44 protein-coding genes and 3 tRNA genes are annotated in these 41,523 nt (G+C 73.8%); 32 read left to right on the top strand and 15 right to left on the bottom strand.

The window, feature by feature from the left end; translation table 11 throughout:
- The coding region (locus AC1DQC_RS16830) for a DNA glycosylase family protein (RefSeq protein ID WP_477052383.1) at positions 1-506 on the bottom strand (506 nt) is incomplete at its 3' end.
- Between the two features lie 65 nt (positions 507-571).
- On the opposite strand from AC1DQC_RS16830, the gene AC1DQC_RS16825 reads away from it, so the two are divergent.
- Positions 572-1,468 carry a DUF72 domain-containing protein gene (locus AC1DQC_RS16825; RefSeq protein WP_477052382.1) on the top strand — a complete coding sequence of 299 codons (897 nt, stop codon included), beginning with the start codon at positions 572-574 and terminating at the stop codon, positions 1,466-1,468.
- Here the strand turns inward: AC1DQC_RS16825 and AC1DQC_RS16820 are convergent.
- Positions 1,455-1,823: an RNA-binding S4 domain-containing protein gene (locus AC1DQC_RS16820; protein ID WP_477052381.1), complete on the bottom strand. Its 369-nt coding sequence runs from the start codon at positions 1,821-1,823 to the stop codon at positions 1,455-1,457. The genes AC1DQC_RS16825 and AC1DQC_RS16820 overlap by 14 nt on opposite strands.
- Positions 1,824-2,000: 177 nt before the next feature.
- On the opposite strand from AC1DQC_RS16820, the gene AC1DQC_RS16815 reads away from it, so the two are divergent.
- Positions 2,001-3,239, top strand: a complete 1,239-nt coding sequence (locus AC1DQC_RS16815; protein WP_477052380.1) for an amidohydrolase — start codon at positions 2,001-2,003, stop codon at positions 3,237-3,239.
- A gap of 123 nt (positions 3,240-3,362) precedes the next feature.
- On the opposite strand, the gene pgi is transcribed toward AC1DQC_RS16815, so the two are convergent.
- Positions 3,363-5,033 (bottom strand): glucose-6-phosphate isomerase, encoded by a 1,671-nt coding sequence (pgi, locus tag AC1DQC_RS16810; protein ID WP_477052379.1) that lies wholly within the window; start codon positions 5,031-5,033, stop codon positions 3,363-3,365.
- 205 nt (positions 5,034-5,238) lie between these two features.
- Between pgi and AC1DQC_RS16805 the strand changes: the two genes are divergently transcribed.
- From AC1DQC_RS16805 to AC1DQC_RS16790, 4 genes are read left to right on the top strand one after another with little or no spacing between them, the layout of a single operon-like run.
- The gene (locus tag AC1DQC_RS16805) at positions 5,239-5,559 is read left to right on the top strand and encodes a hypothetical protein (RefSeq protein ID WP_477052378.1); all 321 of its coding nucleotides are present in this window, start codon (positions 5,239-5,241) and stop codon (positions 5,557-5,559) included.
- Complete coding sequence (locus tag AC1DQC_RS16800; RefSeq protein ID WP_477052377.1) at positions 5,556-6,440, top strand: PfkB family carbohydrate kinase; 885 nt, start codon at positions 5,556-5,558, stop codon at positions 6,438-6,440. The genes AC1DQC_RS16805 and AC1DQC_RS16800 overlap by 4 nt, the downstream gene beginning before the upstream one ends.
- Positions 6,441-6,496: 56 nt before the next feature.
- The gene (locus tag AC1DQC_RS16795; protein ID WP_477052376.1) at positions 6,497-7,639 is read left to right on the top strand and encodes a sensor histidine kinase; all 1,143 of its coding nucleotides are present in this window, start codon (positions 6,497-6,499) and stop codon (positions 7,637-7,639) included.
- Positions 7,636-8,292: a response regulator gene (locus tag AC1DQC_RS16790; RefSeq protein ID WP_477052375.1), complete on the top strand. Its 657-nt coding sequence runs from the start codon at positions 7,636-7,638 to the stop codon at positions 8,290-8,292. Before AC1DQC_RS16795 ends, AC1DQC_RS16790 begins: the two co-directional genes overlap by 4 nt.
- Here the strand turns inward: AC1DQC_RS16790 and AC1DQC_RS16785 are convergent.
- Positions 8,289-9,344, bottom strand: a complete 1,056-nt coding sequence (locus tag AC1DQC_RS16785; RefSeq protein ID WP_477052374.1) for an LLM class flavin-dependent oxidoreductase — start codon at positions 9,342-9,344, stop codon at positions 8,289-8,291. The genes AC1DQC_RS16790 and AC1DQC_RS16785 overlap by 4 nt on opposite strands.
- Before the next feature lie 212 nt (positions 9,345-9,556).
- On the opposite strand from AC1DQC_RS16785, the gene AC1DQC_RS16780 reads away from it, so the two are divergent.
- From AC1DQC_RS16780 to AC1DQC_RS16740, 9 genes are all read left to right on the top strand, one after another.
- Positions 9,557-10,732: an ROK family transcriptional regulator gene (locus AC1DQC_RS16780; RefSeq protein ID WP_477052373.1), complete on the top strand. Its 1,176-nt coding sequence runs from the start codon at positions 9,557-9,559 to the stop codon at positions 10,730-10,732.
- Between the two features lie 86 nt (positions 10,733-10,818).
- A complete protein-coding gene (locus AC1DQC_RS16775; RefSeq protein WP_477052372.1) occupies positions 10,819-12,147 on the top strand; it encodes an extracellular solute-binding protein in 1,329 nt (442 codons plus the stop codon).
- Between the two features lie 194 nt (positions 12,148-12,341).
- Entirely contained in the window at positions 12,342-13,283 is a 942-nt protein-coding gene (locus AC1DQC_RS16770; RefSeq protein ID WP_477052371.1) for a carbohydrate ABC transporter permease, read from the top strand.
- A 47-nt stretch (positions 13,284-13,330) separates the two neighbouring features.
- Complete coding sequence (locus AC1DQC_RS16765; RefSeq protein WP_477052385.1) at positions 13,331-14,203, top strand: carbohydrate ABC transporter permease; 873 nt, start codon at positions 13,331-13,333, stop codon at positions 14,201-14,203.
- A gap of 1 nt (position 14,204) precedes the next feature.
- Positions 14,205-15,203 (top strand): ROK family protein, encoded by a 999-nt coding sequence (locus tag AC1DQC_RS16760; protein ID WP_477052370.1) that lies wholly within the window; start codon positions 14,205-14,207, stop codon positions 15,201-15,203.
- A complete protein-coding gene (nagB, locus tag AC1DQC_RS16755) occupies positions 15,203-15,985 on the top strand; it encodes a glucosamine-6-phosphate deaminase (protein WP_477052369.1) in 783 nt (260 codons plus the stop codon). Before AC1DQC_RS16760 ends, nagB begins: the two co-directional genes overlap by 1 nt.
- A 73-nt stretch (positions 15,986-16,058) precedes the next feature.
- The gene (locus AC1DQC_RS16750) at positions 16,059-16,433 is read left to right on the top strand and encodes a DUF3039 domain-containing protein (RefSeq protein WP_456844568.1); all 375 of its coding nucleotides are present in this window, start codon (positions 16,059-16,061) and stop codon (positions 16,431-16,433) included.
- Positions 16,430-18,241 (top strand): DEAD/DEAH box helicase, encoded by a 1,812-nt coding sequence (locus tag AC1DQC_RS16745; protein ID WP_477052368.1) that lies wholly within the window; start codon positions 16,430-16,432, stop codon positions 18,239-18,241. The genes AC1DQC_RS16750 and AC1DQC_RS16745 overlap by 4 nt, the downstream gene beginning before the upstream one ends.
- Before the next feature lie 273 nt (positions 18,242-18,514).
- On the top strand, positions 18,515-18,670 hold the full coding sequence (locus AC1DQC_RS16740; protein WP_477052367.1) for a hypothetical protein: 156 nt from the start codon (positions 18,515-18,517) through the stop codon (positions 18,668-18,670).
- A gap of 141 nt (positions 18,671-18,811) precedes the next feature.
- Here the strand turns inward: AC1DQC_RS16740 and AC1DQC_RS16735 are convergent, their stop codons facing one another.
- Positions 18,812-20,155 carry a nicotinate phosphoribosyltransferase gene (locus AC1DQC_RS16735; protein WP_477052366.1) on the bottom strand — a complete coding sequence of 448 codons (1,344 nt, stop codon included), beginning with the start codon at positions 20,153-20,155 and terminating at the stop codon, positions 18,812-18,814.
- Between the two features lie 71 nt (positions 20,156-20,226).
- On the opposite strand from AC1DQC_RS16735, the gene clpS reads away from it, so the two are divergent.
- The 7 genes from clpS to AC1DQC_RS16700 all read left to right on the top strand — a co-directional run bounded on the left by clpS (position 20,227) and on the right by AC1DQC_RS16700 (position 26,099).
- Positions 20,227-20,520: an ATP-dependent Clp protease adapter ClpS gene (gene clpS, locus AC1DQC_RS16730; protein WP_477052365.1), complete on the top strand. Its 294-nt coding sequence runs from the start codon at positions 20,227-20,229 to the stop codon at positions 20,518-20,520.
- Positions 20,520-21,170 carry a DUF2017 domain-containing protein gene (locus tag AC1DQC_RS16725; RefSeq protein ID WP_477052364.1) on the top strand — a complete coding sequence of 217 codons (651 nt, stop codon included), beginning with the start codon at positions 20,520-20,522 and terminating at the stop codon, positions 21,168-21,170. The genes clpS and AC1DQC_RS16725 overlap by 1 nt, the downstream gene beginning before the upstream one ends.
- Before the next feature lie 25 nt (positions 21,171-21,195).
- A complete protein-coding gene (gene murI / locus AC1DQC_RS16720) occupies positions 21,196-22,011 on the top strand; it encodes a glutamate racemase (protein WP_477052363.1) in 816 nt (271 codons plus the stop codon).
- The gene (locus tag AC1DQC_RS16715; protein WP_477052362.1) at positions 22,008-22,796 is read left to right on the top strand and encodes an MBL fold metallo-hydrolase; all 789 of its coding nucleotides are present in this window, start codon (positions 22,008-22,010) and stop codon (positions 22,794-22,796) included. Before murI ends, AC1DQC_RS16715 begins: the two co-directional genes overlap by 4 nt.
- A 211-nt stretch (positions 22,797-23,007) precedes the next feature.
- Positions 23,008-23,802 carry a ribonuclease PH gene (gene rph / locus AC1DQC_RS16710; protein ID WP_477052361.1) on the top strand — a complete coding sequence of 265 codons (795 nt, stop codon included), beginning with the start codon at positions 23,008-23,010 and terminating at the stop codon, positions 23,800-23,802.
- The gene (gene rdgB, locus AC1DQC_RS16705) at positions 23,799-24,425 is read left to right on the top strand and encodes an RdgB/HAM1 family non-canonical purine NTP pyrophosphatase (RefSeq protein WP_477052360.1); all 627 of its coding nucleotides are present in this window, start codon (positions 23,799-23,801) and stop codon (positions 24,423-24,425) included. The genes rph and rdgB overlap by 4 nt, the downstream gene beginning before the upstream one ends.
- Positions 24,426-24,431: 6 nt before the next feature.
- Positions 24,432-26,099: an ABC-F family ATP-binding cassette domain-containing protein gene (locus tag AC1DQC_RS16700; RefSeq protein WP_477052359.1), complete on the top strand. Its 1,668-nt coding sequence runs from the start codon at positions 24,432-24,434 to the stop codon at positions 26,097-26,099.
- Here the strand turns inward: AC1DQC_RS16700 and AC1DQC_RS16695 are convergent.
- Both AC1DQC_RS16695 and AC1DQC_RS16690 read right to left on the bottom strand, forming a co-directional pair.
- Positions 26,089-26,739: a Pr6Pr family membrane protein gene (locus AC1DQC_RS16695; protein ID WP_477052358.1), complete on the bottom strand. Its 651-nt coding sequence runs from the start codon at positions 26,737-26,739 to the stop codon at positions 26,089-26,091. The genes AC1DQC_RS16700 and AC1DQC_RS16695 overlap by 11 nt on opposite strands.
- The gene (locus AC1DQC_RS16690; protein WP_477052357.1) at positions 26,736-27,290 is read right to left on the bottom strand and encodes an NUDIX hydrolase family protein; all 555 of its coding nucleotides are present in this window, start codon (positions 27,288-27,290) and stop codon (positions 26,736-26,738) included. Before AC1DQC_RS16690 ends, AC1DQC_RS16695 begins: the two co-directional genes overlap by 4 nt.
- A gap of 166 nt (positions 27,291-27,456) precedes the next feature.
- Here AC1DQC_RS16690 and trxA point away from each other — a divergent pair, with 166 nt between their 5' ends.
- On the top strand, positions 27,457-27,825 hold the full coding sequence (gene trxA, locus AC1DQC_RS16685; protein WP_370503817.1) for a thioredoxin: 369 nt from the start codon (positions 27,457-27,459) through the stop codon (positions 27,823-27,825).
- A gap of 64 nt (positions 27,826-27,889) precedes the next feature.
- Here the strand turns inward: trxA and AC1DQC_RS16680 are convergent.
- Positions 27,890-27,975 (bottom strand) — tRNA-Leu (locus AC1DQC_RS16680).
- Positions 27,976-28,012: 37 nt separating this feature from the next.
- Entirely contained in the window at positions 28,013-28,480 is a 468-nt protein-coding gene (gene bcp / locus AC1DQC_RS16675) for a thioredoxin-dependent thiol peroxidase (protein ID WP_477052356.1), read from the bottom strand.
- A gap of 114 nt (positions 28,481-28,594) precedes the next feature.
- On the opposite strand from bcp, the gene AC1DQC_RS16670 reads away from it, so the two are divergent.
- The 4 genes from AC1DQC_RS16670 (at position 28,595) to AC1DQC_RS16655 (ending at position 30,990) form a co-directional block, all read left to right on the top strand.
- A complete protein-coding gene (locus tag AC1DQC_RS16670; RefSeq protein ID WP_477052384.1) occupies positions 28,595-28,891 on the top strand; it encodes a GroES family chaperonin in 297 nt (98 codons plus the stop codon).
- A 133-nt stretch (positions 28,892-29,024) separates the two neighbouring features.
- A complete protein-coding gene (locus tag AC1DQC_RS16665; RefSeq protein WP_477052355.1) occupies positions 29,025-29,228 on the top strand; it encodes a hypothetical protein in 204 nt (67 codons plus the stop codon).
- Positions 29,229-29,294: 66 nt separating this feature from the next.
- Positions 29,295-29,370 (top strand) — tRNA-Lys (locus AC1DQC_RS16660).
- Between the two features lie 141 nt (positions 29,371-29,511).
- Positions 29,512-30,990, top strand: coding sequence for a dihydrolipoyl dehydrogenase family protein (locus AC1DQC_RS16655; RefSeq protein WP_477052354.1), 1,479 nt, complete (start codon positions 29,512-29,514; stop codon positions 30,988-30,990).
- 80 nt (positions 30,991-31,070) lie between these two features.
- Here AC1DQC_RS16655 and AC1DQC_RS16650 read toward each other — a convergent pair whose 3' ends face one another.
- The 3 genes from AC1DQC_RS16650 to AC1DQC_RS16640 all read right to left on the bottom strand — a co-directional run bounded on the left by AC1DQC_RS16650 (position 31,071) and on the right by AC1DQC_RS16640 (position 33,602).
- The gene (locus AC1DQC_RS16650) at positions 31,071-32,075 is read right to left on the bottom strand and encodes a glycine betaine ABC transporter substrate-binding protein (RefSeq protein WP_477052353.1); all 1,005 of its coding nucleotides are present in this window, start codon (positions 32,073-32,075) and stop codon (positions 31,071-31,073) included.
- A 74-nt stretch (positions 32,076-32,149) separates the two neighbouring features.
- Positions 32,150-32,926, bottom strand: coding sequence for an ABC transporter permease (locus AC1DQC_RS16645; RefSeq protein WP_477052352.1), 777 nt, complete (start codon positions 32,924-32,926; stop codon positions 32,150-32,152).
- Position 32,927: 1 nt separating this feature from the next.
- The gene (locus AC1DQC_RS16640; RefSeq protein ID WP_477052351.1) at positions 32,928-33,602 is read right to left on the bottom strand and encodes an ABC transporter permease; all 675 of its coding nucleotides are present in this window, start codon (positions 33,600-33,602) and stop codon (positions 32,928-32,930) included.
- 77 nt (positions 33,603-33,679) lie between these two features.
- Here AC1DQC_RS16640 and AC1DQC_RS16635 point away from each other — a divergent pair, with 77 nt between their 5' ends.
- The 3 genes from AC1DQC_RS16635 (at position 33,680) to AC1DQC_RS16625 (ending at position 35,823) form a co-directional block, all read left to right on the top strand.
- A complete protein-coding gene (locus tag AC1DQC_RS16635) occupies positions 33,680-34,723 on the top strand; it encodes an ABC transporter ATP-binding protein (RefSeq protein WP_477052350.1) in 1,044 nt (347 codons plus the stop codon).
- Complete coding sequence (locus AC1DQC_RS16630; RefSeq protein WP_477052349.1) at positions 34,720-35,646, top strand: ATP-grasp domain-containing protein; 927 nt, start codon at positions 34,720-34,722, stop codon at positions 35,644-35,646. The genes AC1DQC_RS16635 and AC1DQC_RS16630 overlap by 4 nt, the downstream gene beginning before the upstream one ends.
- Before the next feature lie 101 nt (positions 35,647-35,747).
- Positions 35,748-35,823: transfer RNA gene (locus tag AC1DQC_RS16625), tRNA-His, on the top strand.
- Here the strand turns inward: AC1DQC_RS16625 and AC1DQC_RS16620 are convergent.
- Together AC1DQC_RS16620 and orn are read right to left on the bottom strand one after the other, a co-directional pair.
- Positions 35,802-38,060, bottom strand: a complete 2,259-nt coding sequence (locus AC1DQC_RS16620; protein WP_477052348.1) for an FUSC family protein — start codon at positions 38,058-38,060, stop codon at positions 35,802-35,804. The two genes, AC1DQC_RS16625 and AC1DQC_RS16620, sit on opposite strands and share 22 nt — an antisense overlap.
- 20 nt (positions 38,061-38,080) lie before the next feature.
- Positions 38,081-38,752, bottom strand: coding sequence for an oligoribonuclease (gene orn, locus AC1DQC_RS16615; protein ID WP_477052347.1), 672 nt, complete (start codon positions 38,750-38,752; stop codon positions 38,081-38,083).
- Positions 38,753-38,871: 119 nt separating this feature from the next.
- Between orn and AC1DQC_RS16610 the strand changes: the two genes are divergently transcribed.
- Positions 38,872-39,576, top strand: coding sequence for a phosphatase PAP2 family protein (locus tag AC1DQC_RS16610; protein WP_477052346.1), 705 nt, complete (start codon positions 38,872-38,874; stop codon positions 39,574-39,576).
- Positions 39,577-39,840: 264 nt separating this feature from the next.
- On the opposite strand, the gene AC1DQC_RS16605 is transcribed toward AC1DQC_RS16610, so the two are convergent.
- Positions 39,841-40,032 (bottom strand): hypothetical protein, encoded by a 192-nt coding sequence (locus AC1DQC_RS16605; protein ID WP_477052345.1) that lies wholly within the window; start codon positions 40,030-40,032, stop codon positions 39,841-39,843.
- Between the two features lie 207 nt (positions 40,033-40,239).
- On the opposite strand from AC1DQC_RS16605, the gene AC1DQC_RS16600 reads away from it, so the two are divergent.
- Positions 40,240-41,523, top strand: a 1,284-nt coding sequence (locus AC1DQC_RS16600; RefSeq protein ID WP_477052344.1) for an APC family permease, incomplete at its 3' end; no start/stop codon positions are given.

The following is a 41,523-nucleotide window of genomic DNA, read 5'->3' as shown; positions in this document are numbered from 1 at the left end:
GGCACGCGCAGGCCGGCGGGGGCGGGTCCGGGCGCGGGCGTGCCGTGCTGCCGGACCAGCCGCCGCCAGGCCGCCTTGGCGTCCAGGCCGACCACGCGCTGCTCGAGCACAGCGGGCACGAGCGCCTCGAACACGTTGCCCGACCGCGGGATGCGCAGCCCGGGCAGCCGGTGGTGCGCGTCGCGGACCACGGGGTGCCGTGCGGGGTCGAAGCCCGTCGCGTCGTCGCGGGCACCGAGCAGGTCGGGCACGCCCGCGAGGGCGCGCTCCGCGCCCGGTCCCCAGGCGGTGACGTGGATGCCGTCGCTGCGCCGCACCAGGTGCCGGGTCGCCGGGCCGTCGGGCGTCGTCGTGGCCTGCCAGACTGACCCGTCCGGGGCGAACAGCCACGCCGGGTCGCCCGCGCCGCGGCGCAGCGGACCGAGCGTGCGCCGCACGTCGACCGGCTCGGTCGGGCGGTACACCGACGCGAGCCAGGTCTGCTCGTCGGCCTCCGCGGGGATCACGGCACCACTATGCGCCGCGAGGACGACAACGCGTGCCTCGCGCCCACCCACGGCACACTGCCTGCATGACCATCCGCACCGGGATCTCCGGCTGGCGCTACCCGCCGTGGCGCAAGGTCTTCTACCCGCCCGGCCTGCCGCAGCGCCGGGAGCTGGAGTACGCCTCGCGGCGGCTGACGTCGATCGAGATCAACGGGTCCTTCTACTCGCTGCAGCGCCCGGAGAACTACACGACCTGGGCGGCCGAGACCCCCGACGGCTTCCTGTTCTCGGTCAAGGGTCCCCGGTTCGTCACGCACATGAAGAAGCTGACCGACGTCCGCGTGCCGGTCGCCAACTTCTTCGCCAGCGGCGTGCTCGCGCTCGGGCCGAAGCTCGGGCCCGTCCTCTGGCAGCTGCCGCCCAACCTCGGCTTCCATCCCGACAAGCTCGCGGCCTTCTTCGACCTCCTGCCGCGCAGCACGGCGGCCGCCGCGGAGCTCGCGACCCAGCACGACGAGCGGCTGGACGACAGGGCCTGGACCACGACCGACGCCGACCGGCCGCTGCGGCACGTGCTCGAGGTGCGGCACCCGACCTTCGAGGTGCCGGAGTTCGTCGAGCTCCTGCGCGCGCACGGCATCGGCGTCGTGGTCGCCGACGCCGCAGGCCGGTGGCCCGTGATCGAGGACGTCACGGCCGACCTGGTCTACGTGCGCCTGCACGGCGAGACAGAGCTCTACGCCAGCGGGTACGACGACGAGTCGCTCGACCGCTGGGCGGCGAAGGTACGGATCTGGGCGGCCGGCGGCACGCCCGCGGACGCGCGCACGCTGGCGGCACCCGCCGACCCGGCCCCCGAGCGGGACGTGTTCGTCTACTTCGACAACGACATCAAGGTCCGGGCCCCGTACGACTCGATGGCGCTCGCGGCCCGCCTGGGGGTCACGCCGGCGCCGGAGGACTCGCTCAGCGGCCCTTGAGCCGCTGGATGAGCCGCCGGTCGCGCTTGGTCGGCCGGCCCGCGCCGCGGTCGCGCTCGCCGGCGACGACGTGCTCCTTCGGCACCGGGGCGGGGGAGCGGTCGAGGTAGCAGGTCACCGCGACGGGGGCGCCGACGCGCTTCACCACCGTGCGCTGTACGACGACGATCCGCTCCCGCTCGCCGCCGCGGACGTGCACCTCGTCGCCGGGCACGACCATCGTCGCGGGCTTGGCACGGTCCCCGTTGACGCGCACGTGGCCGGCGCGGCAGGCGGCCGCCGCGGCGGACCGGGTGGCGAACAACCGCACCGCCCAGGTCCACGCGTCCACGCGCGCTCGCGTCACCTCAGCCACCAGCCGAGCCTCTCACGGCGGACGGACGACGAACGGGCCGCGCCCGACGAGCCGACGCGCACGGTCCGCAGCTGGTCCCGAACCCGGCATGGGTGCCGTGCCGTCGCGGGCAGACGGCACCCCTGTCGGGTTCGGCGTCGACTCTCGTGGGAAGGCGCCCCGACATACGGTGGAGCGATGACCACCACCTCTGCCCAGGTCGTCGCCGTCGTCGGCGGCTACGTCGTCCCCGTCGTCTCCGAGCCGATCGACGGCGGCACCGTGCTCGTCGTCGACGGGCGCATCACGGCCGTCGGCGCCGACGTCGAGGTGCCGGACGGCGCCCGGGTCATCGACGCGACCGGCCGCTGGGTGCTGCCGGGGTTCGTCGAGTCGCACGGGCACGTCGGCCTGCACGAGGAGGGCGAGGGGATGGCCGGCAACGACACCAACGAGATGACCACGCCCAACGCGGCGGCGGTCCGGGCGATCGACGCGATCAACATCGACGACGAGGGCTTCCGCGACGCGCTGATCGGCGGGATCACCTCGATCGTCGTGAAGCCGGGGTCGGGCAACCCGATCGGCGGGCAGTCCGTGGCGATCAAGGCGTGGGGCGGCCGGACGGTCGACGAGCAGGTGATCTCGGCGTCGGTGAGCGTGAAGTCGGCGCTGGGGGAGAACCCGAAGCGCGTCTACGGCGAGCGCAAGCAGACGCCGTCCACCCGGCTGGGCACGGCGCTCGTCATCCGCGAGGCCTTCACGAAGGCACGGCACTACGCGGCCGCGCGCGCCGCCGCGGCGACCAAGGGCGAGCCGTTCGCGACCGACCTAGCGCTGGAGACCCTCGCCCGGGTGCTCGACGGCGAGCTCGCCTGGGACCAGCACACGCACCGCCACGACGACATCGCGACCGCCCTGCGGCTCGCCGACGAGTTCGGCTACCGCCTCGTCATCAACCACGGCACCGAGGCGCACAAGATCGCCGACGTGCTGGCCGAGCGCGACATCCCGGTGATCTTCGGCCCGATGTTCACCACGCGGTCCAAGGTCGAGCTGCGCGACCGGGCCATCGCCAACCTGGCCACGCTGGCCGCCGCCGGGGTCCGGGTCGCGATCACCACCGACCACCCCGTGGTGCCCATCAACTTCCTCGTCCACCAGGCCACGCTCGCGGTGAAGGAGGGGCTCCCGCGGCAGACCGCTCTCGAGGCGCTGACCGTGAACCCCGCCGCGTTCCTGCGACTGGACGAGCGGGTCGGCGCGCTGGCCCCCGGGCTCGACGGCGACGTCGTCGTGTGGTCCGGGGACCCCCTCGACGTGGCGTCCCGCGCCGAGCACGTGCTCATCGACGGCCGGACCGTCTACACCTGGGACGACGCCGCCGGCCGCGGCGTGGTGGTGGAGCGCGGCACGCGCTTCACCGACCCGAGCTAGCGCCAGCCGCGACCGCCCGACGAGCGGTCGAGGGCCAACGAGGCGACTTCGTCCTGCTGGGCAGGACGAAGTCGTCTCGATCACGTCAGCGGCGCGGTCAGGGGCCGCCGGGCTGCGGGACCGTCAGTCGCGTAGCTCCAGGTACTTGCTGATCAGGGAGCGGGTCGACGGGTCCTGCGTGGCGAGCGCGTCGGTGTCGCCCTGCACCGCCGAGGCGATCTCGAGCGCGAGCTTCTTGCCCAGCTCGACGCCCCACTGGTCGAACGAGTCGATGCCCCACACGACGCCCTCGACGAACGTGATGTGCTCGTACAGCGCGATCAGCTGGCCGAGCACGCTCGGGGTCAGGGCCGGCGCGAGGATCGACGTGGTGGGTCGGTTCCCGGAGAACACGCGCGCGGGCACGATGTCCTCGGCCGTGCCCTCGGCGCGCACCTCGTCGGCGGTCTTGCCGAAGGCCAGGGCCTTGGTCTGCGCGAAGAAGTTGGCCAGGAACAGGCTGTGCACGTCGACGCCGCCGTCCTGCAGCGGGTGCGCCGGGTTGGCGACCGCGATGAAGTCGGCCGGGATCAGGCGCGTGCCCTGGTGGATCAGCTGGTAGAACGCGTGCTGGCCGTTGGTGCCGGGCTCGCCCCAGAACACCTCGCCGGTCTGCGTGGTGACGGGCGTGCCGTCCCAGCGCACCGACTTGCCGTTCGACTCCATCGTCAGCTGCTGCAGGTAGGCGGGGAACCGGTGCAGGTACTGCGCGTACGGCAGGACCGCGTGGGTGTGCGCACCGAGGAAGTTGACGTACCAGATGTTCAGCAGGCCCATGAGGACGGGCACGTTCGCCGCGAACGGCGTGGAGGCGACGTGCTCGTCGACCGCGTGGAACCCGGCGAGGAAGTCCCGGAAGGCGTCGGGCCCGATCGCGACGGCCAGGGAGGTGCCGATGGTCGAGTCGACCGAGTACCGGCCGCCGACCCAGTCCCAGAACCCGAACGCGTTGGCGGGGTCGATGCCGAAGGCGGCGACCTTGTCGAGCGCCGTGGAGAYCGCCACGAAGTGCCGGGCGACCGCCGCGTTCCGGGACTCGTCGTCGTCGGGGGTGCCCAGCTGCTCCCAGAGCCAGGCGCGGGCGAGGCGGGCGTTGGTCAGCGTCTCCAGCGTGCCGAACGTCTTGGACGCGACGATGAACAGCGTGGTTGCGGGGTCGAGGCCCTTGACCGTCTCCGCGAGGTCGCTGGGGTCGATGTTGGAGACGAACCGGACCTCGAGCCCGTCCTGCACGTAGGGCTTGAGCGCCTCGTACGCCATCACGGGGCCCAGGTCGGAGCCGCCGATGCCGATGTTGACGACGGTCCGCACCCGCGAACCCGTCACGCCGGTCCACTCGCCGGAGCGGACCTTGTCGGCGAACGCGAACATCTTGGTGAGCTCCGCCTGCACGTCGCGGTCGATGTCCTGACCGTCCACCGCGAGCGACGGCGAGGCGCCCGGCGGGCGGCGCAGCGCGGTGTGCAGCACCGCACGGTCCTCGGTGACGTTGATGTGGTCGCCGCGCAGCATCGCCTGGAGGCGGTCGGCCAGGCCGACCTCGTCCGCCAGGCGCGTGAGCAGCGCGACGGTCTCGTCGGTGACCAGGTTCTTGGACAGGTCCACCGTGAGGTCGGCGAGCGGGAGGGTCAGGCGGGCGGCGCGCTCGGGGTCGGCGGCGAACCAGCCGCGCAGGTCCGGCGAGAGCGTCGACTCGTGGGCGCTGAGCTCCTGCCAGGCGGTCGTGGTCGTGGCGTCGATGGGCTGCGTGGACACGGTGTTCCCTCTCTGCCGGCGTCCGCCCGGCCGCGCGGAGGCGCGGTGGGCGTGCGGCGGGTGTGCGGAGTGCTGCGCGACGGCGGTCGCGACGTCGGGCTGGCTCCACCGTATTGCGCGAGCACGGCCCGTCGCACCGCACGGCGGACATGCGGACCGGCCGCGACGTCGGAATCGGCGCACCCGCCCGGTTAGGTTGGGCGACATGTCTGCGATCCCCACCGCCGTCGTCGCCGCGCTCACCCTCGTGGTCGGGTTCGCCGTCGCCGAGCTCACCGGCGTGCGCGCCCTGGGCGGCGTCGTCCTGGTCGCCGGCGTGCTCTGGTGCGCGGTCCGCGCGCGGGCGGCCGGCTGGTGGCGCGTCGGCGCCGTCGTGCTGGTCGGCGCGGTGTGCTTCGCAGGATCGCACCTGCTGGGGCGCGCGATCGACGCCTGGCCGGCCGTCGTCGTGGCCGCGCTGGTGCTGGGAGTGGCGACGTACGCGCTGGTGGACGTGCCGGTCCGGGAGCCGGCGACGACGAGGTGACCGACGCGCTCCTGGTCTGCTGCGGCCTGGCGACGCTCGACGTCGTGCAGGTGGTCGACCGGCTGCCCCGCGCCGACGAGAAGGTGGTCGCGCGCCGGCTCGACGTGACGTTCGGCGGCCCGGCGGCCAACGCGGCGGCGACCGCCGCGGCGCTCGGCGTCCGCACGCGCCTGGTGACCGCGCTCGGTTCGGGTCCGGTCGCCGACCTCGTCCGGGACGGGCTCGTCGCGGCCGGCGTCGAGGTCGTCGACCTGCTCGCGGGACGGCCCGGCGCGCCCGCGGTCTCGACCGTGCTGGTGACGGCCGGGACCGGGCAGCGGGCCGTCGTGTCCGTCAACGCGACGGGCGTGGGCGCCCTCGAGGCACCGGGGCCGGACGCGCTCGACGGAGCGACCGCCCTGCTGGTCGACGGGCACCACCTCGAGGTCGGGCTCGCGCTCGCGACCGCGGCGCACCACCGCGGGGTCCCCGTGCTGCTGGACGGCGGCAGCTGGAAGCCGGGGCTGGAGCGGCTCCTCGCCGTCGTCGACCACGCGGTCCTGTCCGCCGACTTCGCACTGCCCGACCGGCCTGCGGAGCCGGAGGACCTCCTGGACCTGGTCGCGGCCCTCGGGCCCCGGAACGTCGCCCGGTCGGCCGGCGCGGGGCCGGTGCTCGTCAGGACCTCGTCAGCCGCCGGGGGCGTCTCGTGGTCCCGCATCGATCCGCCCGAGGCGGAGGTGGTCGACACGCTGGGCGCCGGCGACGTGCTGCACGGCGCGACCGCCGCGAGCCTGGCCGACGGCGCGGGGATCGTCGCCGCGCTGACCGAGGGGGTCCGCAGGGCGTCGGAGTCGGTGCGGTGGCCGGGGGCGCTGGGGTGGGTGCGCGCGTCGGGCTGACGGCGTAGGCCGTTCGGTCGAGCCGCGCGGTGCACTGCGGTGCCTAGGCTGCACGCGTGATCCCCGACGCCCTCCGTCCGCTGTGGACGGCGCCCCGGCCTCCGGGCGCGCCGGCGCGCGTCTGGCGGGACTGGGTGCTGGTCGTCCTGCTGGTGCCGACCGCCGTGCTCGAGACGCTGCACCGCAACGACGTGCCGTGGAAGCCCGCCTCGCTGGCCGTGGCCCTCGTGACCGTCGTGGCGGTGCTGTGGCGGCGGACGCACCCGCTCGCGGTCACCGTCGTGGTGTTCGGCAGCCTGGCGGTCGTCGACGCGGCCGCCCTGGTGGCCGGGGTGGGCGAGTGGGGGCTCTACGCGTCGGTCTGCCTCCTGCTGGTCCCGTACGCGCTGGTCCGCTGGGGGAGCGGGCGGGAGATCGTGCTGGGGCTGGGCGTCGTCCTGGTCGCGCTGGCCCTCGGGATCGCCGGTCACTGGACCGGCATCGGGGACGCCGTGCTCGAGGTCGTCTTCCTGCTCTCCCCGGCCGGCATCGGCGCCTGGGTGCGCTACGGCGCCACGGCGCGCCTGCGCGAGCAGGACCAGGTGCGGCTGCGCGAGCGCGAGCAGCTCGCGCGGGAGCTGCACGACACCGTCGCCCACCACGTCTCGGCGATCGCCGTGCGTGCCCAGGCGGGCCGGGTGGTCGCGGCGACGGACCCGCAGGCGGCGCTCGACGCCCTGCGGCTCATCGAGACGGAGGCCTCGCGCGCGCTCACCGAGATGCGCCTCATGGTCGGCGCGCTGCGCGACGGTGCCGCGCCCGAGCTGGCGCCGCAGCAGGGGATCGCGGACCTCGAGCGGCTCGCGCGGGCCGTCGGCGGGCCGCCGCGCGTCGAGCTGGAGCTGTCCGGGGACCTGGACGACCTGCGGCCGGCGGTCGGCGTCGCGGTGTACCGGCTGGCCCAGGAGTCGATCACGAACGCGCTGCGCCACGCCCGGCACGCCTCGCGGATCGACGTGCGCCTCGTCGGTGACGACGACAGCGTGCGGCTCACGGTGGTCGACGACGGCGAGGCGCCCACCCGCACGGGGACGGGCTACGGGCTCGTGGGGATGACCGAGCGCGCCGCCCTCCTCGGCGGCACGCTCGACGCGGGGCCGGGTCCCGACCGCGGGTGGGCGGTCGCCGCCGTGCTGCCGAAGGTGGGGGCGGTCCGATGACGATCCGCGTGCTGGTGGCCGACGACCAGGAGATCGTCCGCACGGGCCTGGCGATGATCCTCGCGGCGCAGCCCGGGATCGAGGTGGTCGCGCAGGTCGCCGACGGGCGGCAGGCGGTGGCGCGGGCGCGCGAGCTGCGACCCGACGTGTGCCTGCTCGACATCCGCATGCCGGAGATGGACGGCATCGAGGCCACGCGACGGCTGGCCGGGCCGGACGTGGCCGACCCGCTCGCGGTCGTCGTCATCACCACGTTCGACCTCGACGAGTACGTGCACGGCGCGCTGCGGGCGGGCGCGCGGGGCTTCCTGCTCAAGGACGCCGGTCCCGAGCTGCTGGTCCAGGCGGTGCACGCGGCGGCGGCCGGCGACGCCCTCATCGCGCCGAACGTCACGGTCCGCCTGCTCGCCGCGTTCGCGGCGGGCGGGGACGGGCAGCCGCCTGCTCAGCCCATCGCCCCGCTGACGGTCCGCGAGGAGGAGGTGCTGGTCACCGTCGCGCGCGGCAGGACGAACTCCGAGATCGCCGACGAGCTGCACATCAGCCTCGGCACGGTGAAGACCCACCTCGGCAGCCTCATGGACAAGCTCGGGGCCCGGAACCGCGTGGAGCTCGCGATGTGGGCGTACGAGACGGGCCGGATGGGCCGCTAGCCGGCGAGCGCCTCGCGGACCAGCGGCGCGACCCGCGTGCCCAGCAGCTCGATCGAGCGCAGCGACTCGGCCTGTGGGACGCCGGAGAGGTCCATCTGGAACGACTGCCGGTCGTGGTGCAGCACCTCGTGGAGGGCGACGATCCGCTCGGCGATCTGCTCGGGCTCGCCGACGAAGTACGCGCCGCCGCGCGCGGCCTGCGACTCGTAGGAGATGCGGTTGGGCATCGGGAAGCCGCGCTCCGACGAGATGCGCCGCATCGACTCCAGCCAGTACGGGTAGAAGAAGTCCCGCGCCGCCTTGCCGTCCTCCGCGAAGAAGCCCATGCCGGCCACCGAGACGAAGCGGTCCTCCGGGGGGTGCCCGGACTCGGCGTGCGCGCGGCGGTACAGGTCGACCAGCGGCGCGAACTGGGCGGGCTGCCCGCCGATGATCGCGTAGCTGATGGGCAGCCCCAGCACCCCGGCGCGCACCGACGACTGCGGGTTCCCGCCGGTCGCCACGGCGATGCGCAGGTGCTGCCCGCGGCCGGGGTGGTCGAACGGGCGGGGGAGGACCAGGGCGTCGTCGAGGGCGGGCCGGAACCGTCCCTGCCACGTGGTCCGCTCGGCGGCGTCGAGCCGCAGGAGCAGCTGGATCTTCTCGTCGTAGAGGTCGTCGTAGTCGTCGAGGGACGCGCCGAACAGCGGGTAGGACTCGATGAACGACCCGCGGCCCGCCAGCAGCTCGACGCGACCCTCCGACAGCAGGTCCATGGTCGCGAACTGCTGGTAGACGCGGACGGGGTCCTCGGTCGACAGGACCGTGACGGCGCTGCCGACGGTGAGCCGGGAGGTCTGCGCGAGGGCGGCGGCGATGACCGTCGACGGCGACGAGATCGCGTAGTCGGGCCGGTGGTGCTCGCCGATCCCGACGTAGTCGAGCCCCACCTCCTCGGCCAGGCGCACCCGTTCGAGCACCTCGCGGATGCGCTGACCGGGGGAGACCTGACTGCCGGTCGTGGGGTCGGGGTGGACGTCGCCGAACGTGTACAGGCCGAGTTCCATGACCATGCGAACGCATCGACCCCACCGCCTGTTCCCGGCGTTCCCGCAGGTCGCAGCGTCGGCGCAGGTCATGACGGTGGGTGCGTTCCCACGGCGCAGCGATGAATCGTTACGGCTGTGTCATCCCATGAGTCGGCCCGGTGAACGTCCGGTCACGATGTGGTCACGGTCACAGAAGTGAGTTGACTTCGATTAGTAAGGAAGGTCTACTAACAAACGTGACAGCGACCACGCAGCCCCTCGCGGCAGCCCGCGGAGTCGGTCGGGCCCTGCGCCCGACCGGCAAGGTGCTGCCCGAGCACGCTCGTGCGCACAACCGCTCGCTCGTCCTCGCGCACCTGTTCCACATCGGCCCCGCGTCCCGCGCCGACATCGCCCGCAGCACGGGGCTCACCCGCGTGACGGTGTCGGGCCTGGTGGCGGACCTCATCGCCGAGGGCCTGGTCGAGGAGCTCGGCGTCCGCGTCGAGGGCAAGGTGGGCAAGCCCGCGACGCTCGTCGGGATGCGGACCGCCGACTTCCAGATCATCGCCGTGGACCTCACCGACGACTCGCGCCTGCTGGGCGCCGTGATGACCCTGGTGGGCGGCGTGGTCGACCGGCGTTCCGTCGCCCTCGAGGGCCGCACCGGCGACGCGGCGGCCGACCTGCTCGAGAACCTCTGCCGGGACCTGCTCGCCGCCGCGACCCGGCCGGTCATCGGTGTCGGCATCGCGTCGCCGGGCGTCATCGACCTCGCGGGCACCGTCGTCCAGGCCCCGAACCGGGGCTGGTACGACCTCCCGCTCGCCGCGAACCTCACGCAGGCGCTGGGCGTCCCCGTGCACGTGGCCAACGACGCCAACACCCGCGCGCTCGGCGAGTTCACCTACGGCTCCGCCGCCGGGTCGGGCTGCATGGTGGTGACGATCGGGGAGGGCGTCGGCGCCGGGATCGTCGTCGACGGTGCCCTGGTCCTCGGCCGGCACCACGCCGCGGGCGAGATCGGCCACGTGACCGTCGTCGACGGCGACGTGCGCGACGAACCACCGCTCGACTGCGCGTGCGGCCGCTCCGGCTGCCTCGAGACCGTGCTCAGCGTCCCGGCCCTGCGCCGCCGGACCGCCGGTCTGTCCCCCGAAGACTCCGACGCCGCGCTGGCGTCGGTCGGACGGCTGCTGGGCATCGCCCTGGCACCCGTCGTGAGTGCGCTCGACCTCGCCGAGGTCCTGCTCTCCGGTCCGCCGGAGCTGCTGGACGGACCTCTGCGCGACTCGGCGCTCGCCACCGTCCGTGCGCGGACCATGCCCGTCATCGGGCACGGCCTCGCGCTGCGGATGGGATCCCTCGACGAGGACGGGGCTCTCGCTGGTGCGGCGGTCCTGGTCCTGTCAGGCCAGCTGGGGGTCTCGTGACGACCCCCAGCCGGCCCCTTGCAGGTCGGAAGAAACCCCCGGCGACGCCGTCCGGCGCTCGTCTCGCTCACGGGAGGAACCCCAACGTGAAGATCCTACGTTTCGCGGCCGTCGGCGTGGCGGCCGCGCTCACGCTCGCGGCCTGCGGCAACGGCGACGACGCTGGCGACGACGCCAGCACGCCCGCCGGCACGCCGGAGCCCGCCACCATCAAGCTCTGGCTCAACGGCACGGACACCCCGCAGGCGCTGCGCGACTACCTCACCACGACCTTCGAGTCGGAGAACCCCGGCTCCAAGCTCGTCATCGAGGAGCAGGACTGGAGCGGGCTCGTCCCGCGCCTGCAGACCGCGCTGGCCTCCGAGGACCAGACGCCTGACGTCGTCGAGATCGGCAACACGCAGTCGCCGACCTTCACCTACGCCGGTGCGTTCGCCGACATCTCGGACATGTACGACGAGCTGGGCGGCGAGAAGCTGCTCCAGGGCTTCGTCGACGCCGGTAGCGCGGACGGCAAGTTCTACGCCGCCCCGTACTACTCCGGTGCGCGTGCCGTGTTCTACAACAAGGACGCGTTCGCCGCGGCCGGCGTCGAGGTGCCGACCACGCTCGACGAGTTCACCGAGGTGGCCAAGAAGCTCCAGACGGACACGCAGTCCGGCTTCTGGCTCCCCGGCCAGGACTGGTACAACGGCGCCGCCTGGATCTACACCAACGGTGGCGACCTCGCGGTCAAGGACGGCGACTCCTGGAAGGGCGCGCTCTCCTCGCCGGAGTCCATCAAGGGCCTCGAGGAGGTCCAGGACCTCTTCAAGAACGCCACGCACGCCCCGGCCGACAGCGACTCGAACGAGCCCTGGGTCCCGTTCAACGCCGGCCAGGCTGCCATGTTCTCCGCGCCGACCTGGGCGCGCTGGAGCATCGACCTGCCCGCCTGCAACAAGGGCGTCGCAGCCGACGACAAGTCGGACGCGGCCAAGGCGCTGCTGACCGAGCAGCAGGCCTGCAACGAGGAGCACACCGGTGTCTTCCCGCTGCCGGGCCTCGACGCCGGCTCGTACGCGACGGGCTTCGCCGGTGGCTCGAACATCGCCATCGCGGCGAAGTCGAAGCACCCGGAGCTGGCCAAGAGCCTCCTGAAGATCATCTTCACGGCGGACTTCCAGAACCAGCTGGGCCAGAACGGCCTCATCCCGGGCAACACGGAGTACGCGGACTCGATGGGTGACGACGTGTACGCCAAGGCCGCCGTCGCGGCCGCGCTCAACGCCAAGCTCACGCCGGCGGCCGAGAAGTGGGCCGACGTCGAGGGCGACCGCATCCTGGAGGACTTCTTCCAGAAGCTCGCCACCGGTGCCGACGTCAAGGAGAGTGCCGCTGCGACGGACAAGCTCCTCGAGGACGCGCTGAACTGATCCGGCTCCGGCCGGCCGCCTCCCCACCCGGGGCGCGGCCGGCCGGGACCTGATCGGCCGGACGACCTCCGGCCGATCGCTCCGCTCGACGATCAACGGTCCACCGGTCCTCGATCGGCGGACCACCTGATCCGGGCACGACCGGGCCTGCCTCCGCGGGCCGGCCCGGTCGTGCCACCAGACAGGAGTTCCCCATGGCAGCCTCTGCCCCCGCGCTGCAGCAGGACGACGTCGCCGTCGCCTTCCCGCGCCGCCGCCGCCGCAAGCTCGGCGTGTACGGCCTGCTCGTCCCCGCCGCCGTCCTCATGGGCGTCGCCCTCGGCTACCCGCTGATCCGCCAGTTCGTCATCTCCTTCCAGGAGTACGGGCTGCGCCAGCAGTTCGGTCAGCCCGCCGAGTGGGTCGGGCTGCAGAACTACACCGACCTCCTGACGGACCCCTACGTGTGGGCCGTCATCGGACGCTCGATCGCCTTCTGCCTGGTCAACGCCGCCGTGACCATGCTCATCGGCATCGCGTTCGCCGTGCTCATGTCGCGGATCGGGACCGCCCCGCGCATCACGCTGCAGGTCTCGCTCCTGCTCGCCTGGGGCACCCCGGTGCTCGCGTCGATGACCGTCTGGCAGTGGCTCTTCGACTCGCAGTACGGCGTCATCAACTGGGTGCTGGCCCACGTGTTCGGCATGGAGGACATGGCCGGCCACTCGTGGATCATCCAGCCGCTGTCCTTCTACTTCGTCGCGACGGTCATCGTCGTGTGGATGTCCGTGCCGTTCGTCGCGTTTTCCGTCTACGCGGGCCTGCTGCAGGTCCCCGAGGAGACGATGGAGGCCGCCCAGCTCGACGGCGCCTCGTCGCGCCAGCGCTTCTGGAACATCACGATCCCCATGATCCGGCCGGTGCTCTCGATCGTGCTCCTGCTGCAGGTCATCTGGGACCTCAAGGTGTTCACACAGATCTACGTGCTCCAGCGGGCCGGCGCGCCGACGCGCGAGACCAACCTGCTGGGCACCCTCATCTACTCCTACGCCAAGGAGTTCTCGCTGGCCGGTGCGCTCGCCACGATCATGCTGGTGCTGACGCTCGCCCTCACCGGGTTCTACATCCGGCAGATGCTGAAGGAGGACGAGCTGTGAGCGCCGTCGACGTTCCCGCACCCGCGCCACAGGCGACGCCGCAGGAGATCTCGCTCCGCACGGCGCCGAAGTCCTCCGAGGCGGGCCGGGCCCAGTCGCGCGGCGGTCGTCGCGCGCTCGGCATCCTGGCCGTGGTCCTCGCGATCCTGTGGGTCTTCCCCATCTACTGGATGATCAACAGCGCGTTCCTGCCGCTGAACAAGCTGCAGACGCCGGACCCGACGTTCTTCCCGCTGGGCGGCACGCTCTCGAACTTCCGGCGGGTGCTCAACGACCCGACGTTCTGGGCGGCGATGCGCATCTCGCTCGCGGTCGTCGTCATCGTGCTGATCGCGGCGCTGATCTTCGCGTTCCTCGCCGCGCTGGCGGTGAGCCGGTTCCGGTTCCGCGGCCGCAAGGGCTTCATCCTCACGATCCTGGTCGTGCAGATGATCCCCGCCGAGGGTCTGTTCATCTCGCAGTACCAGATGCTCGACGGCTGGAACCTGGTGAACAAGGTCGCCGGCCTGGCGCTCGTCTACACCGCCGCGATCCTGCCGTTCACCATCTGGATGCTGCGCGGGTTCGTCGCCGGGGTGCCGATCGAGCTCGAGGAGGCCGGCATGGTCGACGGGCTGTCGCGCACGGCAGCCTTCTTCCGGATCACGTTCCCGCTGCTCGCACCCGGCCTGGTCGCCGCCGGCGTCTACGGCTTCCTGCAGGCGTGGAACGAGTACACCCTCGCCCTCGTCGTCATGACCGACCCCACGCAGCGCACGCTCCCGCTGTGGCTGCAGGGGCTCGTCGAGTCCAACCGCGCCACCGACTGGGGCGTCGTCATGGCCGGGTCCGCGCTGATCGCGATCCCCGTCATCGTGTTCTTCCTGTTCGTGCAGAACAAAATGACGTCCGGGCTCGTCGCGGGTGCGGTGAAGGGCTGACGTGAGCACGCAGGGGATCCCGACGCCGCAGGGGCGGGCGTCGGACGGGAACGCACGTCCGTGGTCGGTCGGGCTCGACGTCGGCGGCACCAAGGTGCTCGGCGTGCTGCTCGACGCCGACGGCGTGGCGCGCCACCAGCTCCGGTCGGCGACCGTCGGCGGCGTGGACGGGGTGGTCGACACGATCGTGTCGGTGGTCGAGGAGCTCGCCGCGAGCGCCGGAGTGCCGGTCGCGGAGCTGGCGGGCGTCGGGATCGGCCTGCCCGGCGTGGTCGACGCCGCCGACGGCACCGTCGAGCACGCGGTCAACCTCGGCATCGAGAGCCGCACGCCGCTCGCCGCCCTCGTGGCCGCGCGGCTGGGTCTGCCCGTCCGCGTGGAGAACGACCTCACGGTCGCCGTCGTCGGCGCCGCGCACACGGTCGACGGGCGTCGCGCCGCGGCCGACGCCGACGTCGTGCACGACCTGGCGTTCCTGGCGCTCGGGACGGGCCTCGCCGCCGGCCTGCTGCTCGAGGGCCGCCTGCGGCGCGGCTCGACGGGCGGCGCGGGGGAGATCGGGCACCTGACGCTGGTCCCCGGCGGCCTGCCCTGCAAGTGCGGCCAGGCGGGCTGCCTCGAGCAGTACGCGTCGGGCTCGGCGCTCGACGCCGCGTGGCCCAGCCGCTACGGTCGGCCGGCGCCGGAGGAGCTCTTCGTCGCGGCGGAGGCCGGCGACCCGCGGGCGGTCGAGATCCGCGACCAGTTCGCCTGGGCGGTCGCCTCGGCGGTCCGGATCCTGGTGCTGACCTGTGACGTCGAGCTCGTCGTCATCGGCGGTGGCGTCAGCGCGCTGGGGCAGCCGCTGCTGCGGGCGGTCACCGCGGAGCTCGAGCGCGAGGCGCAGGCGTCGCCGTTCCTCGCGTCGATGGGGTTGGCCAGGCGCGTCAGCCTCGCGCCCGCCGACGTGCCGGTCGGCGCCGTCGGAGCCGCCCTGCTGGGCAGAGGGGAGTACGTCTGATGGAGGTCGTCATCGCACCCGGCCCGGAGCTGGGCCGGCTCGCCGCCGCCGCGATCGAGCAGCTGGTGCGCGACCAGCCCGACGCCGTCCTGGGTCTGGCCACGGGCTCGAGCCCGCTGGCCGTCTACGACGAGCTCGCGCGCCGGCACGCCGAGCACGCGCTCTCGTTCGCGCGCGTCCGCGCCTTCATGCTCGACGAGTACGTCGGCCTGGCCGCCGACCACCCGCAGCGCTACCGCAACGTCATCGACACGGAGATCGCCTCGCGCGTCGACTTCGCGCCGGGCGCCGTGCAGGGCCCGGACGGGCTGGCCGAGGACCTGGTCGCGGCGTGCGCGGCGTACGAGGAGGCGATCGAGGCGGTCGGCGGGGTCGACCTGCAGCTGCTCGGCATCGGCACGGACGGGCACATCGCCTTCAACGAGCCCGGTTCGTCGCTGGCGTCGCGCACCCGGATCAAGACGCTCACTCGCCAGACGCGCGAGGACAACGCCCGGTTCTTCGACGACGACATCGACCAGGTGCCGCAGCACTGCCTCACGCAGGGCCTGGCGACGATCATGTCCGCGCGCCACCTCGTGCTGCTGGCCACCGGCAAGGGCAAGGCCGAGGCCGTGCACCAGCTGGTCGAGGGCCCGGTCAGCGCCATGTGGCCGGCGACGATCCTGCAGCACCACCCGCACGTCACCGTGCTCGTCGACGACGCCGCCGCGAGCCGCCTCCAGCTGGCCGACTACTACCGCGAGACCTTCGCGTCGAAGCCGGACTGGCAGGGGCTCTGAGGGGTCGTCCGGTGACCTTCCGCACGCCGGACCCAGCCGGTCGGCGTCGGAGCCCCGACGTACACTCGTGGCCATGAGCGAGCCCCTGCCTCCGAGCACCGGACCCGACGACCCGTTCTCTTCCGACCCGGGTACGTCGACCAGCGTGCTGGAGCGCGAGGAGACCCGCGAGCAGGTCGAGCCGGGGGACCACGAGCGCTTCGCGCACTACGTGCGCAAGGAGAAGATCCTCGACTCCGCGCTCAGCGGCAAGCCCGTGATCGCGCTCTGCGGCAAGGTGTGGGTGCCGGGTCGTGACCCGAACAAGTTCCCCGTCTGCCCGGTGTGCAAGGAGATCTACGAGGGTCTTCGTGAGCCGCAGGACGGCGACAAGAACGAGGGCGGCAAGGGTTCCGGCGGCGGCCGGAAGTGGGGCTTCGGCCGCAACCCCGGCAGCGGCGGCGCGTGACGGCGGCCCCGCGCCCGTCCTCCCTCCCGTCGACCCACGCGTCCTCGTCCGCGGCCTCCCAGCTGCCGCCGGCGTTCCCGGCGCGTGCGCCGTGGGGGACGGCGGGCAAGCTGCGCGCCTGGCAGGCCGAGGCGATCGAGCAGTACCGGACGTCCAACCCCCGCGACTTCCTGGCGGTCGCGACGCCGGGGGCCGGCAAGACGACGTTCGCCCTGCGCATCGCGACCGAGCTGCTCGAGGCGAAGCTGGTCCGCCGGGTCACGGTGGTGGCGCCCACGGAGCACCTCAAGCGGCAGTGGGCCGACGCGGCCGCGCGCGTGGGGATCACGCTCGACCCCAACTTCAGCAACGCCCAGGGGCGGCACGGGCACGGGTTCGACGGCGTCGCCGTGACCTACGCCCAGGTGGCCAGCAAGCCCGCGCTGCACGCGGCGCGGACGGCGGCGGCGCCCACCCTCGTGATCCTCGACGAGGTGCACCACGGCGGGGACGCGCTGTCCTGGGGCGACGCGGTGCGCGAGGCGTTCGAGGGTGCCACGCGCCGGCTCGCGCTGACCGGGACGCCGTTCCGCTCCGACACCGCGGCGATCCCGTTCGTGCGGTACGACCGCGACAACCAGGGCATCCGGCGGAGCGTCGCGGACTACACGTACGGCTACGGCGACGCGCTGCGCGACCACGTGGTGCGGCCGGTGATCTTCCTGTCGTACAGCGGCTCGATGCGCTGGCGCACCAAGGCGGGCGACGAGATCAGCGCCCGGCTGGGGGAGCCGCTCACCAAGGACATCACCGCGCAGGCGTGGCGCACGGCGCTGGACCCGAACGGCGAGTGGATCCCCAGCGTGCTCGCGGCCGCGGACCGCCGGCTGTCCGAGGTCCGGCGGGCCATCCCCGACGCGGGCGCGATGGTCATCGCGACCGACCAGACGGACGCCCGCGCGTACGCCGGTCACCTCGCCCGGATCACCGGCAAGTCGCCCACGGTCGTGCTGTCGGACGACGACGGCGCGAGCGACCGGATCGACGAGTTCTCCGCGGGCGACTCCCGCTGGCTGGTCGCCGTGCGCATGGTGTCGGAGGGCGTCGACGTGCCGCGGCTTGCCGTGGGCGTGTACGCGACGAGCACCGCGACGCCCCTGTTCTTCGCCCAGGCGGTCGGCCGGTTCGTGCGTGCCCGGCGCCGGGGCGAGACCGCGTCGGTGTTCCTGCCCAGCGTCCCGCAGCTGCTCGGCCTGGCCCACACGCTCGAGCTCGAGCGCGACCACGCCCTCGACCGGCCGAAGACGCTGGAGGAGCAGGGCGTCGACGTCGGCCTGGACGACGACGCGCTGGCCGAGGCGAACCGCGAGCGCAACGGACCGGACGAGCTCGGGCCGGACGGCAAGCAGGGCGCGTTCGAGGCGCTCGAGGCGCAGGCGTCGTTCGACCGCGTGCTGTTCGACGGCGGCGAGTTCGGCACGGGCGCGGAGATGGGCTCGGAGGAGGAGCTCGACTTCCTCGGCCTGCCCGGGCTGCTCGACGCGGACCAGGTCTCGGCGCTACTGCGGCAGCGCCAGGCCGACCAGATCAGCGGCCGGAAGAAGGCGCCGGAGCCGCTGGCCGAGATGGACCACCGCAAGCAGGCGGAGCTCCGCAAGGAGCTGTCGCAGCTGGTCGGTGCCTGGGCGCGCAAGAGCGGCCAGCCGCACGGCTCGGTCCACAACGAGCTGCGCCGACGGTGCGGCGGACCCGAGGTCGCGCTGGCCGACCCGGACCAGCTCACCGCTCGGGTGGCGATGGTGCGCGGGTGGTTCGTCGGCAAGCGGTGAGGCTGCACGGCCTCCGCGCTCGATGAGCATCGCGCAATTACATCTTTCACCCGCACGGCCGCAAGGCGCATCTCACTAGGTGGACATGCCAAAAACGAGGTAAAGTCGCAGGTCACGGCCCTGGACGCGCGACCACATAGCATTTCGGTTCGCCCGCGCAACTTTTCTCTCGACGTGCCGAGCGCGGCTTCCCCTGCCAGATTTGTTCTGTGACACACGGCCCCGGGTACCCCCGGACGCCGGATCGGTGACCACAGATCGAAAGGGTCAACCATGCCTACCTGGCTCATTCTCATTCTCGTCGGTGTCGTCCTCGTCGTCCTCGGCGTCGCGACCAACATCGGCTCGTTCCTGATCTGGATCGGCGTGATCGTTCTCGTGATCAGCCTGATCCTCGGGCTCGTCGGCCGGGGCCGCTCGCGCGTCTAGCTCGGCCGGGTGACGGTGGGGGCGTGCCGATCGCCGGGTCTCCCGGCCTCCCGCCCCGCCGCACCACACCGGCCACCCCGCCGTCCGCGCCTGAGGCGGACGGCACGCAGTCCGCAGTACCGACGCTGCGGCTCGGGCCCCTCAGTCCCCGAGCCGCAGCGTCACGGTCGGCACCGCTGCCTCGTCGGCAGACAGCCGTCGCGCCCCGCGCGGCAGCTCGTCCCGCGAGGCGCGGTGCCTTTCCGTTGCCCGGCGGACACCGTCCGGGCCCACCCACCGGGTGTCGACCGCCCCGTCCTGCACGAGCGGGACGTGCAACGGCCGCAACGACGCGTCCGTGGGCGTCCAGCTCCGCACAGCCTCGTCGGGACCCTCCACCAGCACCTCCTCCACGGCCCGCCCGTCCGCCCCGCGCCGCCGCGCGGCGGCCTTGCGGCCGCCCACGCTCACCTTGCCGAACGCGGACTTGGCCACGGGCGCGAGCGCCCCGTCGGCGCCCTCCCGGGCGACGAGCTTGTAGACCATCCCGCAGGTGGGAGCCCCCGAGCCCGTGACCACCGACGTCCCCACGCCGTAGGAGTCCACGGGCGCCACCGCGAGCGCGGCGATGGCGTACTCGTCGAGGTCGGACGTCACCGTGATCTTCGTGCGCCGCGCACCGGCCTGGTCCAGCTGGGCGCGGACCTCCTGCGCGAGGACACCGAGGTCGCCGGAGTCCAGCCGCACCGCGCCGAGCTCCGGACCCGCCACGGCCAGGGCCAGCTCGACGCCGCGCCGGACGTCGTAGGTGTCGACCAGCAGCGTGGTGCCCACGCCCTGCGCGGCGATCTGGGCGGCGAACGCGGCCGCCTCGTCGTCGTGCAGCAGCGTGAACGCGTGCGCCGCCGTGCCGATGGTCGGCAGGCCGTAGCGCCGCCCGGCCTCGAGGTTCGACGTGCCGACGAAGCCCGCGACGACCGCCGCCCGCGCAGCCGCGACCGCCGCCTCCTCGTGCGCGCGCCGCGAGCCCATCTCCAGGACGGGTCGGTCCACCGCGGCGCTGGTCATCCGGGACGCCGCCGACGCCACCGCCGAGTCGTAGTTGAGGATCGAGAGCACGAGCGTCTCCAGCAGGACCGCCTCGGCGAAGGTGCCCTCGACCACCATGACGGGCGACGAGGGGAAGAAGGCCTCGCCCTCGGCGTAGCCCTCGATCGACCCGGTGAACCGGTAGCCGGACAGGAAGGCCAGCGTGGCGTCGTCGACCACCCGCGCGTCGGCCAGCCAGTCCAGCTCCGCCGCGCCGAACCGGAACCGGTCCAGCGACTCCAGCACGCGGCCCGTGCCCGCCAGCACGCCGTACCGGCGGCCGTGCGGCAGCCGGCGCGTGAACACCTCGAACACGCACCGGCGGTGCGCCGTGCCGTCGGCCAGGGCGGCCTGCAGCATGGTGAGCTCGTACCGGTCGGTCAGGAGCGCGGCGCTGGGCGCCTGCGGGGCCGTCATGGGCCCAACGTAGGCGGGTGGGCCGTCGCGCGCGTGCCCACCCGACGCGTCCCGCGCCTACAGTGGGCCGCGTGCCAGTGCAGACCCTCCCCGACGCCAGCGTCGAGGAGGCTCAGGAGGCCTCGGTCGCCGACCCGTGGGTGACGATCGTGTGGAACGACCCGGTCAACCTCATGAGCTACGTGACGTACGTGTTCGAGTCGTACTTCGGGCATCCGCGCGCCAAGGCCGAGCGGCTCATGCGCCAGGTGCACGAGCAGGGGCGGGCGGTGGTCTCGACGGGATCGCTCGAGGCGATGGAGGTCGATGTGCAGGCGATGCACGGGTTCGGGCTCTGGGCGACGCTGCAGCGCAGCGGTCAGTGATGCGCGGCTTCAAGCGCCGCCGCGGGATGTACGCCGCGCGCCTGGACGCCGACGAGCGTGAGGTGATCGCCGCCCTGGTTGCCGACGTCGCCGAGCTGCTGGGCGCCGGCCGGCTCGAGGCCCCCGGGGCCGGCACGCTCCCGGCCGCCGACGGCTCGCCGCGCATGAGCCTGGAGCCGCTGGCGCCGCCGACCGACCCGGCGGTGCGCCGCCTCCTGCCCGACGCCTCGCGGGACGACCCGGCGGTCGCCGCCGAGTTCCGCCGGCTCACCGAGGACGACCTGCGGGACGACAAGATCGGCCGCCTGACCCGGCTCTGGGTGGCGCTGACCACCCGGACCGAGGGCTGGCGGGCGGACGCGTTCGTGGTCGACCCCGACGACGCGAAGGACGTCGCGGCGTCGTTGACGGACCTGCGGCTGGTGCTCGCCGAGCGCCTCGACATCCGCACCGACGAGCAGGCCGAGCGGCTGTACGAGGCGCTGCTGGTCTCCCCGCAGGCCGAGGTCGAGGGAGTGCCCGAGATCCTCGACCCGGCGGCCCGCCGCTACCTCGTCGCCGTGTACGGCGCGCTGAGCTGGCTGCAGGAGTCGCTGGTCGAGCTGCTGCTGCACGACCTGCGCGCCCCCGGGCGCCGGGCCGGACCGTGAGCGTGCAGCGGTTAGGCTCGTGCGCGTGAACGACGCCCCCATCGGCATCTTCGACTCCGGCGTCGGTGGCCTCACCGTGGCGCGGTCGATCCTCGACCAGCTCCCGCAGGAGTCCACCCTCTACATCGGTGACACCCTCAACACGCCGTACGGCAGCAAGCCGCTCGCCGCGGTGCGCGCGCACGCGCTCGAGGTCATGGACGACCTGGTGGACGCGGGCGTCAAGCTGCTCGTCATCGCGTGCAACACGGCGTCGTCGGCGATGCTGCGCGACGCCCGCGAGCGGTACACGCTGCGCCGCGGCATCCCCGTCGTCGAGGTGATCCTCCCCGCCGCCCGGCGCGCGGTGGCCGCCACTCGCTCGGGGAGGATCGGGGTCATCGCGACCAAGTCCACGGTCGAGTCGCGCTCGTACGACGACGCCTTCGCCGTGGCGCCCGGCATCGAGCTGACCACGCAGGCCTGCCCGCAGTTCGTGCCGCTGGTCGAGGCCGGCATCACGTCCGGCCCCGAGGTGCTCGCCGTGGCCCGCGAGTACCTCGAGCCGGTCCGTGCGGCGGGCATCGACACCCTCGTCCTGGGATGCACGCACTACCCGCTGCTCACGGGCGCGATCTCCTACGTCATGGGCGAGGAGGTCACGCTGGTGTCGAGCGCCGAGGAGACGGCCAAGGACGTCTACCGCACGCTCGTCGCGCACGACCTGGAGCGCGACGCCGCCGCGGGTCCGCCCACCCACCGCTTCCTGGCCACCGGCGACCCGGCCCAGTTCCGCACCCTCGCGCGGCGGTTCCTCGGCCCCGAGGTCGAGACCGTCGAGTCCAGCGCGGCCCTGCGATGAGGCTCACGGTCCTCGGCTGCGCCGGCTCGTTCCCCGGCCCCGACTCGGCCGCGTCGGGGTACCTGGTGGCGGCGGACGACGCCGACGGCCGCACCTGGACCGTGCTGCTCGACCTCGGCAACGGCGCGCTCAGCGCGCTGCAGCGGTATGGCGACCCCACCGCGCTGGACGCCGTCGGGCTGTCCCACCTGCACGCCGACCACGTCGCCGACATGGTGGTGCTCAACGTCCTGCGCCGGTACCACCCGGGGGGCCCCTGCACACCCGTCGTCGTGCACGGCCCGGTCGGGACCTCGGAGCGGCTGGCCCAGCTCTCCGGCAAGGACCCGGCCACCAGCACCGACGCCCAGTTCGACGTCGTCGAGTGGCGAGTCGGGTCGCCGGTCACCGTTGGCCCACTGACGCTGGAGCCCGTGCCCGTCGAGCACCCGATCCCCGCGTTCGGCATCCGCGTCTCGGGCCCGAGCGACCACGACCCCGCGCAGACGGTCACCCTGGCCTACACGGGGGACACCGACGCCTGCTCGGGTCTCGACGCCCTCGCCGACGGCGCCGACCTGCTGCTGTCCGAGGCCGCGTACCTCGAGGGGCGCGACGACGCCCTGCGCGGCGTCCACCTCACGGGTCGGCGCGCGGGCGAGGCCGCGGCGCGAGGGCGCGTCGGGAAGCTGGTGCTCACGCACATCCCCGCGTGGAACGACCCCGCGATCACCCTCGCCGAGGCCCGCGCCGTCTACGACGGCCCGACGGACCTGGCCCAGCCGGGCGCGGTCCACATCCTCTGACCCCTTTCTCGGTAACGTCCGCGCTTCTTGGGGTCCTAGTGCGTACCAACGCGGACGTCCCGGAACCGTCTCCGCAACGTCCGCGCTTCTTGGGGTCCCAGGGCGTACTAGCGCGGACGTCCTGACCCGTGCCTCACGTCCGGGCCTCTCCGGCGGCGGGTGTGCTGAACGGCGGCGGGGTCTGTCCGGGTGCGCGGTTAGGCTCGGCGCCATGACTTCTGCTCCCTCCACCTCCTCCCTCGCACGCGTGCGCGCCGACGGCCGCGCCCCCGACGAGCTGCGTCCGGTGACCCTGACCCGCGGGTTCCTCGAGGCGGGCGAGGGCAGCGTCCTCGTCGAGTTCGGCGGCACCAAGGTGCTCTGCGTGGCGTCGTTCACACCGGGCGTGCCGCGCTGGAAGAAGGGGTCCGGCGAGGGCTGGGTCACGGCCGAGTACTCGATGCTCCCGCGGGCGACGTCCAGCCGGTCGGACCGCGAGTCGGTGAAGGGCCGCGTGGGCGGTCGCACGCACGAGATCTCGCGCCTGATCGGTCGGTCGCTGCGCGCGATCATCGACGTGTCGGCGCTGGGCGAGAACACGATCGTGCTCGACTGCGACGTCCTGCAGGCGGACGGCGGCACCCGGACGGCGTCGATCACCGGCGCGTACGTGGCGCTGGCCGACGCGGTCGCGTGGGCGGTCGAGAACAAGCACATCCCCAAGAGCAAGATGGTGCTGCGGGACTCGGTGGCCGCGGTGAGCGTCGGCATCGTCGACGGGCTGCCCGTGCTCGACCTGCCCTACGTCGAGGACGTCCGCGCGGAGACCGACATGAACGTCGTGGTCACCGGCTCGGGCACGTTCGTCGAGGTCCAGGGCACCGCCGAGCACGCGCCGTTCGACCGCTCGGAGCTCGACTCGCTGCTCGACCTCGCGGTCGCGGGCACCGCCCAGCTGACGGCGCTGCAGGTCGCGGCGCTGGCGTCGGCCCCCGGGGACGGGTCGGCCACGCGGTCCGCGCGGTGACCGCCCCGCTGGGCGCGCGGCTGGTGCTGGCCACGCACAACGCGCACAAGGTGGGCGAGCTGCGCGCGATCCTCGCGCCCGTGCTGCCGGGGCTCGACCCCGCGTCGGTGGTCGGCGCGCGGGACGTCGGCGCCCCCGAGCCGGTCGAGGACGGCGTGACGTTCACCGAGAACGCGCTGATCAAGGCGCGGGCGCTGGCGCAGTTCACGGGCCTGCCCGCGGTCGCGGACGACTCGGGGCTGGCCGTCGACGTCCTTGGCGGGGCGCCCGGCATCTTCTCGGCCCGGTGGGCCGGCCGGCACGGCGACGACTCGGCGAACCTGGCGCTCCTGCTCGCGCAGCTGGCCGACATCGCCGAGCCGCACCGCGGTGCCCGCTTCGTGTGCGCGGCCGCGCTGGTGACCCCCGACGGGTTCGAGCACGTCGAGACCGGCACTCTCGAGGGCGTCCTCGCGACCGAGCCCCGCGGCGCGGGCGGCTTCGGGTATGACCCGATCCTCGTGCCGACCGGCGAGACCCGGTCCTGCGCCGAGCTCACGCCGCAGGAGAAGAACGCGATCAGCCACCGCGGCACGGCGTTCCGCGCGCTCGTCCCCACGCTCGTGCGGGTGCTCGGCGGATGACCTGCGGTGAGTGAGAACTCGTCCGACGTCCAGCTCGTCGCCGACGCCGTCACCTACGGCTATCCCGGCCACGCCGTGCTGGACCGCGTCGACCTCACGGTCAGCGCGGGGGACCGGGTGGGCATCGTCGGCGAGAACGGCGCCGGCAAGACGACGCTGCTGCGCGTGCTCGCGGGCGACCTGGCGCCCCAGGCGGGCACGGTCCGCCGCTCCGGCAGCCTGGCCTCCGTCGAGCAGGACCTCGACGCCCCCGCCGGCGCGACCGTCGCCACGTTCGTCGCCGAGGCGCTGGCCGGGGTCCGGGCCGCTGCCGGTGAGCTCGAGGCGGCGATCGCTGCCTTCGACCACGAGACCGGCGACCTGACGCGCCTGACGACGGCGGTCGCCCGGTACGAGCACTTGGCCGCGTGGGACGCCGACCGCCGCGTGGACGAGGCGCTCACGCGGTTCGGCGCCCCGCGGGACCCCGACCGGCGCCTGGACCAGCTGAGCGTCGGCGAGCGGTACCGCGTGCGGCTGGCGTGCCGGATCGGGGAGCGCGCCGACCTGTTGCTGCTCGACGAGCCGACCAACCACCTCGACGTCGCCGGCATCGACTACCTGACCGCGCAGCTGCGGCACTGGCCGGGCGCCGTGGTCATCGTCACGCACGACCGCAGACTCCTCGACGACGTGATGACGGCGATCCTCGACCTCGACCCTGCGATGGACGGCCGGCCCGCGCTCTACGGCGCGACGCGCTACTCGGACTACCGGTTCCTCAAGAGCCAGATGGTCCGGCGCTGGCGCGCGCGGTACCGGGCCGAGCGCAAGCGCGCCCTCGCGCTCGCCGAGCGGCTCGACTCCACGTACGAGAACCTGTCCGACGAGTGGCGCCCCCCGAAGGGCTCCCAGACGCACAGGCGGGCCACCCGGGCCCGGGGCCACGTCAAGGCGGCGGACCGGCTGATCCAGAAGCTGGAGACCGACGCCGTCGAGGTGCCGGCCCCGCCGCTGGTGCTGGCCTTCCCTGACCTGCCGTCGCTGCCCGCCGACCCGCGGCCGGGACCCCTGCTCGACCTGCGTGCGCCGCTCGTCGCCGGGCGGCTCGACCTGCCGGGCGTCCGCATCGACGTCCCGGCCTGCGGCCGGCTGCTGGTCACGGGCCCGAACGGCTCGGGCAAGTCGACGCTGCTGGCCGCGCTGGCGGGGTCGGTGGCGCTCGATCGCGGGGTCCGCACGATCGCCCCCGGGGTCCGCCTCGGTGTGCTCGCCCAGGAGGGCCCCACCGAGCACGCGGCCGCGGTCGTCGCGCACCCGCGCGCCGCGGGCGTAGCCGAGCAGCTCTCGGGCTTCGACGCCTACGCCCGGCACGCGTTGACGCTGCTCGAGGCCTCGCTGCTCGATCCCGGCCAGCTGGTTCCCGTGGCAGCGCTCGGCCTGCTCTCCGAGGAGGACCTCGAGCGCCCGCTGCGCGAGCTCTCCGTGGGTCAGCGCCGCCGGTTCGACCTCGCGTGCGCGCTGCTCGCCGCGCCGCACGTGCTCATCCTCGACGAGCCGACCAACCACCTGTCGGTCGGTCTGGTCGACGAGCTCACCGCGGCGCTGCGCGCAACGTCCGCCGCGGTCGTCGTCGCCACCCACGACCGCCGGATGCGGGCGGACCTCGCGGACTGGCCCGAGCTCAGTCTCTGACGGGGCGGGGCGCCGGGCGCAGCACGCGTTCGAGCCCGAGGGTCGCGAAGGCGAGCGCGAGGAAGATGATCGCGACGACCCCCGTGCGCACGAGGGCCGAGGCGAGCCCGATCTCGGAGACGTCGAGGAACGGGTAGGGGTACCAGTCGACGATCGCGCCGCGCACGAATGTGTAGGCGATCCACGCCAGGGGATAGGCCACCGACCACGCGACGGCCGCCGCGGACAGGCGCGGGCGCGGCCCGACGAGGAGCCACGCGAGCACGGTGCCCACCGGCACGACCGTGTGGAGCAGCAGGTTGGACAGCGCCCCGGCGGGCGTGAGGTCCTGCAGCCCCGCGAGGACCGCGTGGTACACGATGCCCGTGACGGCGATGCACAGCAGGGCGTCCAGCCGCAGGACGGCGAACACGCGGCCCCGGCGGTCCGGACGCCACGCGAGCACGCCCGAGGCGATCGCCGCGAGGATGTTGGACTGGATGGTGAAGTAGCTGAACAGCCGCACGAGCCGGGTGCCCACGTCGTCGGCCCCGAGCGCGGTGCCCACCTCCATGAGCACGCCGACGCAGGCGGCGACGAAGACGATCGCGTGCAGCGTCCGGGCGAGCGCGTACGGCGGTCCCGCCGAAGGCCCGGTCACGGCAGGCGGCCCACGTGACCCATCGCCTGGCGCAGCAGCAGACCCTGGCCGCCGTTCATCTCGAACTGGATCTGTTCGGCGCACGCCTCCTCGGGCGTCATCCACGCGAGGTCGATCGCGTCCTGCTGCGGCCGGCAGTCCCCGAGGACGGGCACGACGTACGCGAGCGAGACCGCGTGCTGACGGGCGTCGTGGTACGGCGTCACCCCGGGCGTCGGGAAGTACTCCGCGACAGTGAACGGCTGCGGCGACGCCGGGATCTGGGGGAGCGCGACCGGTCCGAGGTCCTTCTCGATGTGCCGCACGAGGGCGTCGCGCACCCGCTCGTGGTACATCACGCGCCCCGAGACGAGGGCGCGGGACATCACGCCCTCCTGGGTCACGCGCAGCAGCAGGCCGACCTGGACGACGTCCCCGGAGTCGTCCACCCGCACGGGGATGGCGTCGACGTAGAGGATGGGCAGCTGGGCGCGGACGCGGGAGATCTCGTCGGCGCTCAACCAGCCGGCGGGGCGTTCGGGGCCGCGGGGGTACTCGGCGGAAGCGGTCACCGACCATGTCTACCTCGTCGCCGCGGCCGACGACGACGCGGCGCGCTTACCCGCGCCCGGATCGCCCACCGCCGAGGTGTGCGTCGCGGCACTCTCGGGAATAGTCGTCGGTGGTTGTGTGCTCTACCTCGCAGCAACTGGCAGCAACCGAGACTGGAGGAACGTCATGGCGACGACAGAGCTGACCGGCAGCACGATCGGCCAGACCATCAAGGACAACGAGATCGTCCTGGTCGACTTCTGGGCGGAGTGGTGCGGGCCGTGCAAGCGCTTCGGGCCCGTCTTCGAGGACTCCTCGGAGAACCACCCGGACGTCGTGCACGCCAAGGTCGACACCGAGGCCGAGCAGGAGCTCGCGGCCGAGCTGCAGATCTTCTCCATCCCGACCCTCATGGCCTTCCGCGACGGGATCCTGGTGTTCAACCAGGCCGGCGCGCTGCCGGCTCCCGCGCTGGAGCAGGTGGTCGAGGCCGTGAAGGCGCTCGACATGGACGAGGTGCGCGAGAAGATCGCCGCGGCCGCCACGACGGCCTGACCTCGACCCACGGAACGGCCGGCCCCACCACGGGGCCGGTCGTTCTTGCGTTGGTCGCGACGGGTGGTGCGGGAGACGGGAGTCGAACCCGCACGCCCTCTCGGGCACCAGGACCTAAACCTGGCGTGGCTGCCGTTTCACCACTCCCGCGCAGCGGAAGTTTCCCACAAGCGCGCTCGCGCAGGCGTCAGGCGACCTTGAGGTCCCGGCGCAGCTTGGCGACGTGCCCGGTCGCCTTGACGTTGTACTGCGCGAGCTCGACGCGGCCCTCGGCATCCACGACGACGGTCGAGCGGATCACGCCGGTCACCGTCTTGCCGTAGTTGAGCTTCTCGCCCCACGCACCCCACGCCTCGAGCACGGCGTGCTCCGGGTCCGACCCGAGCGGAAACGTCAGGTGCTCCTGCTCGACGAACGCGGCGAGCTTGGCGACGGGGTCCGGGGAGACGCCCACGACGGCGAACCCCGCGCCCTGCAACGACGCGAGGTTGTCGCGGAAGTCGCACGCCTGCGTGGTGCAGCCGGGGGTCATCGCCGCGGGGTAGAAGTACACGATGACGCGACGGCCGCGCAGGTCGGAGAGGCTCACGGTCCCGCCGTCGGCGGTCGGCAGCGTGAAGTCGGGGGCGAGGTCGCCGACGGCGAGGCGAGGCACGGTGTCTCCTGGCTGACGAAGGGGTGGGGACCGGCGTCAGCCTACGTCGGCGCGCGAGGTAGCGTCGGGCGCGTGAGCACCACCTCGTCCGGGCACGCCGAGCTGCCCATCCGCATGCTCAACGACCGCCTGCTGGTCTCGCTCGACGGCGAGGCGGGGGAGCGGCGCTCGTCGGCCGGCATCGTCATCCCCGCGACCGCGGTCGTCGGCAAGCGCCTCGCGTGGGGCGCGGTCGTGGCCGTCGGGCAGCACGTGCGTCAGGTCCAGCTGGGCGACCGCGTGCTGTTCGACCCCGAGGACCGCGCCGAGGTCGAGCTCAGCGGCGCCACATACGTGCTCCTGCGGGAGAAGGACGTGCACGCCGTCGCCGAGCCCCGCGCGACCGGCGAGGGAACCGGCCTGTACCTCTGAGCGTTCCTCCTACGCGGCGGCGCCGAGCCCGGTGTCGTCGGCGTAGCGCCTTGCCCGACGTCGATCGTGGTGGTGGCATGAGCAGATGGGACATCCGGACGTGCGTCCGGGGAGCCCGAGGAGGTCGACCGACATGACCGAGCACGACGCCACCCCCGTGGTCCCCGACGAGGACGAGACCACACAGCCCGTCCTCGACCTGCTCGCCGAGCACGTCCCGCTGGCGCTGATCGTGGACCTCGTCACGCCGGAGGCGACGTCCGCCGAGATCCTCCAGGCCGAGGGTCTGCCCGAGGACGAGTGGTGGGAGCAGCCGCCCGCGGCCGAGGACGCGTGACGGTCGTCACGACCGCGGCTCCCGATTGGCAGATCCGGCGTCCGGCCTGCTAGCGTTCTCAACCGCGCGCCATTAGCTCAATTGGCAGAGCAGCTGACTCTTAATCAGCGGGTTCGGGGTTCGAGTCCCTGATGGCGCACCATCGAAGGGCCTCCCACCAGCGGAAATGCTGGGGGAGGCCCTTCGTCGTCGTCCGGCTCGCTCTGCGCGGAACGGCGCTCCGGGTGACCATGGGCGAGGTCCCCGGCCGTCGGTGCCGCGGGCGCGACCCGTGGGAGTGGTGATGGCGGAGCAGGAGCGCGAGTTCGACGTCGTGGTGATCGGTGGTGGGGCGGTGGGCGAGAACGCCGCGGACCGGGCCGGGCGGACCGGGCTCAGCGTGGCGCTCGTCGAGCACGAGCTCGTGGGGGGCGAGTGCTCGTACTGGGCCTGCATGCCCTCCAAGGCGCTCCTGCGGCCCGGTGCGGCCCTGGCCTCGGCACGCGATGCGCCGGGCGCCGGCGCCGCCGTGACGGGGGACGTGGACGTCGCGGCGACGTTCGCCCGGCGYGACGAGGTGGCTCACCAGTGGGACGACTCCTCGCAGGCCGAGTGGGTGGACGGTGCGGGGATCACGCTGCTGCGGGGGCGCGCACGGTTCACCGCGCCGCGCACCCTCCAGGTCGGCTCGGACGTCGTCCGGGCGCGCCACGCCGTGATCGTCGCCACCGGGTCCGCGCCCGTGATCCCCGACGTCGACGGGCTCGCCGCGCTGCCGCCGTGGACCAGCCGCGACGCCACGTCGGCGCACCAGGTGCCCGCGCGGCTCGCCGTCATCGGCGGCGGCGTCGTGGGCGTGGAGATGGCGACGGCGTTCGCCGACTTCGGCAGCGCCGTGACCCTGCTGGTGCGGGGGGACCGGCTGCTGGTCGGTGCGGAGCCGTTCGCCGCGGACGCCGTGGCCGGGGCGCTCGCCGGGTTGGGCGTCACCGTCCTGTTCGGCACCGAGGCGAGCGCCGCCCGGCGCGAGGACGACGGCGTGCATCTGCGTCTCGAGGGCCGGGCGGACCTGGTCGTCGACGAGGTGCTCGTCGCCACCGGGCGTCGGCCCCGGACCGCCGAGCTGGGGCTCGAGACCCTCGGCCTGGAACCGGGCGCGCGGTTGACGGTCGACGACGCCCTGCAGGTGACCGGGGTCGAGGGTGGCTGGCTGTTCGCGGTCGGTGACGTGTCGGGGCGCACCGCGACGACGCACCAGGGCAAGTACGACGCCCGCGTGGCCGGCGACGTCGTCGCGGCGCGGTTCGACCCGCGTGCGTCTGAGGCCGAGTCGCCCGACGGCGCGACGCCGGGGGACCGCGCGCTGTCGGCGCACGACGAGCGCGCGGCCGGGCCGTGGAGCCGCTACCGGTCGACGGCCGACGAGGCCGCGGTGCCGCAGGTCGTGTTCACGCGGCCCGAGGTCGCCTGGGTGGGGCTGACCGAGGCGGCCGCGCGCGAGAGGGGCCTGGAGGCCCGGGTGGTGTCGTACGACCTCGCGAACGTCGCGGGGGCGAGCGTCCTCTCCGCGGACTACGCCGGCAGGGCGCAGATCGTCCTCGACGACGCCCGCGGCGTGATCGTCGGCGCGACGTTCGTCGGACCCGACGTGGCCGAGATGCTGCACGCCGCGACGATCGCCGTCGTGGGCGAGGTACCGCTCGAGCGGCTCTGGCACGCGGTGCCCGCCTACCCGACCGTGAGCGAGGTCTGGCTGCGGTTCCTGGAGACCGCGGGGCTCTGAAGCGAGCGGCTCGGAACGAGGAACGACTGAGGGCGGGCCCGACCGGGGCGAACCGGTCGGACCCGCCCTCGGCGGTTGACTCAGCTGTCGGCGGCGAGGGACCCGTCGCTCGACAGCACCAGACCGATGGCCGCCTCACCCTTGCGGACGGCCTGGCCGATCAGGCCGAAGTCGTACGACTTGAAGTCGGCGAAATCGATCCCGTAGGTGTCCTCGAGACCCAGCTGGCAGAACGGGCGCTCCGGGCACTCGGCGGGCCCGGCCAGCACCAGGCCGCCGCAGGTGGCGGCGAGGTCGCTGAGCGTCTTCAGGTCGTGCTTCGCGGCGAACTCGCTGGTCACGGCGAACGCGTTCTGGTCCTGCGCGGCCGACGGCTTGCCGACGACGAGCCCGGCGGCGTCCGCGAGCGGGGTCAGGGCCGTCACGGTCGCGTCGACGTCGGACGAGGCGACCGACGTCGCGTCGGCGCCGTTCTGCTGGGCGTTGAGGAAGTCGGCGAGCGTCGCGGCGTACTCCGGGACCGCGGTGAGCGTGCCGTCCGCCAGCGGCGGCAGGTACGTCTCCCGGTTGCCGATGGTCCGCACCTCGACCGTGTAGCCCGCGGTGCGCAGCACGGCGGCGTAGATCTCGGCGAGCGTGGCGCTCTCGGAGAAGTTCGCCGCGCCGACCACCAGCGACGTGCCCGTGCCGGGTGTGTCCGTCGCGGCCAGCTTCTCGGTGTCGACGAACTCGCCGGCCACCTCGCTGGAGGTCTTCCGGTCGATGTCGACGGCCTTGTTGAGCTCGATGAGCTTCTCGGTGGTCAGCGCCGCCGAGACCGTGTCCAGCAGCTCGACGACGGACGGGTTCGCCGTCGCCGCCGCCTTGTTCACCGCCGGGATGATGTTGTCGGCGTTCTGGAGGCCCTTGTCGTCCTCGAGGACGACCAGCTTGTCGCCCGCGATCGGGTCGCAGGTGGCGAGCCCGGAGCTGCCCGACGAGGTCGGCTCGGCCTCACCGCCGCCCGAGCCGGGGGCGCCGCACGCGCCGAGCGCCAGGGCGGCGACGGCGATCAGGGTCAGGGTGGTGGAGCGTCTCGCTCGCATGGTGCTCTCCTCGGGGAGTCAGCAGGGGCGGGAAGGGTGTCCCAGGTGGTGACGGACGGGGACCGTCGACGAGATCAGGAGGATGGGCCGGACCTATTCGATCCGCTCGCCGCGGGCTCGGCAACCCCTGGCGACGTGCCGCGTGACCGGCGCGTTCGTCGAGTGGGGTCGTCGGAGGTGTCCCGGGCCAGCGCGCGCAGGCCGCGGGGTGTCATGAAGTGCTGGACGATCGCGAGCAGACCCTCGGACACGAGGCAGAGCGCCGCGACGAGGATGCCGCCCGCAAGCACCTGGCCGTAGTCCTGGGTGCCGAAGCCGGTGACCACGATGGTGCCGAGGCTCCGGCCGCCCACGAGGGCTGCCAGCGGCACGGTCGCGAGCACCTGGACGGACGCGGTGCGGATGCCTGCGGCGATGAGCGGGACGGCGAGCGGGAGCTCGACGGCCCAGAGGCTGCGGCGGCCCGACATGCCCACGCCGCGCGCCGCGTCGCGCACGTCGGCGTCGACCTCCCCGAGGCCGGTCACCGTGTTGGTGAGCAGCGGGGGGACCGCGAAGACGGCGCACGCGAGCACGGTCGCGGTGTTGCCGAACAGCCCGCTGGCGGCCAGCAGCGTGAGCAGCGCCAGCGTGGGCAGGGCGCGCGTCGTGTTGGCGACGACGACGCCGACCGTGCCGCCCCGGCGGCGGTGGCCCAGCCAGAGGCCCACCGGGAGCGCGACGACGGCGGCGAGGAGCACCGCGAGCACGGACACGATGATGTGGTCGCGCGTCAGGGCCAGCACCCCGTTGCGACCCGTCCAGTTGAGCGGGTCGTTGAGCCACGCGATCGCTTCGGCCAGGACGTTCACGTCACACCGGCCTCTCGACGCGCGCCCACGGCGTCAGTCGGCGTCCGACGAAGGCGAGCACCAGGTCGCAGACGAGCGCGAGCAGCAGGCAGAGCACCGTCGCGGTCATGATCTCGGCGTGGTAGTTGCTGCGGAAGCCGCGGAACATCAGCTGCCCGAGCCCCCCGTACCCGACCACCACACCGACCGTGACCAGGGCGACGGTGGTGACCGTGGCCAGCCGGAGGCCGGCGACGATGCTGGGCAGCGCCTGGGGGAGCTCGACCGATAACAGCATGCGCGCCCGGCCGTAGCCCATGCCGCGCGCGGCGTCCCGCACCGCGGGGTCGACTCCCTGCAGACCGACCAGGACGTTCCGGGTCAGCACCAGCAGCGCGTAGGACACGAGGCCGATGAGCACCGTCGCGCGGCCGATGCCCGTGTACGGCGCGAGGATGGCGAACAGGGCGAGGGACGGCACGGTGTAGAGCACGCCGGCGACGCCGAGCACGGGACCTGCCAGCCGGGGCCGCAGGTGCGCGAGCGCGCCGAGCGGCAGGGCAAGGACGAACGCGATCACGACCGCCTCGAGGGTCAGCGACGCGTGCTGCTCCAGGGCGCGCCCGATGTCGGCGCTGTTGCGCTCGACGTACTCCCACGAGAACCACGGGTTGGGTGGGGCCTGGGCCAGACGCATCCCGCGAACGTACCGGGGCCCTCCGACACCCGCCTACCCAGAGGCGGTTGTCGGACGCAGGCACTAGCGTCCGGGAGGTGGCAGACGACCCGGCGATCGCCTTCGAGCACGTCAGCAAGTCCTACGCGCGCAACGAGTCGGGCTCGGGCGCGGCGGTCGACGACCTCTCCCTCGAGGTGTTCCCGGGMGAGGTGCTCGTGCTCGTGGGGCCGTCGGGCTGCGGCAAGTCGACCACGCTGCGCATGGCCAACCGCCTGGTGGAACCGACGTCCGGCCGCATCATGCTCGAGGGCGAGGACGTGACCACCGTGGACCCGGTGGGCCTGCGTCGAAGGATGGGCTACGTGATCCAGAACGTCGGGCTTTTCCCGCACCGCACGGTCGCGCAGAACGTCGCCACGGTGCCTGGCCTGGTGGGCTGGGACCGCAAGCGGACGACCGCGCGGGTGGCCGAGCTGCTGGACCTGGTCGGCCTCGACCCGGACCGGTACGCCCGCCGGTACCCCCACGAGCTCTCCGGCGGCGAGCGCCAGCGGGTCGGCGTCGCCCGGGCCCTCGCCACGGACCCGCCCGTGCTGCTCATGGACGAGCCGTTCGGCGCGGTGGACCCCGTCGGGCGGCGGCGGCTGCAGACCGAGTTCGCGCGCATCCAGCGGACCGTCGGCATCACGGTGATGCTGGTGACGCACGACATCGACGAGGCCGTGCGGATGGCGGACCGCGTCGCCGTGCTCAGCCCGGGCGCCCACATCGAGCAGCTGGCGTCCCCGCTCGACGTGGTGGCCCGACCGGCCACGCCCGCGGTCGCGGACCTGGTGGGACGCGGACGCACCGCCCGGCTGCTGGCGCTCGGCCGACTTGAGCCGGTGGACCTCGACCCGGTGGACCCGGCGGCGGCGCCTGCGGAAGGCGGCCTGCGCGTCGGGGCCGAGCTGGGTGATGTCCTCGCCGCGTTCGTCGGCGTCGACGGCCCCCTGCCGGTGCGGGACGGTGACGGCCGCGTCGTCGGCACCGCGACCCCCGCCACGGTGGTGCGGGCGCTGGACCGCCTCACCGAGGCGGCCGACGAGACGCACGCCACAGCCGGTGGGGACACCCCCGTCGGTACGCTGCGCACGTGACCACGACGCAGACCGCCCGCCTCGCGCTCGCCACCTGCGCGGCGCTGCCCGAGCTCGACACCGACGATCACGCCCTGCGCGACGCGTTGCTCGAGCGCGGCATCCCGACGGACGTCGTCGTGTGGGACGACCCGACCGTGGACTGGGGGACGTACCCGCACGTCCTCATCCGCTCGACGTGGGACTACACGGACCGCCCCGCGCAGTTCGCCGACTGGACCCGCAAGGTCGAGCGCACGAGCACGCTGCTCAACCCCGCGTCGGTCGTCGGCTGGAACATCGACAAGACCTACCTGCGGGACCTCGAGACGGCCGGCCTGCCCATCGTCCCGACCATCTGGCTCGATCCCGAGCGCAACCACGACTCGCGCGCCATCCACACCCGGTTCCCGGCGTTCGGCGACTTCGTCATCAAGCCGACCGTCAGCGCCGGCTCGCGTGACACGGGCCGGTACGACGCCGGGGTCACGCAGCAGCGGTCGCTGGCGATCACGCACGCGAAGAACCTGCTCAGCGTCGGGCGCCGCGTCATGATCCAGCGGTACCTGCGCAACGTGGACACCACGGGCGAGACCGCGCTGGTGTTCGTCGACGGCCAGCTCAGCCACTCCGTCCGCAAGGGCGCGCTGCTGGAGGGTCCCTATCGCGAGCAGCTGGCCGACGAGCTGTACCGCCAGGAGATCATGACGGCGCGCGAGGCCAGCGAGGCCGAGCGCGAGGTGGCGGAGCGGGTGGTCGCCGCCCTGCCGGGGATCGTGCCGGGCGCCGACGGGCCGCTGCTGTACGCGCGCGTCGACCTGATCCCGGACGACGAGGGCAACCCCGTCGTCCTCGAGGTGGAGCTCACGGAGCCCTCGCTGTTCTTCGCACACGCCGAGGGCTCGGCGCAGCGCTTCGCGGACGCGGTCGCCGCGCGCCTGTGACGTGAGTCGCAGTGGCCGAGGCCACGGCGGACCGGTTCCAGAACCGGTCGCGGGCTCGGGTACACTTCTCGACGCCCCGGCGTGCGCGTCGGGGGATCGTGGTGGCTATAGCTCAGGTGGTAGAGCACCTGGTTGTGGTCCAGGGGGTCGCGGGTTCAAGTCCCGTTAGCCACCCCATCGCGTCGGGCGTCGACCAGCTGGTCGGCGCCCGACGTCGTTCCCGGGCTCGTCTCCCCGCCCAGGCACAGGCGCGCGACCGGCCCGCCCAGCTTGGCCGACAGGGTCGCGGTGTCGTCGAGGAACAGGCCCACCCACGCGAGCTGGAGCTCGCGCCGGACGACGGCGTCGCTCCGTGGTCCGCGGGTCGCCTCCAGGAGGTGGACGACCAGCTCCTGCGTGTCGTCGGGCAGCGGAGCCGGCACCGGCGAGCCGCGGTGCACCAGCGCCCCGGCGATGCCGTGGAACCAGCCCTGGGCGCCCGCGGAGCGGCCGAGCAGGAGCGCGTCGATCTGCTCGTCGCCGCCGCGCGGAGAGGGGTGCGGCCGCGGCAGCTCGTCGATCGCCTCGGCGGCGAGCCGGAGCCGGCCGACGCCGTTGACCACCGCCGTCATCGTCTCCAGGCCGTCCGGCCGGATCCCGCGCTCGGCCAGGTACTGCCGCAGAGCCCCGTCGAGCCGGAGGGCCGCCGACGCGGCCGCCGGCCCGGCCGTGCGCGGCAGGTCGGGGCTGACCGTGCGGCGCACCGTGTCCACCAGTAGGTCGGAGGCCGTCCGGTAGGCCTCCGCGAGCGCGTGCCGCACCCTGGCGTCGGCGCTGCCCGGCCACAGCAGCAGCCCGACGACGAGGGCGGCCGCGCAGCCGATCGCCACGTCCTGCACCCGGACGAGCCCCACCTCCCAGCCGACCGGTTGCAGGATGTTGAAGAGGATCACGACAGCGACGGTGAATGCCGCCTGGCCCGCGGCGAACGACACCGTCTGCGGGGCGAACCCGGCGACCAGCACGGCGAGGGGCAGCAGCACCCAGAGCGTCGCCGGGCCGGTGCCGACGAGCACGATGAGCCCGCCGCCCACGACGAACCCGGCGACCGTGCCCAGCAGCGCGCGCAGTACCGTCGACGTGGTGGTCAGGGCGGAGGTGCGCAGCACCGACATCGCACCCAGCACCACCCAGAAGCCGTGCTCGACGTGGCTGACCTGCGCGACGAGCACGGCGAGGGCCAGCCCCGCGCCGATCCGGAGGCTGTTCTGCAGCCACACCGAGTCGCGGCGCACCTGCTGGGCGGCCAGCCGGCCGGCGGCGGTGACCGGACCGACCGCGAGCGGCGTGGCGCCGCGCCCGAGCAGGCGGTCGACCAGCGGCCTCGCGTCGGCCGCCGCCGAGGCCGCGGCGGTCCGCCCCGCGAGCTCGGCCGCGTAGGCCCACGCGTGCGCCCGCTGCGTGTGGTGGTCGAGCTGGTCGGCCGTGAGGGGCAGGCCGTGCGCGAGCTCGTCGGCCAGCTCGTCCACCGCGTCCCGGCGGGTGTCGGCCAGTGCCCCGAGCGCGGCGTCGAGCCGGCGGCGGGCGTCCACGGACGCGGCGGAGTGCGGGTCCGGGCGCAGCACGCCGCCGGCGCCGGTGAGCACCGCGGCGCACGAGCGGACCACCTGCCGGGTCCACGGCGGCCAGCCGGCGACGGCCGCCGGGTCGGAGACGCGGACCAGCTGGTGCAGCCACTCGAGCTCGTCGGCGAGGMGCAGCAGCAGCCGGCTCCCGGTCGTCAGCGTCACGGGCCGGTACGCGGTGCCGCGCAGCGCGCGACGAAGGTCGGCGAAGGCCGTGTCGACCGCGGCAACGGGGCGGGCGTCGCACAGCGCCGCCAGCTGGGCGCCGAGCGCGCCGCAGGCGGCCGCCGAGGCCGACCGCAGCCTGTCGTGCTCGCGGGGCGGCCACAGCAGCAGCGCCGCCGGCACGCAGACCACGGCGGCCAGCCCCCACCCCAGCAACCGGGACGGGATCTCCGACGGCGCGGCCGGCACGGTCACCGGCAGGATGAAGACGAGCAGCGTGGCGTTGCGTGCGGACGCGACCGCCGCCGAGACCGTCCCCGCGAAGGCGACGAGGGTGCCGACGACGAGCATCGCGAGCGTGGCCGCCCACCACGACCCTGAAACCAGGGTGCCGAGGCAGATGAGCACGCAGCCGACGACCACCAGCCCGGCGTAGGACCCCAGCCGACCCGCCGGGCTGCCGGGGAAGTCGGCGAACAGCAGGAGGGCGAACGACCCGAAGACGCCGAACGTCACCACCTGCGGGTCGTGCAGCAGCAGGTCAGAGACGGCGAGGACGGTCGTGGCCGCCAGGGTGAGCCGGAACGCCCGGTGCTGGGCGTACGCCTCGGGGTCATGGCGGCGCAGCCACCGTCGTAGACGCACGTCACCCCCGACCGGGGCGCTCAGCCTTCCCGCAGCAGAGCGCCCTTCACCGACGTCGCGACGACCTCCGCCGCGATCTTCTTCGCGGCCGCAGAGTCGGGGCCGGGTTGGGCGGGCAGGAGCGCCGCCCGGTAGTAGCGCAGCTCGTCGATGCTCTCGAGGATGTCCGCGAGCGCGCGGTGGCCACCGTTCTTGCGCGGCGAGGCGAAGTAGACGCGCGGGTACCAGCGGCGCGCGAGCTCCTTGATCGACGACACGTCGATCACGCGGTAGTGCAGGTGGCCGACGAGCTCGGGCATGTCGCGGTCGAGGAACGCCTTGTCCGTACCGACGGAGTTGCCCGCCAGCGGCGCCTTGCCGGGGTCCGGCACCCAGGCGCGGATGTACTCGAGGACCGTGGCCTGCGCGTCCTCGAGCGTGGTCCCGCCGGCGAGCCCGTCGAGCAGGCCCGACGTGGTGTGCATGGTGCGGACGAAGTCGTTCATCTGCTCGAGCGACTCGGCGGGCGGCGCGATGATGACGTCCACGCCCTCGCCGAGCACCCGCAGCTCCGAGTCGGTGACGACGGCGGCCACCTCGACCAGGGCGTCGGCGCCGAGGTCGAGGCCGGTCATCTCGCAGTCGATCCAGACGATGCGGTCGGCACTCTCGTGTCCGGGGGCGGCGGGCGCGGGAGTCGGCGTGCTGGTCACGCAGGTCAGCCTAGGGGGCGGTGCGGCCTCGCGCGCTCGTCCAGCGCGCCGACGAGACGGTCGGCGGCGCGGACGTCGACCGCGCTGCAGCCATCGGGGTCGCCGGTTAGCGTCGGTGGATGTCCCCCGACGACGCCCTCGCGCGACGACCCCTCGCCGCTCTGCGGGCACGCCCGGTGCTCTGGGCGGTCCTGCCGGGTGCCCTGCTCGCCGTCGCTGGGCTGGTGGTGTTCTTCGGCGTGCTCGACGGCGTCCGCGAGAAGGACGACCTGTGGGACCTGGACCAGCCGGTGCTCGACTGGCTGGTGGCGCACCGCACCACCGGGTTCACGTCCGCGCTCGCGGCGATCACGTTCGTGTCCGGTCCGACGGTGCTGCCGATCATCGTCGGCGTGGGGTGCCTGGTCTGGGGCCTGGTGCGCCGGGAGTGGTGGCGTCCGGTGCTGCTCGCGGGGGCGATGGTGGGCTCGACGCTGCTCGGGCTCGCGGCGAAGGACCTGGTGGGCCGGGCGCGCCCCCCGGCCGACACCATGTACGTGCCGGGCGCCGAGACCACGGCGTCGTTCCCCTCGGGGCACACCCTGGGCACGGCGACGTTGCTGCTGGTGGCGGGCTACCTCGTGTGCAGCCGGCACCCGTCGACCGGGCGCATCGTCGCCTGGGGCGTCGCCACCGTCGTCGGCACCGCGCTCGTCGCGCTCAGCCGGCTCTACCTGGGCTACCACTTCCTCACCGACGTCGTGGCGGCCGTCGGGCTGGCGGTCGTGGTGCTCGGCGTGGTGTCGGTGGTCGACCGGCTGCACACCGGGCCACCGCCGGGCTGAGCTGCTACCCGACGGTGTCGTCGTGGTCGTCGTGACCGGGAACCGTCGCCGCCAGCCACGCGGCGACCGGCACGACGACGGCGGTGGCGCCGGCGATCCAGAGGCTCGCGGTCCACGAGGTGCCTGCCCAGCGCAGGACGCCGAGCGTGCCCGCGCCGGCGGCGATCCCGAGGCCGATGCGCTCGAGCCAGAGGACGACGTGCCGCGCGGGCGGGGACCACCCGGGTTCTGCAGGGTGGTCCGCGCCCGTGGTGGTGCGGTGGGTCAGCGCGCGCTGACGGCGTCGACGAGCTGCGTCGAGCGCGCCGTGGCGCGCCGCGGATCCGGTGGTCGACCGATGTTCTCGGACGGCTGTCTGACGTGCCGCGCCGCTGCGCGGACACGCACCTGGTGGAAGTGAGCGAGGCGCTGGGAGTGCTCCTGGCGCGCGAGCTCGAGGGAGATGGTCGGGTTCACGGTGTGCTCCTGGGCATGACGGTGTCAGGGGTTTGGGCCCCGGACTGTTGGTGGTGTGGGAGTACTCGACCACGTCGCTGTGGCCGCCGTCACGTGATTATTCGGCCCGTTTCGCCCCGGTTCCGGGTTGCCCGATGTGGCGGGATCTCGACGGTCGTCGCCTGTCCGCCGCATGGCTTCGCGCGGTCCCGGGGGAGAGGCTGCAGCGTGCCCGTGCTCACCGCCCCGACCGCCGTGGTCCAGCCGCGCATCGGGCTGGCGCTCGGCTCCGCGCTCTACGTCGCGTCGGTGCTCGGGACCGGCATCCTCCTGCTCCCGACGCTCGCCGCGCGCGCCGCCGGACCCGCCTCCCTGGTCGCCGTCGCCGCCGTCCTGCTCGCTTCGGTCCCGCTCGCGGCCACGTTCGCGGCCCTGGCCACCCGCCACCCGGACGCCGGCGGCGTGTCGACCTACGTCCGGCTCGCCCTGGGCGCCACCGCGGCCCGGATGACGGGCTACTGGTTCTTCTTCGGGGTGTGCGTCGGCTCGCCGGTGGTGGCGCTGCTCGGCGCGCAGTACGTGGTCGCCATGCTGGGCGGCGCGCAGTGGCAGGTGCCCGTCGTGGGTGCCGCGTTCCTCGTCCCTCCGCTGGTCGTCAACGCGATCGGGCTGCGCCTGGCCGGGCCCGTCCAGCTCGCCCTCACCGGTGCCCTGGTGGTGCTGGTGGTCGGCGTCGTGCTCGTCTCGTTGCCCGCGGCCGACGGGGGCGACCTCGTGCCGTTCGCACCGCACGGCTGGTCGGGCGTCGGCGCCGCCGCGAGCCTGTACGTCTGGGCGTTCGCCGGCTGGGAGGCCGTGACCCACATGGCGGGCGAGTTCCGCGACCCGCGTCGGACCATCCCGCGCGCGACGGCGATCGCGCTGGTGGTGGTGGGCGCGGCGTACCTCGCCCTGCAGTACGTGACCGTGACCGTGCTGGGCGACCAGGCTGCGTCGTCCGACGTCCCGCTGATGGACCTCGTCGACGTCGGCCTGCCGGGTGTCGGTCGCGTGCTCGTGGCGCTCGTCGCCGGGATCGTCACGCTCGGCGTGCTCGGCACGTACCTCGGCGCGTTCGCCAAGCTGGGCGCCTCGCTGGGCCGCGACGGCGACCTGCCCCGCTGGGTGGCGCGCGGGGCGCAGCCGGGCGGGGTGCCCCGGCGCGCGCTCGTCGTCGTCGCTGTGCTGGCCGCCCTCTACTTCGCGATCGCGGTCGCGACCGGCGGAGACCTCGCGCCGTTCGTGCTCGTCCACACCAGCTGCATCGTCGCCATCTACGCCGCCGGGACGGCCGCGGCCGTGCGCCTGCTCCCGCGCGGGACCCGCGGGTGGTGGGCGGCCGTGCTCGCGTGCGTGCTGGCGCTCGGGCTCGCCGTGCTCGCGGGGTGGCACCTCGTGGTGCCACTGGCGCTGGCGGTGGTCGCGGTGGCCGTCGGCGCGAGCCGCCGCCGTGCGCCGCGGCCCCGCCCGACC

Source organism: Cellulomonas sp. P4_H12 (assembly GCF_056400905.1).
The sequence above is the reverse complement of the archived record's forward strand: the minus strand, read 5'-3'. Positions and strand labels throughout refer to the sequence as shown.

Bases quoted from the DNA above. Each gene is read 5' to 3' on its own strand.
- AC1DQC_RS16735 (WP_477052366.1), bottom strand. From the start codon at position 20,155: ATGACGGCCCCGCAGGCGCCCAGCGCCGCGCTCCTGACCGACCGGTAC.
- AC1DQC_RS16725 (WP_477052364.1), top strand. From the start codon at position 20,520: ATGCGCGGCTTCAAGCGCCGCCGCGGGATGTACGCCGCGCGCCTGGAC.
- AC1DQC_RS16750 (WP_456844568.1), top strand. From the start codon at position 16,059: ATGAGCGAGCCCCTGCCTCCGAGCACCGGACCCGACGACCCGTTCTCT.
- AC1DQC_RS16805 (WP_477052378.1), top strand. From the start codon at position 5,239: ATGTCTGCGATCCCCACCGCCGTCGTCGCCGCGCTCACCCTCGTGGTC.
- AC1DQC_RS16650 (WP_477052353.1), bottom strand. From the start codon at position 32,075: ATGCGAGCGAGACGCTCCACCACCCTGACCCTGATCGCCGTCGCCGCC.
- AC1DQC_RS16815 (WP_477052380.1), top strand. From the start codon at position 2,001: ATGACCACCACCTCTGCCCAGGTCGTCGCCGTCGTCGGCGGCTACGTC.
- trxA (WP_370503817.1), top strand. From the start codon at position 27,457: ATGGCGACGACAGAGCTGACCGGCAGCACGATCGGCCAGACCATCAAG.
- AC1DQC_RS16790 (WP_477052375.1), top strand. From the start codon at position 7,636: ATGACGATCCGCGTGCTGGTGGCCGACGACCAGGAGATCGTCCGCACG.
- AC1DQC_RS16785 (WP_477052374.1), bottom strand. From the start codon at position 9,344: ATGGTCATGGAACTCGGCCTGTACACGTTCGGCGACGTCCACCCCGAC.
- AC1DQC_RS16640 (WP_477052351.1), bottom strand. From the start codon at position 33,602: ATGCGTCTGGCCCAGGCCCCACCCAACCCGTGGTTCTCGTGGGAGTAC.
- AC1DQC_RS16715 (WP_477052362.1), top strand. From the start codon at position 22,008: ATGAGGCTCACGGTCCTCGGCTGCGCCGGCTCGTTCCCCGGCCCCGAC.
- AC1DQC_RS16670 (WP_477052384.1), top strand. From the start codon at position 28,595: ATGCTCAACGACCGCCTGCTGGTCTCGCTCGACGGCGAGGCGGGGGAG.
- nagB (WP_477052369.1), top strand. From the start codon at position 15,203: ATGGAGGTCGTCATCGCACCCGGCCCGGAGCTGGGCCGGCTCGCCGCC.
- AC1DQC_RS16610 (WP_477052346.1), top strand. From the start codon at position 38,872: ATGTCCCCCGACGACGCCCTCGCGCGACGACCCCTCGCCGCTCTGCGG.
- rph (WP_477052361.1), top strand. From the start codon at position 23,008: ATGACTTCTGCTCCCTCCACCTCCTCCCTCGCACGCGTGCGCGCCGAC.
- AC1DQC_RS16740 (WP_477052367.1), top strand. From the start codon at position 18,515: ATGCCTACCTGGCTCATTCTCATTCTCGTCGGTGTCGTCCTCGTCGTC.
- AC1DQC_RS16825 (WP_477052382.1), top strand. From the start codon at position 572: ATGACCATCCGCACCGGGATCTCCGGCTGGCGCTACCCGCCGTGGCGC.
- AC1DQC_RS16770 (WP_477052371.1), top strand. From the start codon at position 12,342: ATGGCAGCCTCTGCCCCCGCGCTGCAGCAGGACGACGTCGCCGTCGCC.
- AC1DQC_RS16665 (WP_477052355.1), top strand. From the start codon at position 29,025: ATGACCGAGCACGACGCCACCCCCGTGGTCCCCGACGAGGACGAGACC.